This is a genomic window from Paenibacillus antibioticophila (assembly GCF_000455265.1).
GTDB lineage: Bacteria > Bacillota > Bacilli > Paenibacillales > Paenibacillaceae > Fontibacillus > Fontibacillus antibioticophila.
Genome location: NZ_HG005142.1, coordinates 402496 through 460166, shown reverse-complemented (window position 1 = coordinate 460166; position 57671 = coordinate 402496). Strand labels below are relative to the sequence as shown.

Below are 57671 nucleotides of genomic sequence, written 5' to 3'. Positions count from 1 at the left end.
TGAAAGGAAGAATTTCGATCCGTTGCTTTCGGATCAGGAGGCTGATTTTGATCTAAATCCATAATGGAAGCTGTGATTTGGTTTTCACTTAACCACCCATCAGAGGCCGTAATTTGGATATTGACGTTTTGAGGTTTGCTGGGAGTTCGCCATTTTACCCACACGATTTGGCTGTCTCCGTCCGGAATGACAATATTGGTTACCAAATAGCTGCTGCCCATTATAGAGAACGTGACGTGAGCTGGAGATTTTGGAGTGATTGCACTGCTAGTGGAGAGCCGAACCGAAGTAATGACATCCGTATTGGTACGATACTGCACGTTGCTTTGGCTGGGAGAAGGTGTAGTTGGAGCATCCCTAAAACGCACAATGCCTAAACCGAGTGAGCGGATGATTTGGTCGTCATTAACACGGTTTGCCGTCGAGCCGTTCCAAGCTGCAAAGCCCAGGTCAGGAGTTTCTAGAAATAGAGCAAGAGGGAGGTTTTGATGGGTAAGACTGACCATTTTGGATCGTAGTCCGCCACTGAGTACTTGATTGTACAATGCAGCTTCATGAGCCGTCATGGCCATCTTAGTGCCTTCAAACGTGATGTAGGCAATGGGTTCAAGGAGAAGTTTGTAGTTACCGTTAGTCAGAGTGTCAAAATTAACGTGACTGGCCTCAGCAATGTATCGAACAACCAATTCATCGGTAAAATAGCTTTTTATTTCTTCAATACTGGTTTGACCTCGATCTGATTTAATAATAAAGGGTAGTGCTTTTTGAGGTTGGACATAGGAGTAGGTACCAGTGTTGGGGGTCAAATGTGTTCCCTGTTTATACTGTAACTTGCTGATTTTCCCGAAATGTAAGATGGTGCCGGAAGGTGTTCGATTCGTAAAATCAATGGGAGAAGTGACTGGCGTTTGATCGTTATTACGAACGATAGTAACACGCACTCCCTCATCATGGGTGTTCCAGAAATTTTGGTTACTGCCACTACCCATTCCTCCGCCACCATGATCAATGTTACCTTCCCCGTCACCATCGGCAAAAATTGAGTGAGGAACAATGAGTAAGAGGCCAACAATGATGAGGAGTGCAGTGATGAATTTTCTCAAAGGAAATCCTCCTCCAAAATGAAAAAAGCGTAGCAGTTTTGCTACGCCTTTTAATAGGTTTTAAGTTCAGTCCATAGTGCCGACTTTATTGCCGGTCAGTTCATCGCCTTCCTGGCCTACAGTCGTTCCTTGACTCTCGCCTCCTTGATCTTCAACCCATCCAAAACCAGGAACATACACTTGACCCTTGTTATTCTTGTCTCCCGCTTTAGGTTTAGCTGCTTCCTTATTCGGAGTTGTTTCCTTTTCTTCATAGCTAGGCGGTTTATCTGGAGATTGCGGCTTATCTGTTTTGTTAGGCTTGGGCTTTGGGGGTGCTGTTGGCTTTGGCGCTGCGGTCGCTTTTGTAATAGGAACCCCAACTTGCTTCGTCCCCACATCTGGTTGAAGAATAGGAGTTTCTGTTACAACGGCTTCTGCCGTTGGCTGTACAGCGGGCGCTTCTGTAACCTTAGGAACCGGAGATATTGGGGAAACAGAAGGCGAAGGACTAAGAGAAGCGGAAGGAGTGACATCAGGCACGATAACTAACGAAGCAGGAGGATTGGAGGAAGGCGAGACAGTAGGAAGAGTTTCAATATCAGCAGGTTTTTCACCTGATAGACTAAACAACCAAACGCCAAATACAGCCAGAAGAGCAATGCAGCCTGCCCCTATCCAGGCTTTGCGTTTCATGATTTCTCAGCTCCCTTTAATTGAAGGTGAAGTAATAAAAAATATACCTCAATTATAATGTATAAAAATGTAAAATCCAAGTTAGACCTTGATTCTGATTTATTGCTCTATAAAATTTTGAAAAAGTGCCACGACTGCATGTGAATAAAAAAGGGAAGAAATGATTTTTTTAAAATTGGGGACGGTATGCAGCGTTCACCTGTAAGTGGGCATTCATAGCAGGCATATATCCCCAGCCGAATGATAAGGGAACGGTAAGATGGATTTGCACTTCGGCTGTAAAGGACTGAACGGAATCAGGAGACGCCGGGGCAAACGGCGTATTGATGACATTCACTTGAAGATCAGAAATGCTGTACTCAATCATTTGATTAGATTTTCGGACATAGCGGTCTCCCTCTTGAGTCAAACCCAAGTCCTGGCTGATGCGGTGATACACATCACCTGTTGTCCACGATTCTTTCCATTGATTTCCGGAGCGGGCGAAACCGCCAGAATAGCTTTGTCGAAGTCCCGAGTAGACATTGCTGTAATTCTCCGTAGCCACCGAGATCACAGCGCCTTGCACGGAATCCCGTATATGGGAAGCAATGATGCTAAGCCGCAAATACTCGTAAATGACACATGAAATCATCAGCACGGCAAGCACGGCCGCTACAGTCAAGGGGAATCCGTTACCGGAGCGGTCCTTCCAAAACTTCATTTCCAGTACACCTCGCTTTTCCCCGTAGCCTTAGTCGTTAATTCAATCGGGAATGAAGCGGAATTCCCGAATAGCCCAATATTGACGGTAGTTCGCAAGGTGACGGTTACTTCTTGGTTAATGGGGATTTGCCCCGTCTTACTCCACGAGATTAAAGGATGAAGTCCAGTTTGGACCTGTAGTTCGGTTGCCCTTAGTGTGGTCTCCTGGCCCACCCGTCCAAATATTTCTGCCTCTCGAGCCAGTTCATTTGCATAGATATCCAATTGATGCTTAGTCACAAATACCGGCACAACTTTTATGACCAAAGCTACACAGAGCATCACGGCCATCACAAAAACGACGACATCAATATAACCCTCGCCGCGATTATTGGTGAGGCATTTCATGGTCTGCCTCCTTTTCTCTTGAATTGAAGAAACTTAAAAAAGATCGCCCATTGCTTTCATGATCTCCATGCCTAAAATCACCATGTACATGAGCATAAAGCAGGCCAGCATCCAAAAGGAGTACTTACGGATTTTGCTGGGACGCTTCATGGCTATTAGTTTTAAGCGCTGGATTTCCAGCAGCTTAAAATCATGTGCAAGCATATCGAAATACACAGTTCCCTGATCGCCGCGCAGGACGGCTAATAACCCGCGGACAATATCAGACACCATGGTACTGCCAAGCCGGGACTCCAAACGTAAAAGGGCAGTTTCCTGATTGCCGCTTTTCATATCGGCAGTGGTCATTTGCAGTTCATGTTGCAGGCTGCCTTCTGTATTTTTGATATAACTGTCCAGCATACGCAACACGTCACGGGAGGATTTTAATTCTTGAGCAATCGTAGCAACAAAGCGGGGCAATTCCATTTCAATCTGTTCCCGCTTCTTGCGGACAATCTCGTCGGCTTGTCTGGTTTCTTTAAAAAAGACAGCAATCGCCAGAAAAACAAACACCGGAAAGAGAAGCGGTAGGATGGGGAGAAACAACAATCCACCGCAGAAAATAAGGCTGGTCTTAACCATGGCTCTAGCCAAATAAACCTCCGGCGAGATCTGCATTTCAGCAGAACGCAAAGTCGCAGTGGTTTTCCGTTTGTAATAGTCGCTGAGTGGCAATCGGATCGCTAGCCAAGCCGATAGACGAAAAACCAATGCTTGTATCATAGAACCCTTGGATTTTCCTATCTTAGTGACATAGAGGATAGCGCGAGTCGAAGCGAGAGTTGGTAGCTTAAGCTTAGCGGCCACTAGGACATAGGATCCCATTGTGAAGAATAGATAAAAAGCGATGAGTATACCGGTCATTTTGGATCATCCCTTCATTAACGCTCCCATTCTTCACCCACCGATGGCTCCAGTGTAAGCTGTGGAAACACAGAGGTGGCGGGCAAAGGAAAGCTCATTTCTTGGATACCGCTTGTGAAAACTCGATAATTGGGTGTAGATTCAGCAACTTTGGGCATCTGACCAAGACTGGCAAGTGAGGCAAAACTTGTGCCGCCAATAATAATATGATCGAGCACCTGAATATGAAGAGGGGCGAAAATGGACACCATGTTTCGGGTAATCTGGATATCCTCCGGGGAAGGTGTGGGTATACCGCTCGGGTGATTGTGGGCTAAGATGACGGAGGAGCAATCGGAATTCAAAGCAGCTTTCAAAATATGGCGGGGATAGGTTGGAGCTTCGCCCACACTTCCTTCCGATATAACCCGTGTTTCGATAATCCGGTTTTTCCGATCTAAAAAGGCAACCATAAATCGTTCCCGGTCCTTAACACCCATCAAGTGAGCAGAAAAATAGCTGCTAGCTGATTCTGGACTGGATATGATTTGTTTCGAGTGCTCTTCCTCCCATTGCAGGAAACGGTGAGAGCGAAGAAAAGCGTTAAGCAGTTCGACCTTACGCAATTGCGCGCTGGTTAATTCCAAGGTGTGGGGATGCTCCAAGGCGTTTAGAAGGTTGTTATGCGTACCGTACTCTTGCAGCTTCTGGAGCGGGATGCCTGTCAGACGATGAAGAGAGTCTACATAGCCGGCAACCAGTTGTTCATCTAATGGGTTGGAGGCCATGAACCAGGCTCCCTTCGGATATTTACGAGTTCTCGGACGGTCTCTAGATGGTTACGAAGCTCATCCGAGATGGGCCACTCTTTCAGTCGTTCCCAAAAGGCATCCGTTCCGTGTTCTTGAAGCAAGTGGGTAATCTGTTGGGTTTCCTCCGAAGTCATATCCAACAGTTCTCCTAACCAAAAGGTTGTTTCAACTATCGACATGTTACTCCTCCTTCATCGTTTATACTCCAGTGGCCGGGTCAGCCGAATAACCGCTGCAAACCCGGCAAACAGGGCGATACCGCAAAAGGCGAGTACCATTTTCCCCGGCATACTGGTTGTCAAAGCATGAAACCAATCTCGATTCAGAAAATAGAGTAGGGGGATATTGCCCAGCATGAGTAGTGCCATCGTGATAATTTCCTTTAGTGGCTCATAGAGTAGGTAATCAAGCTCTGCAGATACCACCCGCATATCGGATAACTTGGAGACAATCGGCATGAGTGTCGTTTTCAGGGTCCGATCATCTTGGCAGGCAATTAGGGCATCGCACCACTCCTGAAACACACTGTCGTTAATTCGGCCCTTTAGCTGCTGGAGGGCAAAACGCAAATTGGCGTGAATAAGCTTGGACTCTGCCAGAAAGGCTTGAAACACATCGGCTACAGGGGGATTCAAATAAGGTACATTTTCTTCAACCGCAGCCAGAATATTTTCGCTGCGCAGATAAGAGGTAGTAATGATGGAGAGGGCGGTTTCCAATTCGCTGTGCAGCCGCTTTTTATAAAACGTGGAGGTAAACAGCACGAACCAGAACGGAGTGAGTGCGAAGCCTCCGGCTAACACTGGCACCAGCCAAATATTGCGAAGTAGAAATCCTAGCATAGCTCCAAGAAGGGCAAGAACCAGAGAACAGACCATCATTAATCCCAGCTTGTTGCTCTGTCCAGTTTGCTGCAGAATGGCGTTTGCTTCCTGAATGGATGCGCGCCAGCCTTTCAATTTTTTCGGGTTCTGCACGGTGTGAATTCGTTTTCCTAAAGGCTGTTTACGAGTAGGTAAATGGGTAAAAAGATGCACCAGCTCTGACCATAGCTTCCTTGGGGGGATATTTAGCAGAAGCAAGCTTCCAGCAGATAAGCCGATAAAGGAGAACATAAAGAGAAAGGTCATTTTGCACCGCCTTCCAAGAGCATGGCAAGCCGGGATACAGGCATGCCATTTTCCAGAAGCCGTTTTTGCAACTCAGGTGAAATGTCCTGCATTTTTTCATAGTCACCGTCCACGACCATGTTACCTTCTACCTCTCGCATGGCATGTACGGCATACCGATACAAAGGAACAATTTCGCGCTGTCCACTGGTAAGAATGCGGCATTCCGTAATCTCCATAATGCGCCGTGAATTGTCCTCCAGTTTTTTGACAAACAGAATCAGCGGGAACGCTTCGGTCACCAGATTGTACAAAGTAGCATCGTTCATTTCGTATTTCTGTGTACATAGCGTAACCATTCGATAGTAGGTAGATAAGCAGGAGTTGGCGTGGGTTGTCGTAATGACAGTATGGCCCGTGCGGGCCGCCTCCTGAGCGGCAAATGCTTCGGCAGACTTCATTTCACCCACACAGATCACATCTGGATTGGCGGTCAGGGCAAATTCAAGCAATCGCTCTTGGTCGATATGCTGGCGGGGGTCTTCACTGGAACGGGTGACGGTGTGCACCACATTATTTAAAACCTGTCCCGCCTCGTTCTGAACCACCAAGTCAAACTCGCGTGTCTCATTTTCAATGGTGAAAATGCGCTTCTCATATGGAACAGTCGAGAGAAGCCAACTCATAAGCGTGGTTTTTCCGCTGCCTGTTGCGCCTGTCACACACATAGACAAGCCGTAGCGTAAACAAAGACTCAAAAAATCGAGCATGTCTGCCGTTGCTGTTCCATTGCGGACAAAATCTTCCCGCACCAACTTTTGCGGATTGACAATCCGAATAGATGCTGCTATACCTTTGTCCTTATCGGTGATGGGCGGTCCAAACACGGTAATGCGGATATTGTGCGCCAGATGCCCGCGAACGATAGGCTGAGAGTAATCTAAAATCATTCCGGACTGGTGCAACAGCCTGCGAATAACGTCAATGGCATGCTCTGGTGAGGCAAATTGTTCTTCAGCGGGAACAATGCGGCCATCCGTGTAACTGATTTTGACATCGTTATAGCCATTAATGTTGATTTCTTCGACATCTCGTGAATACAAATAGTGAGTCAAAAAGGAGTACTCTACCATCTCGGTATATAAGCGGTTCACTAGTTCGTCAAAGGAAAGTCCCGGCACATGAAGACGGTGATCAGTGAGGTATTGGCTCATGTAGGAGATGAGCTGCTGCTTTTGTTCCTCCGGCTTTTGACTTAAGAGGGTTGCATATTTGCTGGAAAGATAGCTCTGCACCTCTTGCAGCACAGCGGTAAAGGTTTTGGATTCCGTGGAGAAAAAATGAGCGGCATGATTCATTTGGAGTCACCTCTATGCGTGGGCGAGAAGCGCTGCAGTAACTGTTTAAAGAAGGAGTTAGCTGGGACAGAGGGGCCTTTCTCTTTGAAGGAGGAGACAGCCTGCTGTTCGGGCTGAAGCTGCTCCATCAAAGCCTGAATGCCTTCCTGATAGGCGTTGGTTGTATTGCCTGATATTTCCTCCAGCAATTGGGCGGTCGCTGCTTGTTGTTCAATTTGGTCCAGATACGGAAGTGTAAGCTGGATCCCGCCAAATACTTGGCTGTATTCATGGCTGTCTTGTTCCGGCTTTACCTTGGATAATAGGGGGAGGAGGTCAGCGCGGCGGAATCGGGCATCTGTCAAAAGTGGAAGGTAAGAAGCAAAAAACATCAGACTTTTTAAGTCACAGCTATGCACACGAACGATTTTGTCGGCCATTTCCAAAGCGACTGTGGACAGCAAATCGACAGACAAAAAGCTGGTGCAGTCCACCAGGACTACATCAGCTACATGACGTGCAAGCGTCAGCAGGTCTACAACACGATCACGGTTGTAGGTTGCATAACTGAAGGAAGTATCTCCTTTTTTATATCCCAAAAGTGCAATATATGGAGAGACATCTAGCGGCAGAGCGTAGTGTAAGATATCCTCTTGGTTCAAGGTAGGCAAGCTAAGTAATTCGCCCAGTGATGCATGGTTGGCGATGCCTTTCGGTGCGATAGTGGCAACGGAGGGGCAAAGCGCATCACTGCATAGCAAAAGCACGTTCTGCTTTCGGTTGGCGAAGGCTTGGGCCAGCTTTACTGCGGTCACCGTCTTGCCGCTGCTGGGACTTCCCCATACAGCAATAAGTCTCTTATTACTCATGAATGCTCTCCTCCTTCGGAGCAGACAATTCAGCAAAATATGCATCCTGCTTATCAATGAAAGTTAAGGCGGTAGCTGTATCTCCACGGAAGACGAGTGCGGCGTGCAGTTTACTTTTGTTTTCCAAGTCAGCCAAAAGAGTGGCTTGCTGCGGCATCACCAGCAAAGTTAAAGTAGAAGGCAGTTCTTGCTCATCTGTGTCAGTAGAAGGATCCTTAGCTTGTTTGGCCTCCAAACCGCTGCTGGTGGTTGTCGCCAGCACTTCTACATATTGCAGTTCCGGAGGCGAGGTTGTCGTTCGCAGTTCTCCATAATCGGAAGCGATCAAGGTGACAATATCACCGGCCTGCAGCTTGCCAGATAAGCCAGCAGCAAGGTTTTTGATGGTGACGGAAATGGCTTGCTTGGTTCCATCCAATCGGCTCAAATATGCATCTAGCGGCACTGAAGATAATTTGGCGGGGAGCAGATAGTCGCCCTGCTTCATATCGACAGTGGCATATTGGTTGACGACGCTATCCAAGGAAGAAAGGATAGTAGAAGGCAGATTATAGGCTCCCACGCGGACCGTTTCCACATCGCTTTTCGTAATCAAGGCTCCCTTGGCTACATCTTGGGATAAACGGACGATGGTTGTCTGCTCGCTATTAGCACGGTTCAAGAGTGGGGCAATCCCTAGTGTCAGGATCAGTGATAGTACAATGCAAGCCATACCTACCGTCGTACGTTTGCGGAGAAAAGCTTTCAAGATTTTGACCTCCTATAATTGGAATGAATCTGCAATACGGAATAACACGTATGCCAAAATACCGCCTGCTGATAAGAAAGGAGCGAGCGGCAATGAAGTGTGTTTGGCGACATGAAATCCAGAGCGAATGCCGATACCAGCAGCGAATAACAGCACCAGCGTTAAGCCCAGAATACTTTGCAACGTGCCGTAAAAAGGGCCGAGCACAATTCCACAGGCTGCCATGAGCTTGATATCGCCGCCGCCGATTTTACCTCCAGAGAACAATGCTCCAAAGAAATAAGGGAGTCCGGTACACAATAACCCCGTGATGGAGAGGAAAGGGGAGAAGTGAACCAGGCCGACTATCCCTATGGAAAAGGGGATGTAATCCGGAATTTGACGTGTTCGTATATCGCATATACTGGCATACAGTAAAAGCGGAAACAGAAGTAGCGCTTCAAATAGAGCGCCAATCATGAAGATAATCCATCCCACTCCGGTAAGGCGCGATAAGGATAGCGCTTTTGACTTCTTTGAAACTGAATCATAAAACGCAACTGGTCCAGCACAGATAGGTTATGTCGGTCCTTGGTCGTCATCATAACAGAAGCGGCTACACCGCTGAGGAAGGTGACAACCGCAACGGGCACACTGCCGTTCAATAGCCAAAAGAGAAGTGCGAGGAGAGTGGCTCCCGTGGAGCCGATAATCGTTTGTCCCAGCTGCTGCTTACCAAAGCCGGGAAACCACTCGCTCTGGGCTTTGACACCCATCGGAATATACAAGGTTTGCGGTTCTATATTCAAGGGGAGGGCTCCTTTCTTGGTTGAGAATAAGAGAAAGTGGAAAAACAAATGACTCTACGGGCATATACGCAGAGTCATTTTTTGTGGAATGGAAAGTGGTTATCGATAATAAAACATAATGATTTCTTTCACCTGCCAAATGCTTTCGGCCAGTACATAAAAAATCACCACATTTCGGGCACGCTTTTTGTATTTGCTTGCCTCTTCGTCTGCTCCAGATAGACGAACCATGGAATAGATGAGACGAAACACGCAACCTACGCGAATCAGCAAAATACAAGCTTGAGCTAATTCTTCCAAAGTGGTCATAGGTTAGCCTGCCTTGCCCAGTTTCCGGGCCATGCCAACCAGTTTGATACTATGGTAGATATTATTGACCGCACCGCCTCCAACTCCTGTAGTGATAAGGAAATCTGAGAGAAAGCGCGGGGTACGAATCGCCAGCATCATGCAGGCCATCCCCCAGAACACATGGTTTTGCAGCATCAGTCCTACACCGAGCTTAGCGAGTGCAATCTGAATAACAACTGCAAGCATGGACTGGGTGAATTTTTGGGCATAAGCTCGAAACACGCCTTTATCGTTGTCCAAAAGTCCTGCACAGGCAAGAGGAATGCCCACTCGTAGAATGAGCATTTCCAAGCCGCGCATCAGAAATTGAAAATACAGGATGAAGAAGCAGACAATGAAGATAAGACCAAATACAGCAGTGACCAATCCGGCTGATTCCAGCGCATTAATCCACATTTGCCAATTGTAATTGGTGGATTGGCCGATTACGCCCAGCAGTTGATTTGTCAAGTCCTCCACCATGCCGCCAAGCCAGGTGTAGAGGGTAGGGAAACAGATGGCAACAGCCATGGCCCGAAAAAAGTTGGTCAGCAGAAATAGAGGCTCCTCATCTGGATCCCCGTCTGTCCAGAGCACATAGATTTCAAAACCTTTTTTAAGAAATTTGAGAATCATCAAGGCAATTCCAAAGGAAAACACAATGTCGTACAGGTTTTCAAGCAAGTTGGCTCCTGTGGTCAGAGTCATATATTTTTCGGCATAGAGCGAAATGGGAATGATTTCTTTGAGTAGATTGTCGATGTATACCAAGGAACCATTCAACAGAGCGATAATTAGCAAAAGCAGAATCTTTTCCAACTGTAAGCCTCCTTTCTGCAAGGAACAGCGGTAGTGCCGCTCCTTGCTCTGAAGGTCGTTCCATTTTAGCCTTTGTAATTGAACATTTCTTTAATGCGTTGCGTGAGCGTGGGCAGAATCGTGCCGTTAAAGAGCAAGTATAAGCCGGCCAGCAGCAAGGCACCGATGACAACAGACATCAAAATCTTTACGGCAGTATCGACAAAGCCTTCGCCGCGGCGGTTGCAAAGTGTATGCTTCGTCTTAACCATCGCAACCATGCTTTTTTCCTTTACTGTCTTCAACCATTTTTTCATGAATCATGACCTCCAAAATGTAATGTATCGTGGGATGGAAACCAAAAAAGCCTGCCCACTGGACAAGCCCTAATTACTTGTAGTATCCGATAATGATGTTCAGCGTTGCGGAGCCTAGCACCGCGCCGATACAGGACACGATGGCGACAATGATGCGATTATTCCACTTCTTGGTGTCCATCTCGTCAGCGACGGATCGCCGAATGCAAAAGTAGATGATGAGCAAACCTGCGACAATGGGAGCCAAAATCATCAGCCAAGTGGTGACGTCCCCAATCAACTTTTCGGTTCCGGTAACCAGTTTGCTGCCTTTAATATCTCCTGCGGCAGAAGCAGAGGAGGGGAGGGCGAAAAGCCAAAGAGTAGCCAATGCGTACATAATTTTGTATCTAACTTGCAGCGTGGCTTTTACTCGTCGGTAGGCGGTGGCATAAAGCCGCCGGAGGAGGCTGCCGCTTGCTGGCGTTGTTCGGCCAGTTGCCGGGCAATGTCTTTTTGATAGTAAATCCAGATGTTCCACAGTTTCACCTCCTCTCTCGTATCCGTTAGAATAGGGCGACGCTGTTCTCGTTCTTCACGGACACGACGGTTATGCTCCTTGTCTCCAAGGCCCATCATGCGGTTAAATGCCCATTCACCCAGGTCCGGCGAGAACATCATGGCTGGATGGGAGCGGGAAAGAACGATTTGATAGGGGCGGGAGACTCGCCGTACTTCATCCACCGTGAGCAGCTTGCGCTCCAACAGGTTCAAGCTGTGTGAGGTGCTGGGTGTGGAGTATTTGCCATGAGAGGCGGAGAGCTGATAGCTGGAAGTGGTATAAGTGCCCAGCTTTTCACTGATTTCTCGCAATGTTTCCAAGTCATCCGCCTGCAGGTAAATCCATGTTTGGCAGTTACTTTTGATTGTGCTTGCAGCGTGGTCATCATATTTCTCCTTGAGCTGTTCAAAGCTTTGGAGAAAAAGATTAAAGCGCATGCCGCGTCCGCCGCCAACCGTTAGTTTGTTGGTAAAGTCGGCAATAGGTGTGAAGTTTCCGAATTCGTCTAACATGAAATTAACCCGTTGCTCAAGCCGTCCGCCGCGTGCATCGGCTTGAACGGTCAGCAATTCATAAAGCTGCGATACCATTAAAGAGGCTACCGGATAGAAGGTGGTCTTTTCGTCGGGCAAAATAATAAAGAGCGCCTGTTTCTTCCGGCCAAGGTCAGCCAGCGAAAAGTCGCTCTTATGGGTAATAGCGTAAATGGATTTGGAGGTAAACAACCGAAGTGTCGTAAGCGCAGAGGTGTAGAAGCTACCTTTGGTTCGAGATGGGGCGATATCTGAAATACTAAGCAAGGCGCGGGCTGGATGGTGCTGAGGCAAACGCTTGATGTATTCCTGCATCGGAGTTTTGTTACCGATCTGCTTATTCATCTCAGCTAAAAACCAATAGACATTGGTCAAGTTCTGATATTCCGGGCGTTTGAGATTGTCCCAGACGACACTAAGGATGGAAGCTGCAATGACCGACATTTCACCGTTGGTCCAGATTTTCTCTCCTTGCGATTTACCTACCAATACTTGTGTCATATCCCAGGCCAGCATCTCCGCCTGTTCTTGATCTCCTGCAAGGGTGGCATCAATGACGGGTTGAAGCAGATTGTAATGATGACTTTTTTCTGGATGGCGAAAGTCCAGCGTTAGGACTTCATATTCCAACTTTTCCAGTAACACATGACTGTAATGAAATAATTCCGCCTTCGGGTCGCTGATTACCATAGACTCTCCAGCCAGACCCAGAAATCCGATGGATTGGAGTACAATCGTGCGGGACTTACCGCTGCGGGTAGCTCCGATGCAAAGGGAGTGGACATCGTCAGCAATATAGTAGAGCCGTTCTTGGTTACGCTCTTGGTGCAGCCCCAATACGATACCGCCTGTTTGGAATCGAAATGAATCCTTTCTATTGCGAGTAGAACCCAATGCTATGGTTGCTTTGGGAATATCCTTAGGATGGGTTAGGTTCATTACTGGATGACCCCTTGTCTTTTTGGATGAGAAACTCCAAGTCATCATAACCGGTCTGAATCAGATGCCGGAGGAGCGGATGTGAGAGGTTGAGCAACTGGCTGTCAAAAGCAAGGGACAGTTCTTCTTCCCGGAGCCAGCGGGCTGAACCATGCTGATGTTGCCCAACAGGAACCGGTGTTTCGATGCCGGGTGCAACAGTCTTTAGCTTGCTTTGATAGGGTTGATTGTTTGCGAGAAGAAACAACACTGCCAACAGTAAAATGATCCCTTGCAAGCAGAGGAACAGCATGAAGTGAGCTTTATGCTGAACTAGACTGGAAACGCTCTGTTCAAGTGAGGGGAAGGCAAGAGACTTTGTTTTTCCGGATAGGACACCGTGTAAAGCGGTGGTGAAAAACAGGTTAAATATCGCACCGACACCAAACAGTAATGCTGCTAATAGCAGCTTTTGCTTGGTGTTCACCACTCCATTTCCTCATTGGCCGGTTCAAAAAAATCTTCAGGAGCTTCTCTCGCTTGCAAAGAGGGTGTAATCTCTTGCTGCATATAAATAGCTGAATCATTTGGCATTAAATACTCCTGATTGGCCGCCAACTCCAATTGCCGCTGTAAAAACAATGACTTGGGTGAGGGCTGGTCATGGATTTGTCCCCATTCTTCGGTATGCAAGTTATGCATGCCCACATATTCCGGATGATCGTCACAAAGGGAGTGCAACAGGCTGGATTCATCTGTAATTTGAGCAAGTACTGCTGGATGAGAAGCGGACAATTCGAACACCGGAATGGCGCAATCAGTCAGCGGATACAACAGGTACTCCCCTTGACCAGAGGAGCCATGTACGGCCATTTCAGATAGTACCTGTTCACCAATGGTTTGATGCACCGCCAGCATCGGCTGCTTCTCCCGATCCACAAAATAAATTCCGTTACATAAAGGCTGGAGATTAGAAAAGGAATTCCATACTTTATCTTCCGGTGGTGAAAAATCACCAAAATACTCTGGGGCATAATACTTGCCTTCCATGGCGAGTTTTTCGGGATGTTTGGCTAATTCACTGAGTTCGGGATGGGTAATCGCTCCCTGTTGAGCCAGCTCATAGGCGGGAGCAACGCTCTTTACATCGTCAAAATAAATATGTTCTCCGTGCCGCTCTCCCAGCGCCAGTGCCTCTGTGCTGAGCTTTTGTTTGGCGTATTCTGCATCGAGGACTACGCCATTATTCTGCTCCGCTTGAATCGCATACACATGTAAACCGATTTCGATGCAGGTCAAAATGGTTCCCCAAATGGAGACTTCAGGCTGTGGCAAAACAATCACTTCCTTCTATGAAATGATTTTGTTATTGGGACTGATCAACTAATCCCAGCAATTCTGGATTGCCGTCATAGTCGTGAGCAAACTCTGCATCATAGTCCAACTGAATATCCCGATCTTTCAGAGCAGGGAGGAGATCCTCCAGCTTTTCAATCAGGATTTGCACCTGTTCAAACTGCTCCATGGACTTGTCGTTAGGAGTAATGAGGAATTTGACCATTTCATCATGAATGAGAACGAGCTCGGACTCACTGAGTAATTTCCGTCCATCCACCAGTCCACTACGGACAGCGAAGCTTTCCAAGGCTTCATCTTTGTTATAGAAGTATTGCCGCTGCACAGGTAATTGGTTGTCCGGGGACAGCTTATAGGTGGAAAAGACATATTCAAACAGCGGATGATGTTTGCAAGCGAGAATTACATCACCGTATTCACTGAGATTATAGACGCCGTTTGCAATTTTGGTGTCTTTGTCTGTATAAGGCTTTTCGGTGCAAATCCCAAGCTGGAGCGCGGTTTTTCGGGCCTGGTCATGAATGCTGCTCATCAGGCGATCAGGGACAGTCACGAATGGATTTCGTTCAATGCTGTCTGTTCGAGTATAAAAGGCGACCAGTTGGTCCTTCAGATATAAATCGGCCAAATAGTCCGCAGAGGTGGAGCGGCGCACTTCAATGCCTTGTTCCGCCAAGACAGCAAAAAAGGCTTTATAAAATTCTGCTTTGCTTTTCACGGTTTGTCACTCCCAGGCAACAAAGTGTGTAACACTTAACGTTCCTGCTCTCCATGGATTTCATTTTCCAATGAAATCTGTTCAATCGGAGCAAGAATTGATTCGATCTGAAGCAAAGTTCGATCCAGAGCTATCCGTTCTTCTGCTCCCATATTCAGATCTTGAGCACCACGATAGAGGAGGGCTTTACGGATAACGGACAGCTCGTGAGGTCCCAGAATATTTGATTCTTTTGCCAGACCACTACGAGTTATAAAATCCTCTTTAGCCTTCTCGTATTTATTAAGGTGAAAATAATGACCCAATGCCAATCCCGTTCGTTCCGCATTGGTTTCCCAGGTGACAAAGCGAAATTGTCCTTCGCCATCATATCGCGCTGCTAGTACATGCCGATTATACTCTAAGAGCTTTCGGTACTCGCTGACGGAGGGAATAGTCGTCGGCGATGCTTCATGATAGGCCCGTTCCATTTCCCATACCTTCGCTACAATTGGGGCTACCTGAATGGCAAATTCATTGGGACTATCAGATGGATAGGCAATGAATCCATTCTCATCAATATAAGCTACGGGATCATCCTGATAAAAAACAATACAAGCATCATCGGGATAGTTTTGTGAATCTAAAATGAATCCTGCCTCTGTCAATTGATAGCGAAGCACTTCAAGCAAACGGTCGCTGGTCTTCATTTGGTTTCTCCTTTTCAAGTTTGGCTGAGGATGGTGACGTGGATTTTTTCGGTATGGATTTATGGTGAGCTTGAAGGGGAGGACGCGGAGTCTCGCGCATCATTTGCTCAAAAGCTTGAAGTTTGCCACTGGTAAAAAGCATGGGATTCTTCCTTTCTACTTGAAGTTGAAATGAAAAGGCTCAATAAGGAGAGTTATCTACAGATTGTCAAACAGACTTATCCCCAAGATATAGGGATAAGTGAACAATAGGAAACACGCTTTTTGAGCGTGTGAATTCTGACCAAAGCTATCTTTCCATACCTTGGTCCTTATGGCGCAGCAGCCACTCCTTTTTAGCTAGTTTGGATAAATCACCTCCCATTATTTTTGCTTTGTCGTCATAGTTGAGTTGGGCTTCCATAAAAAGACTTTCCATCCGGCTCAACAATTCCAGCAGCAGTTGCTCTGCCATGGCATATTGACGATGAGTTTGCCAGATGCTGATATCAGCTTCCTTTTCCAGCTTGATGATGGTTCTAATGCTAGTGAGGACGCGATTGGCGATTCGCTTTTCCGCTTCATCTTGGTATTTTCTGCGTTGCTTTTTCAGGTTGTCAGGATCGGAGGTGTATAGCTTGGACAACTGCAGCTTTGCTTCCACATAATCCTCGACCATTTGAGAGAGGTAGTGATTTTTTTGAAGTGAATTCTGGACGACTGCATCAACCGAGATCTTGACCTCCGCCGGCAACAGCTTGTAGGCGAGTCTTCCTGTTTTCGGCATCTGCTCTCTCAGTTGAAACAATTGTCGTGCCAGTTCTTTTACTGCCGTGGGTTCAACCAAGTGATGTTTTGGAAAATGTAGCAAGGAGTCTTCATCTTCATTTTGAAAGCGGCTCTGGAAGGCTTTAAATGTTTTTGGATTCAGTTGTTTCAGGTAGGCTTCAAATTCTTCGATCATTTGGTCCGTAACTTCGGTAATACCCGACTTGAACTGATCCCGTTGCATACAGAATTCTTTGATTTTATAGGCAAAGGTATCTTTAATGAGCTGTTTACGGATGCGATTGGGGATTTCGGGATGGGTGAAGTTTCTCATGATGGTTTGCGACTTATCCCAATAAACAATATGAAGATGGGGATGATCCTTTTCGTTGTGGAATGCAGCAGCCCAACATAGATTTTCAGTCTTGATACGGTTGTGAGCAGCGAGAGTGGCAATATGTTGTTCGATGTATTGCTGCCATTCAGAAAAGCTATTCAAACCAAGCTCCTGTGCTGTTTCGGTACGAAAAGAGATCACACTTCGATACATATTCTTGCCTTCTTTAGAAATCTGCCTGGCGATACGAGCAACTTCCTGCCAAGAGTCGAACGCATGGATCTGACCGGGTTGCAGCTTTCCGAATAAACCGTGGGGCATGTTTTCATGTCGGACTGCTCCAGGACGTGTAGCGATATAACCAATATGGACGTAATTACTGACAGCCGTTTTCGGATGGTTGGGGTGGGAAAAACGTTGTTTATAGATCAGGGCCGACATCGCCATTGCCTCCACGCAGACATTCAATATTTTGTTCAAAAGCGTCACCAGAGAGGAATAGCTTCTCGGCATCAGTTAGCTTCATCTTCATGTATTCAACAGCAAGCTGGCGGGCTTTTTTTTCAATCTCGCGGAAGGTAGTGTAACGGTTGGTATCAATAAGGTCGGTAATAATGGCGATGGTGGAGTAGTAGGAAGCGGCGGACATGATGAGATCCTTGCTGGCCAGCCCTGCCAGCCGGCTACTCAGTCCGCCGATGGCAATATTGATCTCCTGGCGGATGATTGTGGTGATAAAATCAATTTCCTCAGAGTAAGCTTCGATTGACATCCCTTTTGTAATGAAGGCGCGGACAATATCGGCCATGCTTAAATGTTTGGACGCTGCATACTTTTTGAGTGACTCATACTGCTTCTTAGGCAACTTGACGGTTATTTGAATAGTCTTTTCTGCTTGGGCCAGCGATAGCACCTCGCTTCAAATTCTTCTACCAGCGACATTCGATAGCCGGGGAAAATGCCTCAAAAATGTCGGTGGGAGCTCTGCTCCCACGCGGTTTCCTGCGCCAAATGACATTTGGCTATTCCTGCCTTTACACCACTCCCAAGAGGCGGGGCTCTTGGAGAGTGGGAAGGCGGAAATTTTATCCAATGAGAAAAAGGGAGGAGGGGCATTATTACATCTCTCCTTTCGAGATAGGGAGTAGCAAAAAGCCACATCCCTGAATATGGAATGTGGCGGGTTTCAGCCATTATGTTTCTATCGTTCGTAATCTTCTTTGTCTTCAGTCTGAATCAGTCTTAGCTCTTCTTGAGGTTATTACCTAAATTTTTCTTCAAATTCATTAATCTTATGACTGGTGGATTTTGTACTGTTGATGGGATGATAGGATTGTCGTCAATTGTAATCGCAAATGATAACCAACTGTCTTCCCCTATCTCCCAAGCATCTTTGATTTCAATTTTATTTTTCTTGATAATATTCTCATATTCTATATCATAATTAGAGATTTTAGGATTAAAGAAAGCAGGAGCGATAAAATAATTGAAATTTGTCATATTAATGCGTTCGATGAAATTTGATAAGTTTGTATTATTATTTGGTTCCATTATATGAATTCTACTAGGCACCATAAAATAGCCTTTCTCTAAATCAGGTAACGATCGAGCAATATTCTCTGAGAAAACAATCTTATAGTGGAATGGATTGTTTTTATCTATCCCCTTTATAATGCCTATTTTTATCTTATTGTTGTGGTCATTTTTACCAATTTCTTCAATCCATTTTTGAAAGATTAGAGATCCATAATCAATACTACTGAATACTGGAGCCAGAATAGGTGGAGTGTTAGGTTCCGGAGTGTGTAAGAACAAAACACCCTTCCATTTTGCTTGATCCCATAATGATATATTAATAATTTTACCCATCCGTATATTTTGATGGCTTATTGATTCAAAATTGTGATCTTCTGGGAGTCCATATTTAATTTGATAATCTTCAGCTTCGGTACCTTCTATGCTATCAGCTATATTTGAAGATTTTTCAAATAATTCTTTTTCTCTGATTAAGGGGAAATCTACAAAACTAGGTTCGATCCATTTCTCAAGTGATTGTCTATGTTGACCTAACAAATCGTCAACAACAAAAATACTTGAGGTAAATTCAATTGATCTATTTAGAGCTTCATCTGATACAATTAATTTTTCAAGTTGTTTTTCGTAATCTTTAAAAAGAAATACTTTTGAAATGAAGTCCACAATGAAGTTGAATAAGAATTCCTTTGTCTCCTGTTGTGATTTTATGAATGTTTCTTTAGTGAAATTACTACAGGTTATGTTATAGTGTAAATTCCCTTGGATATCAGTATGAGAAACATCCAGTTGATAAGAGTCAGTTTCAACAAATTTTAAAGTAATATTTACATCGGGATATCTGCACATAACTGCATCAACGATGCTTGTAGACATAAAAGCCTCAATACAAGAAAGGATGCTTTGTGATAGTTCTAAGCACGGAAAATTTACGTCCGAGTTGATTGTGACTGTACACCCTAGTATGTTTGATTGAAACTGTTCAGAATGTTCATTGCCGAATATCAGACTGTTTGGAAGTTGATTATTTGCCGGTTGGTCAAACCATTTAAACATAAAGTCGTTTATGGCAGTATCATCATTTCCGAATGATTCCAATAGATCAGGATCATCATGTCCCAGAGAATACTTTAATGCAACACTAGCCATTTCAAGTCCATTTACTTCTAGTGCATTCGGTAACTTAGATATTTTTCTTAGATCACTTTGTTTTAATTTTAAAAAGAAGGTTCCAAGAATGCCATCGTATATTTTATCTCCATCTTCAATGAGTTCGCTTTTTATGTTATATCCAGCAGAGTTTAGCAATTCTTTAGAAATTAAGTATAAGCGATGCCATTCTAATGAGTTTGCTAGTCTCCCAAATTGAACTTCCAAATTTCTTAGACTTTCTGACGAGCCTAAGAAATACGGAGACACATTGCCAAATTTCATATAATCAATAACTGCTAAATAATATGCATTAATGAAGTAGCCATAAGCGGCCCATTGTAAGCCGATTCTATTAAAACAACTTGCCATAAAAAACATTGCGGAAATTAAAAGTTTTTTGCTCTCCGATTTATATAGCCTAACAAGTGAACGACCAATAAACTGGATCGCGGAATAAGGTTTCTCATCATATAATGATTTTCCTCTTTCCAACAACAATTTCGCAGAAGCCAACTCTTGTTCACGGCTACTAGACATCGAAATAAGAACTTCAAATAATTCGTTAAAAGTTTCAGAATCTAAAAGGAGGGGAGAGAGCTCCGTAACCATTTTAGTAACTGTATTGAAACTAAAATCAATTGAGTGACTGCTTTCTTGTATGGTTATTTTTAGCTCTTGAAATAATTTTTCAGGATCGTGTCCTAAAAACAGTTTTACAAATACAAAATTTGCTCTTGCTTCTAATGAAGTATTTATTCGCTCAGTATCAGATATAAGTCGTTCATATTCATCTAAAAGCGTAGCAGTACAGGATTTTAATGTTTCATTTTCGAGATTACCATTACAAGCCGTATAAAGGTTCATCCACAAATTTGTAAGCCGTTCGATATCAAAAAAATTATTGCTGCCGACTACATTTTCCATGAATTCCATAAACACTTTTTGGAAGTCTTCTTTATCTTCATACCACCAATACAATGTCCAAGCCCATTGATATAAGCATTCTTTCACTTGAATGCTTGTTCCGTACTGTTTTGCAATTTTTAAAGCTCTTTCGAATCTTCCTACTGTATCACTTTTAGGTAATTCAAGCTCCCGACTAAGTATTGCAGATTCGATAGCATTTTCAACTAACAGTAGATTAAACTCTTGGTTTGATATTTGGGATGAAATTGCTGTTTCGATTGTTTCTAATCTCTTTTTTCTTCTATAATCTAATGGACCCAAGTTTATTTCATCAACAAAATCACTTGGTAAATTGAAGGTATTAATCGCAATTTCTTGCCGGTGATTATTAAATAATTTTTCTAGAATCCAGGTTTTATCCAATATCCGTACATCAATTAAGAATTGCTTTGAAAGCAAATCCTCTACTTCTGCACGTTTCTTATCAGGAACAGCTTGGTTAGTCATAAAAAATATTATCTTATAGTCTCTATTTGTACTGAGTATGTTTTCGACATCGGATTTAACTTTTGGTCTCCAGTTTTTCTTTGCGCTTATTGCAAAAGCCCATCTTTCATTTGCGGCGTTTCTACCAACACCTGAGTACCATGTGAGACTCGTGGATTCTGAAACTGGGTAGGTTTCAGAATCCACTTTACTATCTCCACCACCGGTTGGACCAGTCTGGGGGAGGAGATTAGGACATATTTCGACTTGAGCTAGCTCCCTGCAGAAATGTTCAAAGTCTTTTTCTTGGCTTCTACTGGTAAGGGTACTTAAAAAGAAATCCATGAATTCCTTGGATAGATTGCCCTTTTTCACGGTGAAAGAATCTGAAAATTCATTAGGTCTTCTGGATTTCAAGAAAATGTAAGGAGTTTTTGGCTTGTTGATACCGGTCTACCTCCTGTCAAAATGCTCAATTTTATGGATTTCTTTAATATTTAGTATACCAAAATCTGTTACTGAGAACTGTTTATTTTGTCAATCTCTGTTCCCCAATAGATACCTTTCCATTAAAATATTGCGTTAAATATCTTTTCTATTGACCCGTCAAGAGACCCGAGCTTCGCATCGATTTTTCCAAGAAAATAAAATACCCCTGTGAGTACTTCTCAACAGGGGCTCGCCGATGCTTTCGGACAAACTTAGGATACTTTACACTGGTATAAATTACAAGAAGTTTATAGGCGATTCATTACAGATCATCCGACTGTATACTCTTGCACGAATGTTGCCGCTCTGAGAGTATATGCATGTAGCAACTCATCAATTTTAGTTAGTTCCGTACTGCCAGTTTTTCATTAACTATGATTGACGAGAGAAAAGGTGAGGTTCTAGAGTTGACCTTGAAGTACATGTACTGTTTTAACTACTTTTCTCGATGCGTCGAAGCACATAGGAAGCTAATGTAAACAGGTCCACAGCATCCTCTTCCGACAGGCTCCATTCGATTCTTGCAGAATGGGCGGTTGGATTCCTGAACGTCCCGAACAAACCCTTGGCCAGATTTACAAAGCCCTTTTGCTCGCTCTTTTCTGACTCGGTTACGAAAGAATTGATTTTTAAAATAGGAGAGTTTCCTGAAAAAGCCTCATCTAATAGCGCCGCTCCGTCACTCGTTAAGCCAGTTTTTTCTCTAATCATAGATGCAATGCTCTTGGTGGCCTCCAGGACTGCATGAAAGTAATTGTTCTGGAGAAGCTCCGCTCGACAAAATTTCAGAAGATGACTATGCAATTTCCTGCTGGCAATAGTCTCCTGTAGCTTTGAAGCACGAATTTCTGCCTCTGAAAGAGTGCTGACTGATGCCACTTTATGAAATTTGCCATCCTCTTGAAACTCAAGTCCGTGAAATAAGAGAACTGTATTGACCCTTTCAAGAAGTCTCAGATAAAAGTCCGATTTTCCAACGAACCGTGAAGGAGCCAACGCTTTTGCAATAAAAGTTAATACGCAATTGCCAGCCTGACTTTCATTTTGCTTGTTTACCAAGGCATTATAGAGCCGCTTCCACTTCGTGAAGCTAGGGTCGGTGTCCACGATTCCAGATGCTCTTAGGTAAAATTCAATTTGAGAACCAGTCAGTCCATCGTTGGTATCGGCAATTATTTGGCATAGTGTTTCAAGCTGCCCCTCGTTAAACATTTTTCTCTTTATGTCTGCCACAAGCCCCGCTCCTTTATTAGTTGCTCAATAAATAAAATATCTTTGTGAGTGTTTCCAATCAGGGTTTGCGATACCTTGTACCGTCGTATCCCCTTGCCTTGTGCTTCCTAATAGGACTTAATTGTTACGTATCCAACATATCCCACTTATCGCCTAAAACCCAACGGAGTGCAGAGAGCTTGCCGTTAATCATGCCCCATTCAAAGTCATCCCATGGTCCTAGATCATCTAATCCGAAACGTTCTTCAACCCTTGCTGCAGATTTAAGTGCTCCTTCCCATATATCACGTTGTATTGGGCGAGTCTCATGATTCTTAATAGGAAAGTGTTCTTTCTCAACAATTTCCACAAGCCCCGCTTCAATTTTCTCTCTGCGTACTTGATGGCGATTGTACCAAACCTTGGTAGAAAACTCATCAATAGCTTCAACAATTTCAGTCAATCGTCTTGGTTCTTCAACCCAATTATGCTCAATCATTAGGTCTTCGAACTGCTCAGGCTGAATATATTGGAGTGCTTCGCTCAGACTTATAAAATAGAGAGATCTAGTAGTGGAAAAACATGCTCCGATATCAGGGTGCGGTAACTTCTTGTTTGCATTTGGATGGCTAAAATCATGTGTGTTATGAGAGATAAATGCAAATTGATTGCCAGCCACCTCGCTTTCTCCGATCAAATCTGCATATATCTCTATAAGAATTGCATCGTCAATACCATTACGTTGTCTATGGAAAGGGGCGCGTTTATCAATTGCTCGTTGTGCTGCTCGAAGCTTCACTGCATCGGAAATTTCTATTGCAGGAGTACTGGAAAATAGCCTTTCTATACGGCTAACCATATCTACGGCTGCTTCGCCCAAAATTGGAAGGCGATGATCAACGTCGTTAAGCTGGGATATTACAACACTTTTTTGCTGTGGATCGCCAAATTTCTCTACTACTTCCTTTACTCGTTTCAAAGTACTTGATATGCTTCGGCTACTCTGTTCAATCACACGATCTTTGTTACGTGCGAATTCATCTATTATTGTCCGCGGCAAAACTAGCTCTATTTCTCCTTGCTGTACCAGTTCTTCAAGAGCAGCTAAAAGTGCCTGCTGTTGGTAATCCTTTGCGAGATCAAGCCAAACGCATGTATCAATTAATATTTTGAACATTTCGTGACTCCTTTAATTATTCAATGTGTCGGACTATTATTTCATGCTGCCCTCAATAATTCTAATTACATGCTGGGCAAACTCATCTGATAACCGAATCTTATCGGCACCGAATTGTAGTGCACCAAGTGTTCTCCCACCAACGTATGTAACTGTCAGTTTGGTATTGAAGGAAGCCTGAATTGACGAGATAGAATTATCAAATGACACCCATGACTGACTGTACTTAGGGCAGAGATTCTTAGCTTTGACTTCCCAAGGCCATCTGCTGTTTCCATCCCCAATCTACGGCTCGCTAATGACCTCGAAATACCCCAACAGCTTCGTTGTACCGACTCCGTAACATATCAAGATGTCCCCGATTCGGACGGAGTTTGGGCGTCTCTTTGAGAAACGCATGACCTCAACACCATTTGATAAAGTCCTTGAGTCTCAAATGGTTCATCGGAGAAACCAACCGGCTTTATGAAATAGCGAATGTCTGTCTTGGTTTCTGCAACCTTATGCTTGATGAAGTTGTTCACCTCTAAGCTAATCTTTGGGGCGGTGGGTAGCCTTACATTCTGCGAGAAGCAATCAATTTTAACTATGATATTATGTAGCTCATCATTCGTAAGAGCATGACTACTGACTTTACCGATATCGGTGATAATTTGTTTTAGGAGCGAAGAATCATCAATCTCCACGCCCCATTCATGGTTATAGTTCAAACCACGATCTGTGAAATTTGCTGAAGTGATGATACCCCTGATTGGATTAGCATCTTTACTAGCGATATAGATTTTGCCATGTAGCTTGTTATCAACATGTACTCGATACTCAATTGACCGAGTAAGGCAATTCACTGAGAACGAGTAGAGGGAGTTAGCCTTACTGAATAAGTCTGGGTCGTTATCTCTCAGGGTTGTGATAAGCACGATACGTCTGACTCTTGAAGGAGCGATAATCTCGTCAAAGAATACATCAAATGAGTCCACAAGATAGGGATTAATGATAAAAAACTCATTTGCACCCCTGACTAAGTTCTTTGTTTCATTAAAGTGGCTGGAGTCGATATTGTTTAAAATCCTCATTGCCAACCTTCTCCTTGAAGGGCTTGCATCTAATTTTTTTGTCACTCTATCAATACCTATTTTGACGAAATGGGTCTTTTTTCCTGCAATTATTGCTAATAAAAATATGAGCATACTTGAATATGATAAAGGAACTCATTAGTTTGGTTTTCAACATCACCAATTAATGTATAATACAAAAGCGATAGAGTGTATTAGCGCTACTAAAATCATCGTATGATTTACTTTTATAATGAAATGTTAGGAAAGTTTGAACCAACATTTTTAATCTCTCATTGTTCAACATGCTCGTTATTTATTGTTTCATGATGTTGTATTGTTTCGAAAAATCTTAACTTGTATAAATCTTCATTTACATCTTTATTATTAGGTGTTTCTTTAATAGTAGAGTATCCTAAGTCTAGATATTTTCTAGCATACTTAGAGGCAGCCTCTTGCCCCCAATTGGGAGCGGGGCTGTCATTGCTATAAGTAGCATTTGCATCGTTATCCAGACATAACACAATCTCCTTTATTGGATTGCGTTCAAGAAATCTCTCAAGTGCCTGATCGGATAGGCATCCAAGCGAAATGTAGTGAGAAGCTTCCCAGTCTTGACCATTTATTTTTGCAATCGTAGCTCGACTCATAGCATCAATAGGACTTTCACATACATATATCCGTTTGCTGTCGGGATACCTGCATAGATGAAACGGATAACTTTTGTCCGAATACTCTCGATCTTGTTTGAATGGCTTGTTCGGAGTGGTGCCGCGTATAGAGCAATATCGTGCAACTCCTTGGTCATACCCAACAAACACGCAGTTGCCTGTTTTGTCTTGCTGGTATAGTTTCTTTTCATGCATGAGTAATGAGACAATTTCAGGTGCTATTCCGCGTACTTGAGTTAAATACCACTCAACCCGTCTGTAATTTGGTGCTTTATCTGGAAGGATAAGTTGTCCTCGTTCTTTTGTAGAAGAAGCAACGACTTTTTGAGGCAGCTCCAATTCCAGCAGATAAGCGACAGCTTCTTTAAAGGTCATCCTACAAAAATGCATGGCAAAATCAATCGTCCCGCCATGTGTATTACTGGAAAAGTGGAAGTACCGATTGCTGTCTTTAAAGAAGTAAAGACCGCCGCTTTGCATGGCATGATACGCGCGGCGGCCGCCGTTCTCAAGTACATATCCTTGTGATTTTGCAAACTCGATCAAATTTATAAGATTTGCTGTTCTAATTTGCTCTTTGGTAAACAAGTGATTCTGTGCCATGAATGTATCCCTCCATTCGTTATTTAGGAAGGTTTGAAATTGTATAATATAGTTAGAAATTTGCAAAGGAGTAGATGTAGATGTTTTCAGATGTGAATCCAAAACGGTGCATCAGCGACACGATATCTTCTACCGTTTTCTGCTTCCAGTAAAAAGTTGTTCGTTGAACTACTTCGTTCGTTCACTCATAAAGGCTGAGTACAAGCGGTAGACAAGGAGTATATACAGGGAATTCCCCATTTTTTTGTTCTTCAGGATTTCAAGCGCCAGGAGGAAGATCTGGTCGACAGGGTGAAGCTGAACGGCTAAGTTGTTGTGTTTTGTTTGCTCCTGGAGATGAACCCCCGTGTGGATTTTCGGATGCCCTAAGCTCAGCACACTCGTAGAGTTGGCGACAAAATATAGTATAAACAGGGATTCATTTGAACAAAAGACTGTCTTAAATGGTTACGGTCAGTGGATGTTGAAGTTTTAGGACTCTCACCATTTGTTGTAGCAGAGATATAAGTTCTAATAATTCAAAATTAGGGTGGGGATCGTTAGAGCTTCATCAAGAGCTATGGGCTAACCTTTACTTTCTTAAAGAAAAAATGTAGCTATCTTCCTTCGAAGTGGCTGCATTTTTCGTTTAGGAATTGGCTCAAATTTTCCTTTATAAAATCAAAACTCAAAAAAGGAATAAGAAGGAAAATGTCGAAATTAGTTCAATAGACTTATGGATATTGTGAAAAAAGTTCGAATTTTGAATATATAGGAATATAGTATTGGAGGAGAGACTCATCATGGAAATATCAAAGTTATGTTTAAAGAATTTTAGAAGCTTTGGTAACGAGGGGAAAACTATACAGTTGAATAAACTTTCTGGTTTTGTAGGAGAGAATTCCTCTGGAAAGACTGCATTAATACATGGGTTAGTTAAGCTTTTTGGAGTATCTTCACATGATCGAGCACTGGAAAAATCAGATTTCCATATTCCTAAGCAATCAACAGTTGAATCTATAAAGGAGCTTGAATTATCAATTGAAGCCCGAATAGATTTTCCTGAATTGGCTGATAGCTCTGCGGATGAGCAAAGCAGAGCTAGTATTCCACCATTCTTTAATCAACTTGTAGTACGTTCAACTGCTGAGGCTCCTTACTTACGTGTAAGGTTAATGGGAAAATGGACTGCTGATAATACTCCGGAAGGGGAAATAGAACAAAAGTTGTACTTTATAACTGTAGCAGAAGGAATTTCAGAAACAGAAGGGGACCTTGTCTCGGTTACATCGCACCAACGTTCTGCAATACAAGTTTTATACGTACCTGCTGTGAGAGAGCCATCTACACAATTACGTAATGCTTCCGGAACAATACTGTGGAGAATTTTAAATAACATTTCATGGCCAGAAGATATAGACGAAACTATAAAAGAAAAAATGGAACCAGTAAACGAATTATTTAATGGAATTAATGGGGTTTCTCAGATTAGAAGTGTTATTAGTGATGAGTGGAAGAAGTATCACAAGGACACTCGATATCAAGATGCCAACTTACAGTTTAACAGCTCGACACTAGCTTCAATATTAAGAAAAATTGAGGTTTCGTTCTCTCCCACCCATGATCTAGGCGAATATAGTGTTGATAAACTAGGTGATGGTCTAAGGTCTTTATTTTATTTATCTCTGGTATCATCACTACTTGAAGCAGAAGTCAAAATTTCAGGGAAATCAAATGCTTCTTTAACTCTCCTCGCTGTAGAAGAGCCGGAGAATCATATATCACCACATTTACTAGGCAGAGTAATGGAAAATTTAAAGAATATTTCTAAGAAGAGTAACGCTCAAGTTGTGTTGACATCACATAGTGCGTCAATTATCAAACGTGTTGATCCAGAGAATTTAGCTCATTTGAGAATTGACCAAGATAGCTATACAACAATCGTGAAAAAAGTTGTTCTCCCTGATAAGGCATCAGAAGCATACACGTATATAAAAGAAGCTGTTAGAGCCTACCCTGAAATCTATTTTTCAAGGTTAGTCATTTTGGGCGAAGGTGATTCTGAAGAAATTGTTATTCCTAGAGTATTAGAAGTTAACAATATTTATGCTGACGATTATGGCATATCGATTGTTCCCTTAGGTGGCAGACATGTTAATCATATGTGGAAGCTTCTTAATGAGCTGAATATCCCCCATATTACGTTGTTGGACTTGGATCGTGAACGCGGTGGTGGGGGATGGAGCCGCATTAAATACGCAATCAAGCAGCTATTACATAATGGACGAAATCGTGATGAGTTATTAAAGATATGGTATGACAATGGGCAGAGAGAAGGAGTTTTAACTGACGATGATCTTGAAAAATTTGATGAGTATTCTATGGATTCAGATTGGTTGAAATATATGACCGATGTTTGGGTATCAAGGCTAATGAAAGATAAATACAATGTTTTCTTCTCAGCACCTATGGATTTAGACTTTCTTATGTTGGAGACATTTCCGACAGCATACAAAAATACAGTACCGAGAGGTCCTCAAATTCCGGATAAGAGTAAGGAACCTGAGGAATATGCTAAGAAGATTAAAGGAGGAATTATATCTGCCTTAAAAAACGAAAGTGCAACAGGTTATACCTATACTCCAGAACAGCATGAATTAATGGTTTGGTACAACACTCTATTTTTAGGCAGAAGTAAACCAAGTACACATATTGAGGCTTTACTAAAAATAACTGATGAAAGCTTGCTAACAGATATGCCAGCGGTTTTTAAAAGCATTGTGCAGCGGGTGAAAGAAATACTTGAAAGGAATGCATGAAATATGTCATATATTAAACCTGAAGACTGGATTCCGGCAGATGGGTTTACATTAGAACCTGCCGCAGAAGTTGCTGTAAAAAATGAGATGAATAATCTTATTTTAGCAGGTCCAGGTGCAGGGAAAACAGAATTACTTGCACAACGTGCGTGTTTTCTTTTACAAACTAATTTATGTCCCTTCCCCCAAAAAATATTAGCGATTAGCTTTAAAACCGATGCGGCTGAGAACCTCAAAAAAAGGGTTGAACTAAGATGTGGCAAGGAATTAGCAGCGCGCTTTGAATCAAGAACATTTGATTCATTCGCAAAACAGTTGCTAGATCGTTTCAGGTTGGGCATACCAGAAACGTATCGACCGGAAAAGGATTACGGTTTGGTTTTTACTCCTAGAGAAATACGCGATATTGCTACTGGTTATATTACTGAGCGGCATCCTAACCGGCCTAATTGGCAACATGAAATTAATTTAAATATCTTGTATAAACGGCTGTCTGAAGACAATCTACCTATTTTTGAAGACGGACAAGACATTTATTCTTGGATTCTAGTAAGACTCTGGGACATTCTAGCTCATGGGAAGGGAAAGCTTCAAAGCACATTGACGTTTCCCATGATTTCTAAACTTGCTGATTATTTATTGCAAGTTAACCCTATGATAAATAAGGCACTTAAGCTAACATATAGTCATGTTTTTCTTGATGAGTTCCAGGATACGACTTATCTGCAATATGAGTTAGTAAAGACAATTTTTTTAGAATCTTCTACAGTACTTACAAGTGTAGGAGATGACAAACAACGAATTATGGGTTGGGCTGGGGCGCTTTCGGATTCTTTTGAACAATTTAGGCGTGACTTTAATGCTGGGCAAATTGAGTTAACACAGAACCATAGGTCTGCACCAAGACTTATCGAAATTCAGAATGTCATAGCCAAAATAATAAATCAAAATGCAACAGATGCCAAAGTATCTAGGCAACATAGTAACCAAGAGGGACAATGTCAGGTTTGGAATTTCCAGACTCATTTAGATGAAGCTAATTTTGTTGCTACGAGTATAGCAAATAGAATTCAGCAACAGAATATTTCTCCGCGAGATATTTGCATCCTTGTAAAACAACAAGAACAGATATATGGCAATGCTGTAATAAATGAGTTAGAGCGGCAAGGAATACATGCACGAATAGAAAAGGAATATCAAGAGTTAATAGCAGAAGAGTGTGTTCAACTTATCATTGATTTCATAAGTTTAGCGACAGGAGGAAGAACACACGATTCTTGGGTTAGGGTAACAGAAGTACTAACCTTTGTGAATGGTTATGATATGGAACTAGATCATATTAAAATATTGAACATGGAATCTAATCTGGACAAGCATATTCTACAATTAAAAGATGAGTTACAACAACTGCCGAATGACATAGAACTTTGCAAAGAAGGTATCAGTGAAATTGTAAAGGGAATCTTCAATTTTGTAGGACTAGAAAGATTATTTCGTTTATATCCAAAGTATGCAACAGGTAATTATTTTAAGAAAACAACAAAGGAAGCCGTTGAAAAGCTAACTGACTCATTTTTAAAACATTTAGATTGGAATAGTAGTATTTCGGATTTTTTAGGATTGTTTAGCATACCTGTTATGACAATTCATAAAAGTAAAGGATTAGAGTATGATACGGTTATTTTTTTAGGGTTGGAGGATGATGCTTTTTGGAGTTTTGACACTCAGAAACTTGAAGATATGTGTGCATTTTTCGTTGCTTTATCGAGAGCGAAGAAACAATGTTTCTTTACTTTTAGTGCTTCTAGAGAAACATCACGATTCGGTGATGTTCAAATAAGAGCACAGTCTAATAGTAGTATTTCATCACTATATCAATTATTACAGAATGCTAATGTTGAGGTTTTAAATTTAAATATTGTTTAAGGCTTAAAGTAGGGTACAAGGGAGCGGGCGAAAGTTATGAAAGTTCTAGGAATTGATCTTTCGGTTATTGTCATTGCATTAATAACAGCATATATTGGATACCAATTTAATCACACATCTAAAAAAAGAGAAGCATTCCTCAAAGAATTAACCAACAGTTACAATGAGGTCTATTCTCCAATGTTTGAACAGCTATTTATAATTATGGAGACAGAAGAGAAAACGGCAAAATTAGAGCAAATAGAATCTTTTATGGATGAGTACTCAAGTAAGGATTCCAAAATTCGATTTATTGCTTCGTCATTCTTATTGGATTACTTTTATAAGTTAAGAGGTATTTACAAAAAGTATAAGTATGAAAACAATAGGTCAAATGAAAAAGAATTATTAGATCAAGTAAAAGGGTTATTTGTAATGATCGAAAATGAGTATTGGGATGCTCATGACATTATTTATGAAAATCATAAACAATTCAAAAGTGATAGTTTTAATAACCCCTTTCTAGTTTTTTTAGGAAGCATACTAAGGATTGTTTATCATCTATCCGCTTTTTTATTATGGATTAGTGCTGCTGTTGTTTATTTTACAATTGCTCATATAATTAGTCCTCTTGAATGGGTTCCTGAATGGTGGAATATTACTACTGCAGTTTTGATTTTTCTTGCTGCAGTCATGTTCTTTAGTTTAATGATGATGTTCAGAGAAATGGTAGTAAAGAAAAATAGGAGAGAGAGTAGAGTTGTGAAAAATTTAAAAGAAAGAATAAAGAAGAAATTCCATAGATGAAATTATCAAATCTTCCTCAACCCTAAGAATGTGTTCTAAGAATGAAAAACTAAGGATGTGAGCTACAGTACATTGCAAAAAATCTATACATATAATGAGCCTTGTGATTATGCAAACTTGATCAAAGTTATCTGATTGGCTGATCTAAGTTGGTCTTTGGTAACAGGGCTTACTTTTTGTTGCAGTAGTTCTTGCTTCTATGTCCTAATTTTACTTTGAGAGACTAATTATTTCGAATTTTCTGAGAAATGATATATATTCTTTTTAACCTATATTCCTTGCCCTGTAATTTCTGATTTAGCCACTTCTTCATTCATTGAGGTTTGTTTTTCCACATCAGAATCATCTATAATTTGTTCCTTTCCTTGTAATTCCTTAAACTCCAGCGTCGAGTTAATATCAGACTGCCTCAACACAAATTGACTCAAACTATCTTCAAATTCAAAAGGTTTCCCGACTTCCTTCTTCGCTGTTTCGATCTGGTGGAGGGTATCTTGCTGCTGCTGTTTGGTTGCCTCGATTCTGATGGGTATTTTCTCCAACAGATTCTCCAACCTACTTATATTTCCTAAAGTTGAATCCCCAAGCTCGACCGTATAGGTCGCCGCTCCTCGAAGGTGTAGTTGTACATATTCAAAACTGGAGTGGGATAGCAGAATATCGAAACATTTGAATTGGCCTATCTTTATAGGTTGCTGCTCCAGTTCAGTTACTTTGGATATAAGCAACAGAACTTCTCCTGCTTGAGGACGCTCCGTATAAGTAGTGCCATCTAAGGTGATTGAAAAGTCATGGAGTCTGTGCTGTTCAGCGAGTTTACAGTCTGTCTGATATTGTTTCAGCTTTTCTGCACAGGAAGCCAACACTTGCGGGTAATGCTGATTGAGCTGCCGTTCCAGCACGATTTGCTCGTTATGCCAGTTTGTTTTGAGCAGCTTGAGGCGTATGACTTCATTGTCCACTTCCATCTTCTCTGCCAGCATAGGGTTGCCCGCCGCAACAGCCTTTACCTCAGCAGCAGATAATACAGTTTCATCGGCATCCTGACAGGAGCGGGAAATACTTCTGCCCGTCATAACTTGTGAGATGTAGTGTAGCTTTTGCTCCTGGATTTGCCACAAATATGAGTCGAAGGTTCCTTTGGTCACATAGCGGAAAATCCGTACTGTTTCATTTTGATTGCCTTGCCGTAGAATGCGGCCATCCCGCTGAATAATATCAGAAGGTCGCCATGGACAGTCAATATGATGGGCGGCGATAAGTTTCGTCTGTATATTTGTCCCGGTTCCCATTTTTTGCGTGGAGCCTAACAGGAGGCGAACTTCGCCGCGGCGTACTTGCTCAAATAATGCTTCACGTGCAGCGTCCGTATTTACATCATGAATAAAGGCGATTTCATGCTCCGGGATACCGCGAAGAACCAATTGGGACTTCATTTCATCATACACATTAAACTGTCCTGGTTTTGGCGTGCCGCTGTCGCTGAAAATGACTTGGGTGAGTCGGTTCGCCTGCGTCTCCTGCCAAATATCAAATACGTTGTTGATGCAGAGATTCAGTTTGGACATCGGATCAACGGGAGCATCCTCATGTACCAGGCGCGGGTCAATGGACATCAACTTGGCTTCATGGGTCAACTTGAGCATGTTGTCCTCTTTGGCATCGACCTCATTGTTCCGAATTTTTTCGGCCCGTTCAACAAACTCTTCCATCATCTGCTCTTGATAAGGGGAGCGCTCGCTAACGACAACGCTTGCTTTATCGCCTTCCAGTTTAGGAACCGGCAGCTTAAGCATGTCAGCAGTTTGAATATCCGCAACCAGACGAAACATACTCATCAGCTCCGGCAGATTGTGAAACTTGGCAAAGCGGGATTTCATCCGGTAGCCGCTGCCTTCGGGCGTAATCTCCAGGGAAGAAACGACCTCGCCAAACGTTGCTGCCCAATTATCAAAAAAGTTCAATCCCAGCTTTTGCAGCAAGTGAGGCTGGAGAAAACGTTGCATGATATACATTTCGGACATGCTGTTGCTAATCGGTGTACCTGTAGCAAAAACCACCCCGCGTCCTTGATTCATCTCCTGCAAGTATTGGCATTTTAGTAGCATATCGGTTGCTCGCTGACTACTGGATTTGCCAATCCCAGCTACATTACGCATTTTGGTAAAGGTAAAGCAGTTTTTGTAGGCATGAGCTTCATCGACAAATAACATATCCACGCCAAGCTGTTCAAAAGTGAGCAGGTCATCCTTTTTACTTTCATTTAATAGCCGTTCCAGGCGGGATTTAAGGTTATTCTCAAACACCACCATTTGCTTTATACTCCAGTTGTCGCCTTTTTCTTTTTTTATCTGGTTAATCATGTGGGAGACGTTGCGGATTTCACCCTGAAGGAGCTGCTCTTGCCGATCACGGGAAATGGGGATTTTTTCGAACTGTGAATGACCGATTATGACGGCATCGTAATTGCCCATTGCAATTTTGGAAACGAAGCGTTGACGGTTAGCTAAGCTAAAATCCTTTTTTGTGGTCACTAACACATTAGCAGACGGGAAGAAGCGTAAAAATTCGTTTGCCCATTGCTCGGTCAAGTGATTGGGTACGCAATATAATGGCTTGTGAACTGCACCAATCCGTTTCAAATACATTCCGGCTGTAATCATTGCCGCTGTTTTGCCAGCACCGACTTCATGAGCCATAAGTGCTGTACCAGAGTAAATAATACGGGCAGCTACATCCTTTTGGTGCTTGCGCAGACTCATTTCCTGATTCATTCCTTGGAATACCAAATGTTCGCCTTCATAGGTGCGCGGACGAATCGTGTTGAATTTATCATTGTAAATAGAGAGCAGTGTATAGGCTCGTGTCTTGTCCTGAAAGAGCCAAGAGGCGAAAGCTTCTTTCATCTGCTGTTGTTTGGAACGGGCAATCATCGTTTCCTTGGCATTGACTACATACTTGAGTTGTTCATTACCGTTTGCATCCAGATATGTGACTGGATCACGCACCGTGATACTTTGCAGATTAAGGCTGCTTTCAAAAATCTCATAGGCATTAGCTCGCCCAGTACCGAAGGTCTGGTTAACTTTGATTGAGCCTCTTTCAATAGATTTTCCGGATACGCGCCATGTATTGGTATATTCGAGATAATCTACATCAATGGTATGAGAATCCTGCATGATTTGAGCCGTGCCAAACGTTTCATACATAAAGGCCCGATATACCTTAACTGGAATCCAGGGACTGCCGATACGGAAGTCGATGTCTCCTGGCAGCAGAGGAGCAGGTTGGACACGAGTAAGCGCAGCGACATTGCGCTGAAATACATCCGGGTACTCCTGCGCTTTGAGCATGGCATAGGCGAGTTTGTCTTTGACGTTGCCAGACAAGTATTCATCGTCCATCTCCCAGCCCTCCTCCGCATCCCCTGTATAGGCTTGCGGGTTTTGGAAAATGCGTTCACCCAGCGCCTCCCGCACTTCATCCGTTGTTTTGTTGCAGAGATGGGCGATATATGGCAGGTCGATGCGCAGGCGATGATTCAGGCAAATTTGTAAAGCTTCCAGCGGATCATCTGTATGCTCTGGCAAGGAGTTAACCCGAATCGTCGGACGACTGAAAATAGCGGCTTTTGTCCAGGTTTTATCTTCTGTGAGGTCTTCAATGGAGCGCAACAGCGGCAGTTGGTCATCGTCAGCAAAAGCAGAAGTATTGGCCCGTTCGTTAATGGATCCATGCTGATGAACAAAACGGTCATAGATATGATTAAGTCTGGACTGGGCTTGCTCTAATTCGTCCGCTTCATAGCCGTATTCACGGGATTGGATTTCGATAACATCCAAAAGCGCCGCGCGAATGGCGCATAAGCCTTTGATGCGTTCTGCCTTCTTGCCTTTGATGTCTTGAGGGAGAAGAAAGCCGTTTTCACAGTAATAGATGCGTTCCTGTTCGGCGATAAACGTAAAGCTTTTCGTGCCAGGAGGCGCTTTTTGGATTGGCTCCTCTTCCTCATCCGATAGGAGGGGAGAGAGGTTGTTTTTTGTTTGTGCTACTTCATCCGTCAAGTCAGGAAAACGAGCTTTCAATGTACCGAGCGCTTTCTCCAAGGCAGGTAGTAGAGGCTGTCCTTCATACGGAATGCAGGCACTGGTTTTCTCTGCACCGTACATCCCCCGATCCCATTGCATTTGTCCGAGCAGCATTTCAGGATGGGTCAGGTAATAGCGATTGACAGGCACGCCATCTGTCTCTCCAACTTCAATCCATTCGGGCATATCTGCTGGGGTGAGGGGAAGCGGAGATTCCCGTTTTTGTAGGAATACAATATCTGTGGTGACTGTAGCGCCAGCGAGGGATTGAAAGGTCGTGTTCGGTAAGCGAACCATGCCGATTAATTCAGCTTTCTGCGCCAGGAGTTGCCGTACACTGGAGTCCTGTTTGTCCATTGTGCCTTTGCTGACGATAAAAGCCAATATGCCTCCAGGCTTGAGCAAGTCTAGCGAACGGATAAAAAAGTAATCGTGAATGTAGTGACTGCTGCTGTAGCGGTGGTCATGGATACGAATGTTATGAAAAGGAATGTTGGAGAAGATGGCATCAAAGCGTTGTTCGCGCCAGTCCATGGTTTCAAATCCATGGATATGAATGTTCGCCTTGGGATAGAGATGTCGTGAAATCCGCCCTGTTAGTGAATCCAGTTCCACGCCATGAAGTTCAGCATGGTCCCATTCAGGTGGAAGAACCGAAAAGAAGTTTCCGCTGCCCATTGAAGGTTCCAGCAAGCGGCGTCCAGCACCAGAGGTGAGGCCAAAACGTTGCAAGGTCGCATGGATGGTCTGAATTAAGGATTGCTCGGTATAGAAGGCTGTAATGGTGGAATTCCGGGCTGCTGCATATTCGTCTTCATCCAAAAGTTGCTTTAATTCGGCATATTCGCTTTCCCAGCCATTCGCAGTAGGATGAAAGGCATTGGCTAATCCGCCCCAGCCGACATAACCGGCTAAAACATGCTGTTCAACTCCTGTTGCTTGCCGCTGCTCTGCTTCCAATTGCTTGAGTAGGCGAATAGCCTCCACGTTCCGCTTGTACTTGCTCTTTGGACCAGATACATAAGGAGATTGCTCGGCTTGAAAGCGATAGTTAGCCACAGCAGGAAGCTTGGGTTGAGCATCTGGAGAAGAAATGGCATTTTCATTCATGCTTTCAGTGCCTAATGGTAGAGAAAGGGGTTCCTGCTTCCGATCATCAGCGTGGTCGCTTATGTTGTTCTGGACTTCGGGTTCTTTGAAATGATCTTCAATCTCTGCTTGTTCGTTGGCGTAATCAAATAACGTCCATTCAGGCTCTACAGGTGGAAAGGGAGCGGCGTGTTTGTCATAGCGGCCTTCTGCAATTAATTGAAGTAATGTGTCACTGAATTTCTTCCATTTAAAATGTTCTTCATGTGATCCGTTTACAGCTTCCCAGGAAATCGTAACTCCTTTGCCATCAAACATATAGCCGACAAGACCATTCTCAAAATCTCCTCTTGCTCCACTAATTCCATACAACGGTTTTAAGAAGGAGATTAGATCAGCCGATTTAACAGGATGATTATCCACCACAAATTGATAGACTTGTTGTTTCGTTGCCCAGGAGCTTTTGTTGCTTGTGATTAAATAGGCCAGCATGTCTTCTCCGCTTCGCTTTTCTGAAGGAGCCGCTTCTTTATCGAGCATAAAAAAAGAACCGCTTGATGGCGGCTCGGATGAGGTGGGGGAAGGGAGACTTTCTTCGATTATCGTGGTTTCAGAATGATGTCGTTCATGACCAGTTCCTCGGCTGTCGATTTGATCTGGTTCAAGTGCCGTGTCCGTTCCAGTGTGTCGTCCGTCTGTGGCATAGGCTGAAGCCGGAGTAACTGATTTGTCAATTGCTCCATCCGTTCCAGTGCCTCCTGTTCGACCTGATACATTTTCGACATCAGGTTGCCTTCCATTTGAAGAATTTGAAAGCGTTGCGGGTGGTGATTTCGCTGATAATTCAACGCCAGCCGCCCGAATTTGCCCAGGGGGTGTTGACCCGTAGTCGATTCGTTCGAGATCTGTAGGTTCGGGTACAGTAATCCGTCCACTTCGTGATACGTCAATGTCGGTTTGTCGAGATGACTCATGAGCCAAGCTCCTTTCTTGTTCCATAATTTTTACGTAACGAGCAATGTCTGTGAGCAGGCTTCGGGCGTGAGCATTCACCTGATAGCCCAAGCGTGCGGCAAGCGGCAAAGTATCAAAATGGGTGATCGTCGAAAAGTCGGTATGATTCGGTTCGGGCAACTGACAGCGGCGATGGATGAGATAGCGAACACTGTCTTCTATTAAATCCCCCATATGCTGTTCAAGCCCAAGCATGGGGATGTTGCTCAAGAAATGGTCGTGAATATCATGTTCAATGTCTTTGAGCCACTCATCCCAAGATGAATGAACCGTGTCATGTACAAGTTGGGAGATCGCTTTAGCAAGGCTAAGCGTATCGTAGGAGGTCAGTCGCCCAGCCAGTTCGTCGGGATCAAGTTGTTCCAGATTCCAAAGGGCAGGGGCTTGTTTACCTGTCGTTTGGGTGACATCGAATAAATGGCTTAATGTTGGACTACCTTGCTGGAAATCACAGACGGCAATGCTCTTTTCGCCCTTTTTCACATAACGGCCTAGCTGATTCCATAACGGCAGGGGAGCCAGCATGGTCGCTTCCGGGCGCTGGATGTAAATGAGCATGCTGTTGTCAAATGAGTATTTGTAAATAGATGCAGCAAAGTGCAGGTATTGTTGCCAAGCGTCTCCGCTGGATGTGATCTCGCCAAAAGCGGATGCGTACAGATGGCGTAGGGGCTGAATGCGGCTCATGTCAGGCTCTCCTTTCTGGATGGAATTAGGTGGGCGCTATATGATTCAGGCTTCGTGTTCATATGAAGTATGATAATCTTGCTCTGTTGGTGGAAAGGCAAAGTACGGCTGTTCCAGGGACTGGGTATATTCCGCATAACGAAGTTTGATCGCTTCAAAAAAGTAAGGCATCAGCCCGGTGTCGAACATATGATATGGGCTATATTGGCGGGGATGATCGCGTCCTGTTTCAGCATCTCCTGTGTAGCCGTTGTACAGGTTAAAGGCGAGACGAGTCATTTTGACAGAAGTGCTAGTTTGCCAGCCTTGCTCCAGTGCTTCCAAACGAATCACTTGTTCTTCGTAATCGTACAGATCGTGGACATGCTGGCGTGTTTGCGGCGTAAGGCCTAGAACATAGAAGAAAGCTTGACGATACGGATCATGTTGGCTGTGAGTCATGCGAAGATTACCCTCGTAAAACTGCTCATGCTCAATGTCTTTAAAGATCGGATTCATAGGTGTTGTCCTCCTTTTTTTCATTGGATAATTCATTGGATTTTTTTTGTTGATTGGTGAAATACATTTCTAATGCTTTGTCGATGATTTCCTCAACCTCGGCAGCTTTATGGGATGAAGAAAAATATTTTGCGTATACCTTATGTTTGAGCTTGAAAGGGGCTGGTGTTTTATTACGAGGCTTGCGTGTTGCTTCGCCGGACAAGATTCGAACTGCTTGCTCATTTGTTAATTGGCCGGAGTGTTCACGCAGGAGTTCGGCCTTTTTCATATCTACTTTAAAGTCATTCCGAGACAATGCCTCATGGACAACTTGCTGTTCTGTATCATTCAGATAGGAAAGGCTGACCGCAGGATATAATCCGATCTTCGCTTCGTCTACCATCGCCTTGAGTGGAGGAGAGAGTTTGTCGATGCGAAGCAGCCGGGCGACAGTATTTTTGGATAGGCCGTATTCATGAGCTACAATGTCCCGACTTTTTAACTTGTGCCCTAATAGGGCCGAAGTTTCATTTTCCTTGTCATACTGCGGGTTTTCAAGCATTTTAAGTTCTTCAATAATGTCGTTCCGTTTGCCTTGAGAGAACATTTCCGAATAGCGGAGAGCCAACACTTTTGCTTTTTCCGAAGGCAACATATCTGAAAAAGAACGTTGCAACACATTGGTTTCTACTACATACATGAGCGCTTCTTCATCGGTGAGATTTTCTTTTACAATAGCGGGCAGTTGTTCAAGCCCCAGCAATTGCGCTGCGTTCATCCGGTTATGTCCGGCAAGCATTTCATGGTCACAGCCATTCTCATCGGCTTCAATTTTCCGCAAAATAACCGGGATAAGAATGCCGTTGCTCTCGATGCTGCTAACCATATCCGCCAATCGTTCACCTTTATATAAGCGGAATGGATGGTCTTTATACATTCTGATTTTGTTGATCGGTACAGTTTGAATTCCGACAATCTGTTCAAGCGAAGGCTGGTCTTTCTCCGATAGCAACAATAACTCGTCGATGCTGGAGAGTTTGGGAACAGGGCGCTTAGCAGTCACCGGTCATCAGCTCCTTTGCCAGTTCTTGATACGCCGCAGCGACCTTGGATTTGGGTTCAAACTGTATAATGCTTTGGCTGTAGAAGTTTGCTTCTCCCACTTTGACTGACAATGGGATTTGCACATCAAAGATGCGGAAGGTTTCGCGGTAATAGACTTTGACCAGGCGAAAAGCCTCCTTGTACAAGTTGGTACGGGTGTTGCACATGGTCATGAGAATACCTTCAATACTAATGCGCGGGTTGATGCGTTTTTTGACTTTTACAATGATTCTGAGCAACTGGGTTAATCCTGTCGCAGACCATAGCTGCGGGTTGACGGGAATCAGCACACTATCGCTGGCTGCAAGAGCATTGATTGTCAGCAAGCCAAGAGAAGGGTTAGTGTCGATGATGATGTAGTCATAATTCGGCTTCATTGGTTCGAGCAGGGAGGCCAGCGTTTTTTCGCCACCCATTTCATCCCGCAAGTTGATTTCGGCAACTGACAATTCGATGTTGCTCGGAATGAGATCGATATTGCCATGCGAGTGGATATACTCCTCGGCAGGTGGAAGTGGCTCGTCGCTCATGATGGCGTTCATGACATTGAACATGGAGAATGGAAGTTGATCCGGCTGCTCAATGCCAAAGCACATCGACAAATTGCCTTGCGGGTCGAAATCGACCAGCAATACTTTTTTTCCTTCATTAGATAAGGCGTAAGCGAGATTGTAGGCGGTGGTCGTTTTCCCGGTACCGCCTTTTTGGTTTGCAATGGTGATTACTGTTGTGTTGGACATATTAAAACCCTCCCTGAAGCAGATGCTTCATTATTTTGTCAATGGTAGGGAGTGGGCCGATCTGTTGTTGTTCTTCCTGAGTTCTTCCCGAGTTCTCTCCAACGTCCAAAAATGGCTTCATTTTGCCCAGATGCCGGGAACCCTTGCGGGGCTTGGAAAAAACCAAAAAAACCGCGAAAAACCTTGATTCTACAAGGCTTTTCGCGGTTTTTATATTCCTCTTCTTGGACTTAACTTCTGCTATCTTCCGAATAGCAGTCGCGACTCAAAATCGAGTGGGAAACCGTGGAGGTTCGAGTCCTCTCGCCGGTATTACTTTACTTAGAGCAGTTCATTAGATTAAAAATCTAGTGGACTGTTTTTTATTTTTATTACTTCATTCATTCGGTTTGCGGAAGTGACCTTGGAACTGAATTCCAAGTGAGTATAGATGTTGGCTGTGGTGGAATAGACACTGTGACCCAGCCATTCTTGTACTTCTTTCATGCTAACGCCAATTGCTATGGCACGAACCCTACTGGTCATAGCCTATAGCATGCTGAAAAACAAAGAAGCTTACCTAGAAGGCCGACCCCAAAAACGAGCAAGTTAATTAGTTCTACCAACCCATAGATCGTCTAAACATGGACTCATGGAAATGGAGATCCCGGGCATTGTATTGCCCAAAAACAGAAATTCGTCCATTCATCTGGTTACCCTTATTTTCACAGAAAAACTGTCTGTAGGCCGCGAATAAGTTGTCCCGAGACGGCTCGCAGAACAAACATCGCATCATTGACGATCATATGATCAAACGCGTCATCCAGGGAGAATTGTCATGATTCTCCCTTTCTTCACACCATAGACCGGACAGCTTGGCCGTCACCAGCAGGACAACTTACGCCGTCAACCGCCGGTCATTATGTATTAGCAGTAACACTCCCAAACAGTAGCCGATTAGAGCGCTCTACATCCGCAATCGTAATGCCAACAACGGGTCCCAGCCCTTGTTCATCCAGGTGTCGAAGCAGTAAATGGAAGCAGTTTATTGTTCCCAGACCTATACATGGAATACCACATGAAGCGGACTAGATTCCCCGCCGCCATAATAAGTGAACACTACGTTGCTGCCAGTATTCAGTTGGGGCAGGACTTCGTTCAACGTTCCCCCATCTCTGTTTCATGCTTCATAGAATCGCCCTTGAAACTGTCAGTTTGGCTAATGCCTATTGATAATAAGGGACGGAATCCGCTAAATAATCATTTCCTGTCTTGACGCCGGGCCGGAGCAGCCGTATTGTACAAGTGACAAGAACTGACAATCGTAGGGAGATACATGCTCAAGAAGGGGGAAATATGAATACATTCAGAGCCTATGGCCGGCAGCTCGGACGGCAGATCGCCGGCAGGTATTACCGGATATCCATCAAACAGAGGATTCTGTTCTCGTTCATCGTGCTGATCACGCTGTCCATCGGTGCAATGGGCACCTTCTCGTATTGGATTGCTGCGCAGGAGATCGAGGACAATGCCTACGCCAGCAGCCGGGAGACTGTAAGCAAAACGGCACAGCTTCTGGATTCCCGCCTGAATGATGTAGCGCTGTCCGTGCAGTCCCTGATGCTGAGCGATGCGTACCGCAAGATGATGGTGGATGTGCTGAGCCATGAGGTCTCTAATTATTATGTACATCTGTCCGATCTGCAGTATGTACTCTCGCAGGCAACGTTCAATCAGCCGATCATTGAGAATGTGCTGATCGTTACCCCGATTGGCGATTTCTATCCCACAACGCAGATCCGGGTGCAGGACAACTCGTTCTACGGCTCGGAATTATATGATCTGAGTAAGGAGCAGCCGGGCGGCTACTGGGCCAAAGGACATTATGACCGGTTGTTCACGGGCAGCCAGCGGGTGGTCTCCTTCGTAGTCCGGGGAATTTATGAATACCCTTACACACCGATCAGCAATGTATTTATTGTGGTCAATATCAAGGAAAGCCGGATAGATGAGCTGCTGAATAAAGGGGCGGAACAAGCAGGATGGAATTATTACCTGGTGAGCGGGGAAGGAGAGGCGGTAGTGGAGTCCCGCTGGCCGTTCCGGGGCAGGTTCCCCTGGAAGCCGGTGCTTGCAGAAGCCGGAAATGGGGCCAATCCGCAGAATCACAACTACAGCTATGGCGGCAAGGAGTATCTGGTGAATTATGCAAGCTCAGCGGTATCACCCGACTGGATCATCTCCGGTATGCAGTCGCGGGAACAACTGCTGGGCAAGCTGCAGCGGGTGCAGCGCATTACCCTCTATGTCATCGTTGTCTTCCTGCTGGCGACTTGGCTGATCTCCAATCAACTGACATCTGTGCTGCTGAAGCCCCTGTTCAAGCTGCGGCGGCTGATGCGCAGAGTCGAAGAGAACCAGCTCAGTGTGGTGTATGAGAGCCGTTATGAGGACGAGATTGCCCAGGTCGGCTTTCAGTTCAACCGGATGATGTCGGAGATCAAGACGCTGATCGCGGATGTGAAGGCGAAGGAGAAGGACAAGCGCCATGCAGAGATCCGTGCCCTTACGGCGCAGATGGAGCCGCACTTTCTGTACAATACATTGAATACCATCTATTGCAAATCGGTCATGGGCGAGAATGACGATGTGAATGAGATGATCCTGTCGTTGTCGCAGATGTTCCAGATCGGGCTCAGCGGCGGCAAGGATCTGATTACCCTAGCGGATGAGCTGTCCCACATGCGGCAGTATTTCGCCATTCAGCAGAAATGCTATGAAGGACTGTTTGAATACACGGTGACGGTAGAGGACGAGGCCCTGCTGTCCTGCCTGCTGCCGAAGATTATCCTGCAGCCGGTGGTGGAGAACAGCATTCAGCATGGATTCAGCGACATGACAATAGGAGGCAGGATAGACATCACGGCCAACCGGGAGCAGGGGCTGCTGCATATTTGCATTACCGACAACGGACGGGGACTTGATGCTGCACGGGTCAAACAGGGGATGGTCAGGGCTCCGCAGTCAAGGAAAGGTTATGCCCTGTTCAACATCAGGCACCGGCTGGCCCTGTATTACGGGGACGAAGCCCGTATGGACGTTGGCGGCGAACCAGGTAAGGGATCACGGACAGATCTGTGGATTCCCGCAGAGGAGGAGAGTTGAAGGATGGACCGGAAGCTGGAGCCGGAAAGGTTCAAATTATGTGTAATCGACGATATCAAAAGTGTGGTGGAGATGGTCTCGCGCAAGCCGCCGTGGCAGGAGCACGGTATTGAGGTCACAGGTACGGCGCTTAACGGCGAAGCGGGCCTACAGATCATCCGCGAGACCCGGCCGGACATTGTGCTGACGGATATCCGGATGCCAAGAATGGACGGCCTGGAGATGACCCGGGCGATTCTGGAGGTGCTCCCGGACTGCAAGATTATTATCCTCAGTGCCTACTCGGAGTTCTCTTATGCCCAGGAAGCCATCCGGCTGGGGGCGCTTGATTTCGTGAAGAAGCCCTTTTCCCTGGAGGAGATTGTGAATGCAGTGCTGAAGGCCAGGGAGCTGTGCCGGGAGGAGCGTCAGGAGACCACCAGACTTGCTGTAATGGAGGCGAGAATCAGGGAAAGTCTGCCTATCCTCCGCCAGGAATATCTCACCTTCCTGCTGCACTATCAGACGACAGAAGCGGATGCCCGTTCCCGCTGGGCCTATCTTGATATCCCGCTGGACCAGCATAATTTCTTCGTGTTTGTCGCCGAGATCGATCATTTCGCGGAGAAGCTGAGCGGCCAGCCTGTGCAGGAGGTCGAGCTGCTAAGATTCAGCCTGCACAATATTCTCGAAGAGACGATTTCCGCCTGGACCCGCGGCGTTATTATCCGGGAGGCGACAGACCGGTACGTCTGTATCATGAACGGCTCGGACCCGGAGACCGCCGCGCTAATTACGGAGGCCTGCTGCACGAATGTAAGCCGCTTCTCGCGTCATACCATTTCAATTGGCGTGGGGCTAGGCACGGCGGCGATTCAGGAGCTGGGCACGGCGTACAGGCAGGCGCTTAGCGCGCTGGGGTATCATTTCTATACCGGGGGCAACGGGGTATATCATTACAGCAATATCGAGAATAAACCTCTCTCGCTCCACAGCTATTCCGCCGCCGCCGAGCAGGAGCTGCTGTTCGCCCTGCGTTCCGGCAATTCCGCCAAAAGCCTGCAGGTGCTGGACCAGTTGTTCGCGGAGCTGCTGGACAGCGGGCTTTTGCCTGAGCCGCGTTATGTTGAAAGTGTCGGCTATGAGCTGAGCTCCAGGATCTGCCGGGTTCTGCTGGAGCAGTTCCCTTACGGGCAGGTGGAGCCGCTGGAACTCAGAATTGCTGCCATGAAGAACCAGGTGCATCCTTCCCTTCAAGATATACGGGACCTGCTGTCCTGGCTATGCCGGGAGGCCTGTGCGCTGGTGGAGCAAGCCCGTTCTCTGGAGTCTACGCGGATTATCCGTCAGGCCGTCGAATATATCCATAGTCATCTGGACACGGGGCTGTCGCTGGAGCAGATGGCGAAGCAGATTAACCTTAGCCAGGGGTATTTCTCCAATCTGTTCAAGAAGGTGCAGGGAATTTCGTTTCAGCAGTATGTGATGCATGAGAAGATGGAGAAAGCCAAGGCGATGCTGATCAGCGGCCGGCAGGTTCAGGAGATCGCCCAGGATCTCGGGTATGAGCACAGGCGCTATTTCAGCGAGGTGTTCAAGAAATATACCGGCATGACCCCGTCCGAGTTCAAATTGGATTATCTTGGAAAAGAATAGGAATCAACAGGGGAGGGATTTCCGCAGGGCGGAGATTGCCTCCCTTATCTGTATAGAACTCCTGCAGAAATCTGCCCTTAATGTGGGCTTACCCGCCTTATCTGAATGAGCCTATCGAACTATAATCGAGTTGTAAGCGAATACAGCAGGGATAAATAAGGGGGCACTACCAATGATGAAGCGTATGCTAATGACATCTCTGAGCCTGGTCCTGGCACTTGGCTTGGCAGCCTGCGGCAACGGTAACAGTGGCGGCGGCAATGCAGCTGAAGGCAAGGGAGAAGGGACGACTGGCGGTTCGGGGGAAAAAACTAAAATCAGCTATTGGACAGGCGACCGCCATGATGCGGATTTCGTGAAGGAGAAGGTAGCCGAGTTCAACGCATCCAATCCCGACGGGATTGAGGTGGAGTTGGTCGTTAAGGGCGACGACTTCGATACCGCGCTCGATCTGTCCTTCCAGACCTCCGATGCACCGGATGTGATCCGGGTGAAGGAGAATACCATCCAGACCTTCTACAAAAAAGGCTTTCTCGCTCCGATTGACGAGTTTCTGAACGATGAGCTGAAGGCGAAATTCCCGGCCATGCCGGATCTGAATGAATTCGACGGCAAGCGTTACAGTCTGCCGAACTATGGAACGACCATGCGTCTGGTGTACAACAAGGATCTGTTCGCCAAAGCGGGCATTGAACATCCGCCGACTACCCTGCAGGAACTGGTGGATACAGCCAAGAAATTGACAGAAGCCGGCAAAGCGGACGGCGCTTACGGCTTCGCCCTTAACTTCAAGAGCCCCGGAAGTGCGTTCGCACGTTCGGCACGGGTGGTTGCGGAGATGAGCGGCTATGGCGGCTTCGGGTATGATTTTAAGACAGCCCGCTACGACTTCAGCGGCTTCGAGCCGATCATCAATGCCTTTAAGCAGATCAGGGACGACGGCAGCATGCTGCCGGGTGTAGAATCGCTGGATATTGATCCGCTGCGGGCGCAGTTTGCGGAAGGCAAGATCGGAATGTATATGTCCTACTCCTCAGAGCCTGGCGTCTACAAGAATCAGTTCCCTGCCAAGATTGACTGGGCGGCCGCTCCGGTTCCTACCATCGACGGCACCGTGAAGGGGGCTTCCGGCTTCCTCGGGGGCCAATGGCTGGCGCTGAGCTCGAAATCAGAGCATAAAGAAGCAGCCTGGAAGTTCATGGAGTTCATGTACGGCGATCAGGTGCTGACGGATTATCAGGAAAAAGGCTTCGGCATCTCCATGGTTCCGTCCATCAGCGCAGCAGCCAAGACACCGGATGTGAACGGCATCGAAGGCTTCCTGCCGAACAAGTACGATGGGGTGTGGCCGGTCTATCCGTCTGTAGCACCGGAAGGAATGAAATCGGATGACGCCTTCTTCAAATATATGCTGAACGGCGGCGACCTGAAGGTGGTTATCGCTGATCTGAACAAACGCTATAACGCTGCACTGGACAGTGTGATTACGAATGACGGCATAAAGGCTGAGCCGGATACCGGCTTTGATCCCGCCGCTCTGGGCGGCAAGTTCGCCAAGTAGACAGAAGGTTAGGGATAGAGATATAGGCCGGGATAGCGGGGGATGAGGGAGCAACACCCTCATCCCTCTGCTCTGGTCGTAAAAGAAAGGAGCCGGAAGAAACCAGATGAACAAGACGAAACATGCCTTATTTTCATACAGTTTTATCTTTCCAAGTGCCTTGCTCACATTGGTTCTCGGGATTTACCCGATTGCCTGGGCGTTCCGCTATATGTTCTATGATTACAAAGGGTTCGGAACGGCGCGGTTTACCGGTCTGGCCAATTTCAGCCGCATTCTGAAGGACACCCAGTTCTGGGATTCGGTGGTGAATACATTTGTCTATGCTGGCGGCAAGCTGCTGATCACCATTCCGCTGGCCCTGCTGCTGGCAGTCATATTGAACCGGGGGCTGCGGGGCAGACAACTGCTGCGGGGGATTTTCTTCATGCCGACCGTCATCAGTACCGCTGTAATGGCCGTAGTCTTCTTCACGATTTTCAACTCATATAACGGGATTCTCAACCAGTTTCTGATCCGCCTGGGCCTCTCCGATTCCGGTGTGGACTGGTTGGGGCCGAAATATGCCATGCTCACCGTCATTCTGGTTGCGGCCTGGGGGGCGGTCGGCAATTATATGCTGCTCTTCCTCGCCGGTCTGCAGAATATTCCGGAGGATGTGTATGAGGCGTCTTCCCTGGACGGGGCAGGCAGAATCCAGCAGTTCCGCTATGTCACCCTGCCGATGCTCGGACCTGTGATGCAGATGGTTATTATGCTGGCGATCATTACAGCCCTGAAGGGCTACGAGAGCATCATGGTACTGACTGAAGGTGGTCCCGTAGGCAAGACGGAGGTCATGTTCCTGTATTTGTACAAATTATTTTTCCCTGTCGGCGGAAGCAGCGCGGCGGTTCAGGTCCAGGAGTTCGGATACGGCAGTGCGGTCGCCTTTGTGTCTGCGGTCATTGTAGGGATGATATCACTCATTTATTTCTACGCATCCAGACGCATGAATCAGACCGATTGAGGAGAGAGGCTATTATGAGACTAAGAACCATCCTGGGCAATATCATCCTGTGGATTTTTTTGCTGGCTGTTGCTTTTATTACGCTGATTCCGGTCGTTATCACCATCCTGGGCTCCTTCAAGACGAATGCTGAGCTTACTGCGGGAGCGACCTTTCTGCCGGCGAGCTGGCACTTCTCGAACTATGCCGAAGCCTGGGCGCAGGCCAATTTCTCCAGGTATACCCTGAACAGCCTGATTGTCTCCCTGGCGGCGGTGGTCGGCACGCTGCTGGTATCATCCATGGCGGCTTATGTGGTGGACCGGATGGATTTTGCCGGCAAAAAGTTGTATATCGGACTGCAATCCTTCACCATGTTCGTGGCTGTAGGGGCGGTCGTGCTGCGTCCGCAGTTCGATCTGATGGTTAAGCTTCATCTGCACAGCAGCCTGTGGGGCGTTATATTGATTCTGATCTCCGCCCATGCTTCGATCTTCTTCATTCTCTCCAGCTTCATGAAGGGGATTCCCCGCGAGCTGGACGAGGCGGCGCTGATGGACGGCAGCTCTCCCGTCCGGACCTTCTGGCGGATCATTCTGCCGCTGCTCGGACCCGGACTTGGCGTAGGTGCCCTGTTCACCTTCCGCGGCGCGTGGAATGAATATCTGCTGCCGCTCGTGTTCACGATGACGAAGCCGGAGTTGCAGACGCTGACCGTCGGGCTGGCGAACCTGAAATACGGGATTTCGGCCGCTGCTCAGACCCACTATATGATGGCGGGCGCCTGCTTGTCCATTCTGCCGATTCTCGTGGCCTATCTGTTCGCCAACAAATCCTTCATGCAGATGACGGCCGGTTCCCTCAAAGGGTAGCGGTCCGGCCCTGCGCAACCCATATTCCATATTTAACATTCAAGGAGGTACACCCCATGACTCAACACGCTCCGGCGATTCTGCAATCTGCCCCGTTCATCCGGCGGTATCCGGGCAATCCGGTGCTGGATGCAACGAAGGTTCCTTACCCCACCGCACTGGTATTCAATGCCGGTGTAACGAAATTTAACGGCAAGTATGTGATGATCTTCCGTAATGATTACGGCTCACTGGTCGATCAGACGCTTGAGCCGCACCACACCACGGATCTCGGCATTGCTTACAGTGACGACGGGCTGAGCTGGACCGCCGGCCCGAAGCCAGTGTTCAAAATGCATGACGAGGAAATTATCCGCGCCTACGACCCGCGCCTGACCGTGATCGGCGACCGTTGTTATATGTGTTTTGCCGTGGATACGAACCATGGCATCCGCGGCGGAATTGCCGTTACCGATGATCTGGAACACTTCGAGGTGCTCAGCCTGTCTACACCGGACCTGCGCAATATGGTACTGTTTCCCGAGTTGATCGGCGGCAAGTATGTCCGGCTGGAGCGTCCCTTCACGGTATACAGCCGCGGCGGCCGGGACCGCTTCGATGCCTGGATCTCCGAGTCGCCGGACCTTGCGCATTGGGGCAACTCCAGCCTACTGCTCGCCGTTGAGCAGGTGCCGTTTGCCAATGACAAGGTCGGCCCGGCCGCACCTCCGGTCCGGACGGATAAGGGCTGGCTGACCACCTTCCATGCGGTGGATGTGGACCCGGCCAGAGGCAAGCACGGTTGGGAGGACACCTGGAAGAAGCGCTATACCGCCGGAATTATGCTGCTGGATCTGGAGGACCCCCGCAAGGTGATCGGCATGAGCAGGCAGCCGCTGCTGGCACCGGAGACAGACTATGAGATTGCCGGGGGCTTCCGCAATCATGTGATTTTTCCGGGAGGGATGATTCTGGAGGATGACGGCGAGGTCAAGATCTATTACGGCTCTGCGGATACGGTGGAATGTCTGGCAACGGCCCATGTGGACGATCTGCTCCGGCTCTGTCTGGAGCCGGAGCATAGATAAGATTGGAAGCAGGCTGAGGGCGGAAATGCGGAGTAACTGATGACAGAGTATTTTATGAAAATATGAAAGAGGTGTTTATTTATGCTAAAAAAGTTAAGGTTATTAAGTTTGATTGTTTGTATGCTCGTCAGTATTTTAGCGATCGTTCCTTTGACAGCAAGCGCGGCGGGTACAGTTGTAAGCTATCCGTTACCGTCGATCTATACCACGACCAGTCAATACACGGTAACAGCAGACTCTACCAATATACCGGTAATCGACACTTCGGAGGTGTTTGTAAACTATAATTATTGTAATTTCTCTTTTTCAGGTACGACTACCATCACAATAACGGCAAGCGAGCCAATCAATACCTATAATATTTCTCCCAAAGCTTTTGGAATCCCTGCAACAAAGAGCGGAAATACCCTTACCTTTACACTTTCATCACCAACCTATCTTATCGTTAAGATCAATAACTTGAAAGATCTGGTTATTGCGGCAGATGCTCTTGAAACCAATGTTCCGGCTTCATCCGGTACAGGGATATACAATGTTAAAACCGGGTACGGCGCTGACAGTACCGGTGCCACTTTGGCTACAACTGCCATACAAAACGCCATAAATGCGGCTAACGCAGCAGGTGGCGGTATCGTATACGTTCCAGCCGGAGTTTACAAGAGCGGAAACCTTGTTCTAAAAAGCAATGTTTCGGTTTATCTGGAGGGTGGTTCTGTTATAAGGGGTTCAGGAAATCCAAGCGATTACACTACTCATTTTCATAAGAATTCTCTGAATAAGGATGGAACATGGTTTATTTATACCGAAACCAATGCAAACAATATTAAGATATACGGCAGGGGGACTATTGACGGCAATGGTCATTATATGAGAAATACAAACAATTATTTGAACAATATTCTTGTACCCTTGCAGTGCAGCAACTTCACGGTTGACGGCATAACCATAAGAGACAGCGGTGGCTGGGCTACAATCGTTACAAGATCTAATAACGTAACCTTCCAGAATACAAAGCACTTCAACAACAATGAACTTGATTATGAAAATGATGCAATAGACATTCAAGAGAGCCAGAATGTACTCATAAAGCACACGGTAGCCGTATCGGAGGATGACACCTACTCATTTAAGACATGGGATGTAGCAACTACGGATATAGCTGCAAACTGGCCGGGAAGTCCTGAAAAACAGTCAAATGTAGTTGTGGATGATGCTTTGGCTTGGAGCAGATGTGGAGCATTCAAGGTTGGAGATGGAGTGAAACAGCTTCAGGATGGTATCGTTGTTAAAAACTCTTATGTATACAGATGCTGGCGCGCTTTAGCGGTAGGTCATCTTTATGGGACTCCGGCAGCACAAAACATCATATTTGACAATATAGATGTAGAAGGCTTCTGGCCAAGATCCGGTGTTCACTCCAGGTGGTTTGATCTTTCTGCAAAAAGCGGTCCGATCAAAAATGTGGTCTATAATAATATCAATTTACGCGCTTTAGGTGAAGTTTCCATAATGAAGGGTTGGAGTGACACATCTACTGTCTCCGGAGTTACAATAAACAATGTTCGCGTCGGTGGAGTTGCGGCAACTACACTCGCAGAATTGAAAATAACAGATACGAACAGCTATGCTGCAGCTCCCAAATTCAACACATTGAAATTTGAAGCGGAAGGTTATAACCTTAGCTCAGGTGTTATACACTATGAGGCAAGCACTGATGGTGGGCTGGATGTTGGCGGAGGGAGCAATGGCGACTATATCGCATTTAAAAATGTAGACTTTGGCAGTACAGCTAAAACAAGTATTGATTTGAAGGTTGCATCCGCTAATTCCGGCGGAAGGATCGAATTCCACTTGGACAGTCCTACAGGCCCTATGCTGGGTTATTGGACGGCAGAAAGCACAGGCGGATGGCAGAAATGGTCCGTCAAGAATATCCCGCTTAATGCCGGGACAGCTGTAGGAACCCATACGGTATATGTTACTTTTGTTAAGTCAGATTCAAGCACAGTTGCTAATTTAACTTGGTTCCAGTTCAAATAGAATGGAAACCCTAAAGTTTTTTCTACGACTGACCAACTAACACAAAAAAACAGCAAGTCTCCTAAGTGAAATAGGGACTTGCTGTTTGAGGTTTCAAAGTTAGGCCTTGGAACCATGAACTTCGGAGTACCTGAACGCGGTAATACTCCATGTTCTCTGGATGAGGAGCAAAGCAAACCGATTATTAAGAAGGCCCTCGAATCGGGCAACAACTTTTTCAGTATCGCCAACATGTTCCTGACGACCCCCGTTCACCACTGATCTGGCGTTTCCGCATCGCAGACCTGAAGCTTCTCCGGCATGAGTACGCCGACCCTTGTGGTGGCGGGGGACCATGATCAATCCCTACTGTCCACTCGTGCCCCGGAAAGCTCTGGAGGGGGGAGCCAATTTGTTAGTTCGCATCGAATCCAAGTAAGAACCTAAGGCGTGATTAAAGCGATTCAAAGAAAGGGTCATCCAGCAAAAGGATGGCCCTAAAACTTGCCGTTACAGACAGCGCGGGGCGTATCATAAGTGACGACGAAAAATGGGGATCCCAAGTACTAAGGAGCAGATTAGCTTGATGAGCATGTGGCGGGACCCGTTAACTCTGTAACCAGGTCGAATGGCGTAAAAAATTTAAGACTTCACTTTTTCCGAAATATTCCGCTTGATGGCGATCTCTTTGTTATACCTTTCCCCCCAATCTCTCATAAGCATAATAATTGGTTGTAAAGTAAGGCCGAACTCAGTTAACGAATATTCTACCTTTGGCGGAACTTCTCTATAGATTTCCCTGTGCACTAATCCATCTTTTTCTAATTCACGAAGCTGAAGGGTCAACATCCGCTGTGTGATGTCAGGCATTAGTCTGCGAAATTCATTAAAACGCTTTGTTCCTGAAAGTAAATGATATAAAATAACTCCTTTCCATTTCCCCCCGATTACTTCTAGCGTTGCTTCCACGGGGCATCCGTAGGGGTTAGGACAAGCTGAGTATTGGTTATAGTGATTTTTCATTGGTATACCTCCATCAATCATTAGTATAAAAAAGAATACTATGCAACAAAATTGTGCGTTCTTACGAAAAATAATCCTTTGTACTATTATAACAAATATAACGGCATGAAAAACTATCGACTCTCTTTTTGATGTCGGTTAGAAACTTTACAGAAACTATACGAAAGGATGAAATAATCATGGCAACTATAAAAGCTGTAGGTTTGTATCGTTATCTACCTATTGATAATTCAGAAAGCTTATTAGATTTACAGCTGGAAAAGCCACGTGCTGCGGGTCGGGATTTACTCGTTCGCGTAAAAGCTGTGGCAGTTAATCCAGTTGATTATAAGGTTCGATCACCCAAAGAAAAGGTAGAGGACAACCCTAAAATTTTAGGTTGGGACGTGGCAGGAATTGTTGAAGAAGTGGGACCAGAGTGCACGTTATTTAAACCAGGTGATGAGGTCTATTACGCTGGTGACATCACTCGGCAAGGTGGTAATAGTGAATTTCATCTTGTTGACGAAAGGATTGTAGGAAAAAAACCAAGATCTTTGGACTTTGCACAAGCTGCTGCTCTACCATTAACAACAATTACTGCCTATGAAGCACTATTTGATCGTATGAATATTAGTCGTGATTCAAACGAAAATAAGAATAAAACACTTTTAATTATTGGCGCTGCAGGTGGGGTTGGCTCCATAGCTATTCAATTAGCGAAACAGGTGGGATTGACTGTTATTGGAACTGCCTCCAGACCTGAATCGATTGCTTGGGCAAAAGAACAAGGGGCTGACCATACCATTAATCATTTTGAGGAGTTCGTTCCACAATTAAAGCAGGTGGGATTTGAAATAGTCCATTACATTCTCTGTCTTAACGCAACAGAGAAGCATTGGGCAAATATGGCGAAAGTTATTGCTCCCCAAGGGAAAATTTGCTCCATTGTCGAAACAGACGTGCCTCTTCATCTAACATTACTAAAAGACAAAAGTGTAACCTTTGTTTGGGAATTGATGTTTACAAGACCTATGTTTCAGACGGAAGATATGATCGAACAACATAAGCTCTTAAACGAAGTTGCTGATTTAATTGATAGTCAAATAATAAAAACTACACTAAACAAACGTCTCTCACCCATAAATGCTGAGAATTTGCGAAGAGCTCATTCATTACTAGAGACCGGCAAATCTATTGGGAAAATTGTTGTAGAAGATTTTTAATATAAGGAAAAAGCTGCACTGCCTCAACGCCAGCGGCCCGGCTCCGCTTTCCATCTCCGCAAGGGTAACCTTGATTTTACAAGGCTTTTCGCGGGGCGGGGAGACGTCTAAGATTCTGCAACTGCTTCGCCATCTTGATGGCGTCGGCGTTTTCGCCCGCAATGGGTCGACCCGATCAGCGCGGGCAAGTGCGTACTCTAGTCTATTGCTTATAAGGTAAAATCACGATTCATTGCTTAGTTTTTTAGACAGACGAATGCGCAAGGCTGCGCAAATGGCCGCCAAAATAGCAGGGTGGGCGGTGCGCAACGTAGTAAGCCAACTACCGACAACACAACGTTGATTGTTCTTACCATTTTTTAATCCCCTGTAACAGAAGTAGGGGGCAAGCAGAACATGAAGAAACGGTTCATTAGGCATGATGTTGCCATGAAGATAAAGAAACGGACTCGCTCTGTTCTACCTGATTCCGTTTGTCATGGGAGTGTTCTATTCTTCGTGGACAATTCGGTAGATCGTCATTTTGTGGGATGGAAAATTACTGCGAATTGCTTGCGAGCAGGTCCTTCCGTAAGGCAGCATTCAATACGTTTTATTTCAGCGCGGTGGGCGTTCCGCTTATTAGTGAAGATTAAAAGCCGAAACGCTGACAAAGGTGTTAAGCAATCTTTGGAAGGGTAAAGACAAGTTCGTTAGTCCAATGCTGCATCAACTGATGTTTTCGCCAGTGAAGATGAATAATGTCGAGACATTCCAACATGGGTGGGTTGGCTGATCGAGCATAACGATCGGCTGGAGAGCACCGTCCGGAGGAGCTATATGAAATATTTGATGCAAGGCACGGGTAAACCATAAGTGGGCACGAGCTTTTGCTTGTTTGCTTCATACTCTGCTTCTGTATCCGGTAAATTAATAATGTAGTAGAATGATGTAGTGCAACAAATTAAGCATATGAAGGAGGAACAAGCATGCGTCCAGAATTTCAAATAAAGGGTATTGGACAAGTATCGATTCGTGTACATAATATGGAGGCCGCTACTCAATTTTATCGAGATATTTTAGGACTCCAACTCTTGTTTCAAGTGCCTAACATGACTTTTTTTGAATGCAATGGGATACAAATTGTATTGAGCATTGCAGAGAATGCCCAATTTGATCATCCTAGCTCTGTGTTTTATTTCAATGTCGATCATATTCATTCAGCTTATGAAGCGTTAACGAGAAAGCAGGTGCAGTTTTTGGACAAGCCTCATAAAGTTGTCGACACAGGACAAACGGAAACGTGGATGACTTTCTTCTATGACCCTGATCAAAATGTACATGCATTAATGAGCATCATTCCCACCTTGCTCAATGATTGACGAACATACGAAGAATCTGAGTAATGCTTTGCGCTTCTTTGTCTGCTCCAGACAGGTGTTCCATGCAATTTACTGAATGAAAGACACCGCCGTTTCCGTAAGTCGTAATCAGGAAGCCGTCTGGAACATTTCGCCTCTTTGGTGTGTCTGAAAGTTGAGGTGAACGATTTGATGAATAAAATGTATATTGGTTTGCTGGGAGCTGTCGTCACATTCTTTTCTGCTACTGGTTGCTCTTCGCTTTTAGCGATCGATGATTTTTCGGAATCCAATACTCATCACGTGCATGCAGAAGCCGAAATAGAATCATTTGAAGCATCCATTCCTGTTGAACAGGAGCAAACAAACGAAGGGGACGTAAAGGAGGCTCCCGATCAGCTAACAGGATTTGTTGAAAATGAGATCATGCGTGTGAGCCTGTTGGCGCAGCTGGAGTCGGATCGAACGAATTATAAGACCACAATTGAATTTCATAACAAGTCAGGAAAATCGGTGGATTTGATTTTTGATTGCGGTCTTTTACTTTCAAATGATCATTTTGCTGTTAAAACAGGACCGTGTCCAGCGGTGGAATCGATGCTCTTAAAGAAAAACGGGCGGGAATCCGTATCTGTCTCTTTGCCGAGGGTATTTTTCGATGTTGCGGACAACTTGATCACGATTCGATATCGTCAGGACTGTAGCCCTAATGACTTGGAAATCCAACTGGAGGCATCGAATACGGAGTCTGTGAACGGGCCCAAATAGAAGTCGCTGAGCTTTCCGGCTTTCATGCAGCTCTTGGCGAATCGGGCCTGTTCTTTTGTCGGCTCAAAACAGAAATTGGAGCTTAAAAATGATGCGAGCGGAAGGTTGGGCGGACAAACCTGCAAATCTGCAGTTTTTTCGAAGGATTTACGTGTTTAGCCCAAAAGCCTGCAAAAGTGCAGGGATTTTTAGGATTTGAGTCAATCGGTGTGTGGGTGGAAATAGACCGATTGAGACTCAAAAACTGCACTTTTGCAGGATTTTCATACCATTGGCAGAATGCGCACGAAATCGTCAAGCATCGATTTTTAGGTTGAGCCCTTTTACCTCGCTTGAAATTTCCAAATTTGCAGTATGCCGGCTCCTTCGCTGCTGCGTGCGCCGGATACTGCGAATTGCCGGGTATCTTCGGGAGCAACGGACACCGTAAATTGCCTGGCATCTTTCGCGGCACGGGATACGGCCGATATCGAGGTCCCGTCTCCTTGCGACAGCAGGAGGGGGGCGCTTAAGCCGCGGCTTCCAGCGAAGACTTTGCCTTGGACTGTAAGGGCAAAGGCGCCTTCTCCAAGACATACGAGCCGGGCCGTATCCGTTGGGTGGGGAGTCACTGGGATCGGGTAGCTGCGCGACTCAACCCCGCCCATTTCCACGGCATAATGATCTTGTTCCGCAATTAATGCGGAGGTTTCGTCCTTCCAGGCATCCCAGGCAAGGACGCGCTCCTTGATTGCGGTAAATCCGACCTCGAGGTCCGTAAGCACGTATAGCTTGCCGGAGCGTCCGACGGCCCACACCCGATCGCCATCGGCGATCAGTTGCTTGCAAGGCTCGTCGGGTAAGCGGGTTACGGCACGGACCCGAATCCCGGCAGGATTCGCCGCCGCCTCCCACAGCCAACCATCCGCTGCGGCCAATACCCTGTCACCGGCCGTAGAGGCAAGAGCTTCGACCGCATGATCAAAGGCGTGAACGGCTTGCGGCCAAGCTCCGTCCTCCAGCCGCACGAAGCGCCAAGGGTCGGACAGGGAGGAGCAGCCAAGATGCTTGTCCCAGGAAATCCAGACCCAATCTTGGCCTGCGACAATCCCGGATAACGGCGGCCCGATATGCAAAGTTCCGAGTACGGCGCGGGTTTTGGGCTCCGCCTCCCAGGAGAATCCGTCCTCCGTGGCCACAAGATAGCGGTCCCGTTGCAAAGGGACCAGACCATAAGGCAAAGCGGCGGTTTCGCCGGCGAAGCTTTCCCCGACCAGGACGAGTTCATCCGTTGTCATTGTTGGAAAATTACCGGCCACGCTGGCCCTCTTCGCCGATGGAACCGGCCCGGCGGCGACCCGCTTAGCGCCGTTTT

The 57671-nt window shown here is 45.4% G+C and carries 48 protein-coding genes and 1 pseudogene (1 of these 49 running past the window's edge); 14 read left to right on the top strand and 35 right to left on the bottom strand.

The annotated features are described in order from the left end of the window. The 29 genes from TX85_RS22485 to TX85_RS22345 form a co-directional block, all read right to left on the bottom strand. Window positions 1–1103, bottom strand: partial view of a hypothetical protein gene (locus tag TX85_RS22485; RefSeq protein WP_044482087.1) — the 5' portion only. Its footprint begins 637 nt before the window's first position; only the first 1103 of its 1740 coding nucleotides appear in the window; the start codon lies at window positions 1101–1103; its stop codon lies beyond the left edge, outside the window. A 66-nt stretch (window positions 1104–1169) separates the two neighbouring features. After that, window positions 1170–1778 (bottom strand): DUF6550 family protein, encoded by a 609-nt coding sequence (locus tag TX85_RS25565; protein WP_049895182.1) that lies wholly within the window; start codon window positions 1776–1778, stop codon window positions 1170–1172. Between the two features lie 169 nt (window positions 1779–1947). Further along, window positions 1948–2481: a hypothetical protein gene (locus TX85_RS22475; protein ID WP_044482086.1), complete on the bottom strand. Its 534-nt coding sequence runs from the start codon at window positions 2479–2481 to the stop codon at window positions 1948–1950. Further along, window positions 2478–2870, bottom strand: a complete 393-nt coding sequence (locus TX85_RS22470; protein ID WP_044482085.1) for a DUF4320 family protein — start codon at window positions 2868–2870, stop codon at window positions 2478–2480. The genes TX85_RS22475 and TX85_RS22470 overlap by 4 nt, the downstream gene beginning before the upstream one ends. Before the next feature lie 33 nt (window positions 2871–2903). Further along, complete coding sequence (locus tag TX85_RS22465) at window positions 2904–3776, bottom strand: hypothetical protein (RefSeq protein ID WP_044482084.1); 873 nt, start codon at window positions 3774–3776, stop codon at window positions 2904–2906. Window positions 3777–3793: 17 nt separating this feature from the next. Then, a complete protein-coding gene (locus tag TX85_RS22460) occupies window positions 3794–4543 on the bottom strand; it encodes a JAB domain-containing protein (protein WP_044482083.1) in 750 nt (249 codons plus the stop codon). Then, window positions 4525–4746, bottom strand: coding sequence for a hypothetical protein (locus TX85_RS22455; RefSeq protein ID WP_044482082.1), 222 nt, complete (start codon window positions 4744–4746; stop codon window positions 4525–4527). The genes TX85_RS22460 and TX85_RS22455 overlap by 19 nt, the downstream gene beginning before the upstream one ends. Window positions 4747–4758: 12 nt before the next feature. Continuing rightward, entirely contained in the window at window positions 4759–5682 is a 924-nt protein-coding gene (locus TX85_RS22450) for a hypothetical protein (RefSeq protein ID WP_233500829.1), read from the bottom strand. Between the two features lie 11 nt (window positions 5683–5693). Next, window positions 5694–7034 carry a CpaF/VirB11 family protein gene (locus TX85_RS22445; RefSeq protein ID WP_044482080.1) on the bottom strand — a complete coding sequence of 447 codons (1341 nt, stop codon included), beginning with the start codon at window positions 7032–7034 and terminating at the stop codon, window positions 5694–5696. Beyond that, window positions 7031–7882 (bottom strand): hypothetical protein, encoded by an 852-nt coding sequence (locus tag TX85_RS22440; RefSeq protein WP_049895181.1) that lies wholly within the window; start codon window positions 7880–7882, stop codon window positions 7031–7033. The genes TX85_RS22445 and TX85_RS22440 overlap by 4 nt, the downstream gene beginning before the upstream one ends. Further along, a complete protein-coding gene (cpaB, locus tag TX85_RS22435; RefSeq protein WP_049895180.1) occupies window positions 7875–8630 on the bottom strand; it encodes a Flp pilus assembly protein CpaB in 756 nt (251 codons plus the stop codon). The genes TX85_RS22440 and cpaB overlap by 8 nt, the downstream gene beginning before the upstream one ends. Before the next feature lie 12 nt (window positions 8631–8642). After that, on the bottom strand, window positions 8643–9107 hold the full coding sequence (locus TX85_RS22430; protein ID WP_199558851.1) for a prepilin peptidase: 465 nt from the start codon (window positions 9105–9107) through the stop codon (window positions 8643–8645). Further along, complete coding sequence (locus tag TX85_RS22425; protein WP_199558850.1) at window positions 9086–9418, bottom strand: hypothetical protein; 333 nt, start codon at window positions 9416–9418, stop codon at window positions 9086–9088. The genes TX85_RS22430 and TX85_RS22425 overlap by 22 nt, the downstream gene beginning before the upstream one ends. A 99-nt stretch (window positions 9419–9517) precedes the next feature. Beyond that, window positions 9518–9727, bottom strand: a complete 210-nt coding sequence (locus tag TX85_RS22420; RefSeq protein WP_044482078.1) for a hypothetical protein — start codon at window positions 9725–9727, stop codon at window positions 9518–9520. Window positions 9728–9730: 3 nt separating this feature from the next. After that, window positions 9731–10567: a conjugal transfer protein TrbL family protein gene (locus tag TX85_RS22415; RefSeq protein ID WP_044482077.1), complete on the bottom strand. Its 837-nt coding sequence runs from the start codon at window positions 10565–10567 to the stop codon at window positions 9731–9733. 65 nt (window positions 10568–10632) lie between these two features. Continuing rightward, window positions 10633–10863, bottom strand: coding sequence for a DUF6133 family protein (locus TX85_RS22410; protein ID WP_044482076.1), 231 nt, complete (start codon window positions 10861–10863; stop codon window positions 10633–10635). 73 nt (window positions 10864–10936) lie between these two features. After that, window positions 10937–11242 (bottom strand): Mbov_0395 family pilin-like conjugal transfer protein, encoded by a 306-nt coding sequence (locus TX85_RS22405; RefSeq protein WP_044482075.1) that lies wholly within the window; start codon window positions 11240–11242, stop codon window positions 10937–10939. A gap of 29 nt (window positions 11243–11271) precedes the next feature. Further along, a complete protein-coding gene (locus TX85_RS22400; protein WP_049895178.1) occupies window positions 11272–12876 on the bottom strand; it encodes a VirD4-like conjugal transfer protein, CD1115 family in 1605 nt (534 codons plus the stop codon). Continuing rightward, window positions 12857–13342 (bottom strand): hypothetical protein, encoded by a 486-nt coding sequence (locus tag TX85_RS22395; RefSeq protein WP_044482192.1) that lies wholly within the window; start codon window positions 13340–13342, stop codon window positions 12857–12859. The genes TX85_RS22400 and TX85_RS22395 overlap by 20 nt, the downstream gene beginning before the upstream one ends. Then, entirely contained in the window at window positions 13339–14190 is an 852-nt protein-coding gene (locus tag TX85_RS22390; RefSeq protein ID WP_044482074.1) for a hypothetical protein, read from the bottom strand. The genes TX85_RS22395 and TX85_RS22390 overlap by 4 nt, the downstream gene beginning before the upstream one ends. Before the next feature lie 31 nt (window positions 14191–14221). After that, the gene (locus tag TX85_RS22385) at window positions 14222–14929 is read right to left on the bottom strand and encodes a hypothetical protein (protein WP_044482073.1); all 708 of its coding nucleotides are present in this window, start codon (window positions 14927–14929) and stop codon (window positions 14222–14224) included. Window positions 14930–14964: 35 nt separating this feature from the next. Next, window positions 14965–15618, bottom strand: a complete 654-nt coding sequence (locus tag TX85_RS22380; RefSeq protein ID WP_044482071.1) for a hypothetical protein — start codon at window positions 15616–15618, stop codon at window positions 14965–14967. A gap of 289 nt (window positions 15619–15907) precedes the next feature. After that, window positions 15908–17143 (bottom strand): MobP3 family relaxase, encoded by a 1236-nt coding sequence (gene mobP3 / locus TX85_RS22375; protein WP_044482069.1) that lies wholly within the window; start codon window positions 17141–17143, stop codon window positions 15908–15910. Then, entirely contained in the window at window positions 17124–17615 is a 492-nt protein-coding gene (locus TX85_RS22370) for a hypothetical protein (protein WP_049895175.1), read from the bottom strand. The genes mobP3 and TX85_RS22370 overlap by 20 nt, the downstream gene beginning before the upstream one ends. Before the next feature lie 329 nt (window positions 17616–17944). After that, on the bottom strand, window positions 17945–21154 hold the full coding sequence (locus TX85_RS22365) for a hypothetical protein (protein WP_044482068.1): 3210 nt from the start codon (window positions 21152–21154) through the stop codon (window positions 17945–17947). A gap of 546 nt (window positions 21155–21700) precedes the next feature. Beyond that, window positions 21701–22501, bottom strand: a complete 801-nt coding sequence (locus TX85_RS22360) for a TIGR02391 family protein (RefSeq protein WP_081671845.1) — start codon at window positions 22499–22501, stop codon at window positions 21701–21703. Between the two features lie 124 nt (window positions 22502–22625). Further along, window positions 22626–23657 carry a PIN domain-containing protein gene (locus tag TX85_RS22355; protein WP_044482067.1) on the bottom strand — a complete coding sequence of 344 codons (1032 nt, stop codon included), beginning with the start codon at window positions 23655–23657 and terminating at the stop codon, window positions 22626–22628. A 347-nt stretch (window positions 23658–24004) separates the two neighbouring features. Continuing rightward, window positions 24005–24730 (bottom strand): restriction endonuclease PLD domain-containing protein, encoded by a 726-nt coding sequence (locus tag TX85_RS22350; RefSeq protein ID WP_044482066.1) that lies wholly within the window; start codon window positions 24728–24730, stop codon window positions 24005–24007. 272 nt (window positions 24731–25002) lie between these two features. Continuing rightward, window positions 25003–25983, bottom strand: coding sequence for a DUF3991 and toprim domain-containing protein (locus TX85_RS22345; protein WP_044482065.1), 981 nt, complete (start codon window positions 25981–25983; stop codon window positions 25003–25005). A gap of 782 nt (window positions 25984–26765) precedes the next feature. Between TX85_RS22345 and TX85_RS22340 the strand changes: the two genes are divergently transcribed. Genes TX85_RS22340 through TX85_RS22330 form a run of 3 tightly spaced genes read left to right on the top strand, consistent with a single transcriptional unit; the run spans window position 26766 to window position 31493 of the window. Next, window positions 26766–28781 carry an ATP-dependent nuclease gene (locus TX85_RS22340; protein WP_044482064.1) on the top strand — a complete coding sequence of 672 codons (2016 nt, stop codon included), beginning with the start codon at window positions 26766–26768 and terminating at the stop codon, window positions 28779–28781. Between the two features lie 3 nt (window positions 28782–28784). Then, entirely contained in the window at window positions 28785–30707 is a 1923-nt protein-coding gene (locus tag TX85_RS22335; RefSeq protein ID WP_044482063.1) for a UvrD-helicase domain-containing protein, read from the top strand. 36 nt (window positions 30708–30743) lie between these two features. Continuing rightward, window positions 30744–31493: a hypothetical protein gene (locus TX85_RS22330; protein WP_044482062.1), complete on the top strand. Its 750-nt coding sequence runs from the start codon at window positions 30744–30746 to the stop codon at window positions 31491–31493. A 269-nt stretch (window positions 31494–31762) separates the two neighbouring features. Here TX85_RS22330 and TX85_RS28250 read toward each other — a convergent pair whose 3' ends face one another. The 4 genes from TX85_RS28250 to TX85_RS22310 are packed head-to-tail and all read right to left on the bottom strand — an operon-like array spanning window position 31763 to window position 40695. Beyond that, entirely contained in the window at window positions 31763–38371 is a 6609-nt protein-coding gene (locus TX85_RS28250; protein ID WP_044482061.1) for an SNF2-related protein, read from the bottom strand. A gap of 45 nt (window positions 38372–38416) precedes the next feature. Then, window positions 38417–38869 (bottom strand): DUF6075 family protein, encoded by a 453-nt coding sequence (locus tag TX85_RS22320; protein WP_044482060.1) that lies wholly within the window; start codon window positions 38867–38869, stop codon window positions 38417–38419. Beyond that, entirely contained in the window at window positions 38853–39914 is a 1062-nt protein-coding gene (locus TX85_RS22315; RefSeq protein WP_044482059.1) for a ParB N-terminal domain-containing protein, read from the bottom strand. Before TX85_RS22315 ends, TX85_RS22320 begins: the two co-directional genes overlap by 17 nt. Continuing rightward, window positions 39904–40695: a ParA family protein gene (locus tag TX85_RS22310; protein WP_044482058.1), complete on the bottom strand. Its 792-nt coding sequence runs from the start codon at window positions 40693–40695 to the stop codon at window positions 39904–39906. The genes TX85_RS22315 and TX85_RS22310 overlap by 11 nt, the downstream gene beginning before the upstream one ends. A gap of 1335 nt (window positions 40696–42030) precedes the next feature. Between TX85_RS22310 and TX85_RS22300 the strand changes: the two genes are divergently transcribed. From TX85_RS22300 to TX85_RS27825, 8 genes and pseudogenes are all read left to right on the top strand, one after another. Further along, a complete protein-coding gene (locus TX85_RS22300) occupies window positions 42031–43839 on the top strand; it encodes a cache domain-containing sensor histidine kinase (protein ID WP_044482056.1) in 1809 nt (602 codons plus the stop codon). Between the two features lie 3 nt (window positions 43840–43842). Next, on the top strand, window positions 43843–45474 hold the full coding sequence (locus TX85_RS22295) for a response regulator (protein WP_044482055.1): 1632 nt from the start codon (window positions 43843–43845) through the stop codon (window positions 45472–45474). 172 nt (window positions 45475–45646) lie between these two features. Beyond that, window positions 45647–47035, top strand: a complete 1389-nt coding sequence (locus TX85_RS22290; RefSeq protein ID WP_044482054.1) for an ABC transporter substrate-binding protein — start codon at window positions 45647–45649, stop codon at window positions 47033–47035. A gap of 106 nt (window positions 47036–47141) precedes the next feature. Then, complete coding sequence (locus tag TX85_RS22285) at window positions 47142–48044, top strand: carbohydrate ABC transporter permease (RefSeq protein ID WP_018751892.1); 903 nt, start codon at window positions 47142–47144, stop codon at window positions 48042–48044. A gap of 14 nt (window positions 48045–48058) precedes the next feature. Further along, entirely contained in the window at window positions 48059–48895 is an 837-nt protein-coding gene (locus tag TX85_RS22280; protein ID WP_049895169.1) for a carbohydrate ABC transporter permease, read from the top strand. Window positions 48896–48951: 56 nt separating this feature from the next. Continuing rightward, window positions 48952–49962: a glycoside hydrolase family 130 protein gene (locus TX85_RS22275; RefSeq protein WP_044482052.1), complete on the top strand. Its 1011-nt coding sequence runs from the start codon at window positions 48952–48954 to the stop codon at window positions 49960–49962. Between the two features lie 81 nt (window positions 49963–50043). Next, the gene (locus TX85_RS22270; protein WP_071784241.1) at window positions 50044–52002 is read left to right on the top strand and encodes a carbohydrate-binding protein; all 1959 of its coding nucleotides are present in this window, start codon (window positions 50044–50046) and stop codon (window positions 52000–52002) included. A gap of 114 nt (window positions 52003–52116) precedes the next feature. Beyond that, window positions 52117–52239, top strand: a pseudogene (locus TX85_RS27825) (aldo/keto reductase); the annotation flags it as partial. 384 nt (window positions 52240–52623) lie between these two features. On the opposite strand, the gene TX85_RS22265 reads toward TX85_RS27825, so the two are convergent. After that, window positions 52624–53004 (bottom strand): winged helix-turn-helix transcriptional regulator, encoded by a 381-nt coding sequence (locus TX85_RS22265; RefSeq protein WP_044482051.1) that lies wholly within the window; start codon window positions 53002–53004, stop codon window positions 52624–52626. A 179-nt stretch (window positions 53005–53183) separates the two neighbouring features. Between TX85_RS22265 and TX85_RS22260 the strand changes: the two genes are divergently transcribed. From TX85_RS22260 to TX85_RS22245, 3 genes are all read left to right on the top strand, one after another. After that, window positions 53184–54209, top strand: a complete 1026-nt coding sequence (locus tag TX85_RS22260) for a zinc-binding alcohol dehydrogenase family protein (RefSeq protein ID WP_044482050.1) — start codon at window positions 53184–53186, stop codon at window positions 54207–54209. A gap of 968 nt (window positions 54210–55177) precedes the next feature. Next, complete coding sequence (locus tag TX85_RS22250; protein ID WP_044482048.1) at window positions 55178–55570, top strand: VOC family protein; 393 nt, start codon at window positions 55178–55180, stop codon at window positions 55568–55570. A gap of 171 nt (window positions 55571–55741) precedes the next feature. Further along, the gene (locus tag TX85_RS22245; RefSeq protein WP_044482047.1) at window positions 55742–56317 is read left to right on the top strand and encodes a hypothetical protein; all 576 of its coding nucleotides are present in this window, start codon (window positions 55742–55744) and stop codon (window positions 56315–56317) included. Between the two features lie 323 nt (window positions 56318–56640). Here TX85_RS22245 and TX85_RS22240 read toward each other — a convergent pair. After that, window positions 56641–57671 (bottom strand): hypothetical protein (locus tag TX85_RS22240; protein ID WP_158297368.1); only part of this gene is annotated, 1031 nt, incomplete at its 5' end.

Coding starts and splice junctions, on each gene's coding strand:
- TX85_RS22445 (WP_044482080.1), bottom strand. CDS start 7,034: ATGAATCATGCCGCTCATTTTTTCTCCACGGAATCCAAAACCTTTACC.
- TX85_RS22475 (WP_044482086.1), bottom strand. CDS start 2,481: ATGAAGTTTTGGAAGGACCGCTCCGGTAACGGATTCCCCTTGACTGTA.
- TX85_RS22265 (WP_044482051.1), bottom strand. CDS start 53,004: ATGAAAAATCACTATAACCAATACTCAGCTTGTCCTAACCCCTACGGA.
- TX85_RS22245 (WP_044482047.1), top strand. CDS start 55,742: ATGAATAAAATGTATATTGGTTTGCTGGGAGCTGTCGTCACATTCTTT.
- TX85_RS22380 (WP_044482071.1), bottom strand. CDS start 15,618: ATGAAGACCAGCGACCGTTTGCTTGAAGTGCTTCGCTATCAATTGACA.
- TX85_RS22410 (WP_044482076.1), bottom strand. CDS start 10,863: ATGAAAAAATGGTTGAAGACAGTAAAGGAAAAAAGCATGGTTGCGATG.
- TX85_RS22340 (WP_044482064.1), top strand. CDS start 26,766: ATGGAAATATCAAAGTTATGTTTAAAGAATTTTAGAAGCTTTGGTAAC.
- TX85_RS22270 (WP_071784241.1), top strand. CDS start 50,044: ATGCTAAAAAAGTTAAGGTTATTAAGTTTGATTGTTTGTATGCTCGTC.
- TX85_RS22400 (WP_049895178.1), bottom strand. CDS start 12,876: ATGAACCTAACCCATCCTAAGGATATTCCCAAAGCAACCATAGCATTG.
- TX85_RS22260 (WP_044482050.1), top strand. CDS start 53,184: ATGGCAACTATAAAAGCTGTAGGTTTGTATCGTTATCTACCTATTGAT.
- TX85_RS22470 (WP_044482085.1), bottom strand. CDS start 2,870: ATGAAATGCCTCACCAATAATCGCGGCGAGGGTTATATTGATGTCGTC.
- mobP3 (WP_044482069.1), bottom strand. CDS start 17,143: ATGTCGGCCCTGATCTATAAACAACGTTTTTCCCACCCCAACCATCCG.
- TX85_RS22320 (WP_044482060.1), bottom strand. CDS start 38,869: ATGAATCCGATCTTTAAAGACATTGAGCATGAGCAGTTTTACGAGGGT.
- TX85_RS22405 (WP_044482075.1), bottom strand. CDS start 11,242: ATGTACGCATTGGCTACTCTTTGGCTTTTCGCCCTCCCCTCCTCTGCT.
- TX85_RS22275 (WP_044482052.1), top strand. CDS start 48,952: ATGACTCAACACGCTCCGGCGATTCTGCAATCTGCCCCGTTCATCCGG.
- TX85_RS22420 (WP_044482078.1), bottom strand. CDS start 9,727: ATGACCACTTTGGAAGAATTAGCTCAAGCTTGTATTTTGCTGATTCGC.
- TX85_RS22290 (WP_044482054.1), top strand. CDS start 45,647: ATGATGAAGCGTATGCTAATGACATCTCTGAGCCTGGTCCTGGCACTT.
- TX85_RS22335 (WP_044482063.1), top strand. CDS start 28,785: ATGTCATATATTAAACCTGAAGACTGGATTCCGGCAGATGGGTTTACA.
- TX85_RS22300 (WP_044482056.1), top strand. CDS start 42,031: ATGAATACATTCAGAGCCTATGGCCGGCAGCTCGGACGGCAGATCGCC.
- TX85_RS28250 (WP_044482061.1), bottom strand. CDS start 38,371: ATGAGCCGCATTCAGCCCCTACGCCATCTGTACGCATCCGCTTTTGGC.
- TX85_RS22310 (WP_044482058.1), bottom strand. CDS start 40,695: ATGTCCAACACAACAGTAATCACCATTGCAAACCAAAAAGGCGGTACC.
- TX85_RS22330 (WP_044482062.1), top strand. CDS start 30,744: ATGAAAGTTCTAGGAATTGATCTTTCGGTTATTGTCATTGCATTAATA.
- TX85_RS22450 (WP_233500829.1), bottom strand. CDS start 5,682: ATGTTCTCCTTTATCGGCTTATCTGCTGGAAGCTTGCTTCTGCTAAAT.
- TX85_RS25565 (WP_049895182.1), bottom strand. CDS start 1,778: ATGAAACGCAAAGCCTGGATAGGGGCAGGCTGCATTGCTCTTCTGGCT.
- TX85_RS22355 (WP_044482067.1), bottom strand. CDS start 23,657: ATGTTCAAAATATTAATTGATACATGCGTTTGGCTTGATCTCGCAAAG.
- TX85_RS22350 (WP_044482066.1), bottom strand. CDS start 24,730: ATGAGGATTTTAAACAATATCGACTCCAGCCACTTTAATGAAACAAAG.
- TX85_RS22345 (WP_044482065.1), bottom strand. CDS start 25,983: ATGGCACAGAATCACTTGTTTACCAAAGAGCAAATTAGAACAGCAAAT.
- TX85_RS22460 (WP_044482083.1), bottom strand. CDS start 4,543: ATGGCCTCCAACCCATTAGATGAACAACTGGTTGCCGGCTATGTAGAC.
- TX85_RS22250 (WP_044482048.1), top strand. CDS start 55,178: ATGCGTCCAGAATTTCAAATAAAGGGTATTGGACAAGTATCGATTCGT.
- TX85_RS22285 (WP_018751892.1), top strand. CDS start 47,142: ATGAACAAGACGAAACATGCCTTATTTTCATACAGTTTTATCTTTCCA.
- TX85_RS22465 (WP_044482084.1), bottom strand. CDS start 3,776: ATGACCGGTATACTCATCGCTTTTTATCTATTCTTCACAATGGGATCC.
- TX85_RS22440 (WP_049895181.1), bottom strand. CDS start 7,882: ATGAGTAATAAGAGACTTATTGCTGTATGGGGAAGTCCCAGCAGCGGC.
- TX85_RS22280 (WP_049895169.1), top strand. CDS start 48,059: ATGAGACTAAGAACCATCCTGGGCAATATCATCCTGTGGATTTTTTTG.
- TX85_RS22455 (WP_044482082.1), bottom strand. CDS start 4,746: ATGTCGATAGTTGAAACAACCTTTTGGTTAGGAGAACTGTTGGATATG.
- TX85_RS22295 (WP_044482055.1), top strand. CDS start 43,843: ATGGACCGGAAGCTGGAGCCGGAAAGGTTCAAATTATGTGTAATCGAC.